General features: G+C 37.0%; 61 protein-coding genes (2 of these 61 cut by a window edge). 29 read left to right on the top strand and 32 right to left on the bottom strand.

Going from position 1 to position 57,543, the window contains the following annotated elements:
• The 7 genes from ACXAGS_RS00950 to ACXAGS_RS00980 form a co-directional block, all read right to left on the bottom strand.
• Positions 1–836, bottom strand: partial view of a hypothetical protein gene (locus ACXAGS_RS00950; RefSeq protein WP_474903771.1) — the beginning only. The gene continues 1,006 nt to the left of window position 1, outside the view; 836 of the gene's 1,842 nt are visible here — the first part of the coding sequence; the start codon lies at positions 834–836; the stop codon falls past the left edge of the window.
• A 153-nt stretch (positions 837–989) separates the two neighbouring features.
• Positions 990–1,460 carry a DUF4262 domain-containing protein gene (locus ACXAGS_RS00955; protein WP_474903772.1) on the bottom strand — a complete coding sequence of 157 codons (471 nt, stop codon included), beginning with the start codon at positions 1,458–1,460 and terminating at the stop codon, positions 990–992.
• A gap of 172 nt (positions 1,461–1,632) precedes the next feature.
• Positions 1,633–2,211, bottom strand: coding sequence for a hypothetical protein (locus ACXAGS_RS00960; RefSeq protein WP_474903773.1), 579 nt, complete (start codon positions 2,209–2,211; stop codon positions 1,633–1,635).
• Between the two features lie 133 nt (positions 2,212–2,344).
• Positions 2,345–2,683 carry a hypothetical protein gene (locus tag ACXAGS_RS00965; RefSeq protein WP_474903775.1) on the bottom strand — a complete coding sequence of 113 codons (339 nt, stop codon included), beginning with the start codon at positions 2,681–2,683 and terminating at the stop codon, positions 2,345–2,347.
• Complete coding sequence (locus ACXAGS_RS00970) at positions 2,676–3,068, bottom strand: SMI1/KNR4 family protein (RefSeq protein WP_474903777.1); 393 nt, start codon at positions 3,066–3,068, stop codon at positions 2,676–2,678. The genes ACXAGS_RS00965 and ACXAGS_RS00970 overlap by 8 nt, the downstream gene beginning before the upstream one ends.
• Positions 3,069–3,268: 200 nt before the next feature.
• Positions 3,269–3,901, bottom strand: coding sequence for a hypothetical protein (locus ACXAGS_RS00975; RefSeq protein WP_474903779.1), 633 nt, complete (start codon positions 3,899–3,901; stop codon positions 3,269–3,271).
• A gap of 443 nt (positions 3,902–4,344) precedes the next feature.
• The gene (locus tag ACXAGS_RS00980; RefSeq protein ID WP_474903781.1) at positions 4,345–4,653 is read right to left on the bottom strand and encodes a hypothetical protein; all 309 of its coding nucleotides are present in this window, start codon (positions 4,651–4,653) and stop codon (positions 4,345–4,347) included.
• A gap of 534 nt (positions 4,654–5,187) precedes the next feature.
• On the opposite strand from ACXAGS_RS00980, the gene ACXAGS_RS00985 reads away from it, so the two are divergent.
• Entirely contained in the window at positions 5,188–5,688 is a 501-nt protein-coding gene (locus ACXAGS_RS00985) for a hypothetical protein (RefSeq protein ID WP_474903782.1), read from the top strand.
• A 344-nt stretch (positions 5,689–6,032) separates the two neighbouring features.
• Here ACXAGS_RS00985 and ACXAGS_RS00990 read toward each other — a convergent pair whose 3' ends face one another.
• Positions 6,033–6,680 (bottom strand): HAD family hydrolase, encoded by a 648-nt coding sequence (locus ACXAGS_RS00990; RefSeq protein WP_474903784.1) that lies wholly within the window; start codon positions 6,678–6,680, stop codon positions 6,033–6,035.
• Between the two features lie 185 nt (positions 6,681–6,865).
• Between ACXAGS_RS00990 and ACXAGS_RS00995 the strand changes: the two genes are divergently transcribed.
• Positions 6,866–8,053: an FAD-dependent oxidoreductase gene (locus ACXAGS_RS00995; RefSeq protein WP_474903786.1), complete on the top strand. Its 1,188-nt coding sequence runs from the start codon at positions 6,866–6,868 to the stop codon at positions 8,051–8,053.
• 7 nt (positions 8,054–8,060) lie between these two features.
• Here ACXAGS_RS00995 and ACXAGS_RS01000 read toward each other — a convergent pair whose 3' ends face one another.
• Together ACXAGS_RS01000 and ACXAGS_RS01005 are read right to left on the bottom strand one after the other, a co-directional pair.
• Positions 8,061–8,423, bottom strand: coding sequence for a DUF2237 family protein (locus ACXAGS_RS01000; RefSeq protein ID WP_474903788.1), 363 nt, complete (start codon positions 8,421–8,423; stop codon positions 8,061–8,063).
• Positions 8,413–8,541, bottom strand: coding sequence for a hypothetical protein (locus ACXAGS_RS01005; RefSeq protein WP_474903789.1), 129 nt, complete (start codon positions 8,539–8,541; stop codon positions 8,413–8,415). Before ACXAGS_RS01005 ends, ACXAGS_RS01000 begins: the two co-directional genes overlap by 11 nt.
• Before the next feature lie 285 nt (positions 8,542–8,826).
• Here ACXAGS_RS01005 and ACXAGS_RS01010 point away from each other — a divergent pair, with 285 nt between their 5' ends.
• From ACXAGS_RS01010 to ACXAGS_RS01020, 3 genes are all read left to right on the top strand, one after another.
• Positions 8,827–9,969, top strand: coding sequence for an SPFH domain-containing protein (locus tag ACXAGS_RS01010; protein ID WP_474903791.1), 1,143 nt, complete (start codon positions 8,827–8,829; stop codon positions 9,967–9,969).
• 80 nt (positions 9,970–10,049) lie between these two features.
• Complete coding sequence (locus ACXAGS_RS01015; protein ID WP_474903793.1) at positions 10,050–11,141, top strand: TFIIB-type zinc ribbon-containing protein; 1,092 nt, start codon at positions 10,050–10,052, stop codon at positions 11,139–11,141.
• Positions 11,072–12,355: an acyltransferase family protein gene (locus ACXAGS_RS01020; RefSeq protein ID WP_474903794.1), complete on the top strand. Its 1,284-nt coding sequence runs from the start codon at positions 11,072–11,074 to the stop codon at positions 12,353–12,355. Before ACXAGS_RS01015 ends, ACXAGS_RS01020 begins: the two co-directional genes overlap by 70 nt.
• 59 nt (positions 12,356–12,414) lie before the next feature.
• On the opposite strand, the gene ACXAGS_RS01025 is transcribed toward ACXAGS_RS01020, so the two are convergent.
• On the bottom strand, positions 12,415–13,509 hold the full coding sequence (locus tag ACXAGS_RS01025; protein WP_474903796.1) for a lactonase family protein: 1,095 nt from the start codon (positions 13,507–13,509) through the stop codon (positions 12,415–12,417).
• A gap of 82 nt (positions 13,510–13,591) precedes the next feature.
• Between ACXAGS_RS01025 and ACXAGS_RS01030 the strand changes: the two genes are divergently transcribed.
• The 3 genes from ACXAGS_RS01030 to ACXAGS_RS01040 all read left to right on the top strand — a co-directional run bounded on the left by ACXAGS_RS01030 (position 13,592) and on the right by ACXAGS_RS01040 (position 16,281).
• Entirely contained in the window at positions 13,592–14,599 is a 1,008-nt protein-coding gene (locus tag ACXAGS_RS01030) for a helix-turn-helix domain-containing protein (protein ID WP_474903798.1), read from the top strand.
• An 81-nt stretch (positions 14,600–14,680) separates the two neighbouring features.
• Positions 14,681–15,847, top strand: coding sequence for a PQQ-dependent sugar dehydrogenase (locus tag ACXAGS_RS01035; protein WP_474903800.1), 1,167 nt, complete (start codon positions 14,681–14,683; stop codon positions 15,845–15,847).
• Between the two features lie 2 nt (positions 15,848–15,849).
• Positions 15,850–16,281: a nuclear transport factor 2 family protein gene (locus ACXAGS_RS01040; RefSeq protein ID WP_474903802.1), complete on the top strand. Its 432-nt coding sequence runs from the start codon at positions 15,850–15,852 to the stop codon at positions 16,279–16,281.
• A 5-nt stretch (positions 16,282–16,286) separates the two neighbouring features.
• Here the strand turns inward: ACXAGS_RS01040 and ACXAGS_RS01045 are convergent, their stop codons facing one another.
• Genes ACXAGS_RS01045 through hemH form a run of 3 tightly spaced genes read right to left on the bottom strand, consistent with a single transcriptional unit; the run spans position 16,287 to position 19,549 of the window.
• Entirely contained in the window at positions 16,287–17,663 is a 1,377-nt protein-coding gene (locus ACXAGS_RS01045) for an MATE family efflux transporter (protein WP_474903804.1), read from the bottom strand.
• 26 nt (positions 17,664–17,689) lie between these two features.
• The gene (locus ACXAGS_RS01050; protein WP_474903805.1) at positions 17,690–18,481 is read right to left on the bottom strand and encodes a DUF3050 domain-containing protein; all 792 of its coding nucleotides are present in this window, start codon (positions 18,479–18,481) and stop codon (positions 17,690–17,692) included.
• Between the two features lie 21 nt (positions 18,482–18,502).
• A complete protein-coding gene (gene hemH / locus ACXAGS_RS01055; RefSeq protein WP_474903807.1) occupies positions 18,503–19,549 on the bottom strand; it encodes a ferrochelatase in 1,047 nt (348 codons plus the stop codon).
• A gap of 138 nt (positions 19,550–19,687) precedes the next feature.
• Here hemH and ACXAGS_RS01060 point away from each other — a divergent pair, with 138 nt between their 5' ends.
• Both ACXAGS_RS01060 and ACXAGS_RS01065 read left to right on the top strand, forming a co-directional pair.
• Entirely contained in the window at positions 19,688–20,764 is a 1,077-nt protein-coding gene (locus tag ACXAGS_RS01060; protein ID WP_474903809.1) for a mechanosensitive ion channel family protein, read from the top strand.
• Positions 20,754–21,593, top strand: a complete 840-nt coding sequence (locus ACXAGS_RS01065) for an N-acetylmuramoyl-L-alanine amidase-like domain-containing protein (RefSeq protein ID WP_474903810.1) — start codon at positions 20,754–20,756, stop codon at positions 21,591–21,593. The genes ACXAGS_RS01060 and ACXAGS_RS01065 overlap by 11 nt, the downstream gene beginning before the upstream one ends.
• A gap of 4 nt (positions 21,594–21,597) precedes the next feature.
• Here ACXAGS_RS01065 and ACXAGS_RS01070 read toward each other — a convergent pair whose 3' ends face one another.
• Both ACXAGS_RS01070 and ACXAGS_RS01075 read right to left on the bottom strand, forming a co-directional pair.
• Positions 21,598–22,362 carry a ThuA domain-containing protein gene (locus ACXAGS_RS01070; protein WP_474903812.1) on the bottom strand — a complete coding sequence of 255 codons (765 nt, stop codon included), beginning with the start codon at positions 22,360–22,362 and terminating at the stop codon, positions 21,598–21,600.
• Between the two features lie 4 nt (positions 22,363–22,366).
• A complete protein-coding gene (locus ACXAGS_RS01075) occupies positions 22,367–23,254 on the bottom strand; it encodes a helix-turn-helix domain-containing protein (protein ID WP_474903814.1) in 888 nt (295 codons plus the stop codon).
• Positions 23,255–23,466: 212 nt separating this feature from the next.
• On the opposite strand from ACXAGS_RS01075, the gene hemA reads away from it, so the two are divergent.
• Genes hemA through hemB form a run of 10 tightly spaced genes read left to right on the top strand, consistent with a single transcriptional unit; the run spans position 23,467 to position 33,615 of the window.
• Complete coding sequence (hemA, locus tag ACXAGS_RS01080) at positions 23,467–24,723, top strand: glutamyl-tRNA reductase (protein WP_474903816.1); 1,257 nt, start codon at positions 23,467–23,469, stop codon at positions 24,721–24,723.
• Positions 24,720–25,652 (top strand): hydroxymethylbilane synthase, encoded by a 933-nt coding sequence (gene hemC / locus ACXAGS_RS01085; RefSeq protein WP_474903818.1) that lies wholly within the window; start codon positions 24,720–24,722, stop codon positions 25,650–25,652. The genes hemA and hemC overlap by 4 nt, the downstream gene beginning before the upstream one ends.
• Positions 25,627–26,304, top strand: a complete 678-nt coding sequence (locus ACXAGS_RS01090) for a uroporphyrinogen-III synthase (RefSeq protein WP_474903820.1) — start codon at positions 25,627–25,629, stop codon at positions 26,302–26,304. Before hemC ends, ACXAGS_RS01090 begins: the two co-directional genes overlap by 26 nt.
• A complete protein-coding gene (gene hemE, locus ACXAGS_RS01095) occupies positions 26,297–27,322 on the top strand; it encodes a uroporphyrinogen decarboxylase (RefSeq protein ID WP_474903822.1) in 1,026 nt (341 codons plus the stop codon). Before ACXAGS_RS01090 ends, hemE begins: the two co-directional genes overlap by 8 nt.
• A gap of 9 nt (positions 27,323–27,331) precedes the next feature.
• Positions 27,332–28,681: a TrkH family potassium uptake protein gene (locus tag ACXAGS_RS01100; protein ID WP_474903824.1), complete on the top strand. Its 1,350-nt coding sequence runs from the start codon at positions 27,332–27,334 to the stop codon at positions 28,679–28,681.
• A gap of 2 nt (positions 28,682–28,683) precedes the next feature.
• On the top strand, positions 28,684–29,172 hold the full coding sequence (locus tag ACXAGS_RS01105) for a DUF6973 domain-containing protein (protein WP_474903825.1): 489 nt from the start codon (positions 28,684–28,686) through the stop codon (positions 29,170–29,172).
• A complete protein-coding gene (hemF, locus tag ACXAGS_RS01110) occupies positions 29,169–30,080 on the top strand; it encodes an oxygen-dependent coproporphyrinogen oxidase (protein WP_474903826.1) in 912 nt (303 codons plus the stop codon). The genes ACXAGS_RS01105 and hemF overlap by 4 nt, the downstream gene beginning before the upstream one ends.
• A gap of 16 nt (positions 30,081–30,096) precedes the next feature.
• Entirely contained in the window at positions 30,097–31,389 is a 1,293-nt protein-coding gene (locus tag ACXAGS_RS01115; RefSeq protein WP_474903828.1) for an AAA family ATPase, read from the top strand.
• The gene (locus ACXAGS_RS01120) at positions 31,389–32,615 is read left to right on the top strand and encodes a tetratricopeptide repeat protein (protein WP_474903830.1); all 1,227 of its coding nucleotides are present in this window, start codon (positions 31,389–31,391) and stop codon (positions 32,613–32,615) included. Before ACXAGS_RS01115 ends, ACXAGS_RS01120 begins: the two co-directional genes overlap by 1 nt.
• Before the next feature lie 10 nt (positions 32,616–32,625).
• Complete coding sequence (hemB, locus tag ACXAGS_RS01125) at positions 32,626–33,615, top strand: porphobilinogen synthase (RefSeq protein WP_474903831.1); 990 nt, start codon at positions 32,626–32,628, stop codon at positions 33,613–33,615.
• Between the two features lie 212 nt (positions 33,616–33,827).
• On the opposite strand, the gene ACXAGS_RS01130 is transcribed toward hemB, so the two are convergent.
• Complete coding sequence (locus ACXAGS_RS01130) at positions 33,828–34,316, bottom strand: DinB family protein (protein ID WP_474903833.1); 489 nt, start codon at positions 34,314–34,316, stop codon at positions 33,828–33,830.
• Between the two features lie 144 nt (positions 34,317–34,460).
• On the opposite strand from ACXAGS_RS01130, the gene ACXAGS_RS01135 reads away from it, so the two are divergent.
• The 6 genes from ACXAGS_RS01135 to ACXAGS_RS01160 all read left to right on the top strand — a co-directional run bounded on the left by ACXAGS_RS01135 (position 34,461) and on the right by ACXAGS_RS01160 (position 40,830).
• Positions 34,461–35,420, top strand: a complete 960-nt coding sequence (locus ACXAGS_RS01135; RefSeq protein ID WP_474903835.1) for a helix-turn-helix transcriptional regulator — start codon at positions 34,461–34,463, stop codon at positions 35,418–35,420.
• The gene (locus tag ACXAGS_RS01140; protein ID WP_474903837.1) at positions 35,417–36,670 is read left to right on the top strand and encodes a serine hydrolase domain-containing protein; all 1,254 of its coding nucleotides are present in this window, start codon (positions 35,417–35,419) and stop codon (positions 36,668–36,670) included. The genes ACXAGS_RS01135 and ACXAGS_RS01140 overlap by 4 nt, the downstream gene beginning before the upstream one ends.
• Before the next feature lie 6 nt (positions 36,671–36,676).
• Positions 36,677–37,780, top strand: coding sequence for a CNNM domain-containing protein (locus ACXAGS_RS01145; protein ID WP_474903839.1), 1,104 nt, complete (start codon positions 36,677–36,679; stop codon positions 37,778–37,780).
• Positions 37,781–38,254: a methylated-DNA--[protein]-cysteine S-methyltransferase gene (locus ACXAGS_RS01150; RefSeq protein ID WP_474903841.1), complete on the top strand. Its 474-nt coding sequence runs from the start codon at positions 37,781–37,783 to the stop codon at positions 38,252–38,254.
• A gap of 64 nt (positions 38,255–38,318) precedes the next feature.
• Positions 38,319–40,127 carry a DUF4153 domain-containing protein gene (locus ACXAGS_RS01155; RefSeq protein ID WP_474903843.1) on the top strand — a complete coding sequence of 603 codons (1,809 nt, stop codon included), beginning with the start codon at positions 38,319–38,321 and terminating at the stop codon, positions 40,125–40,127.
• Positions 40,117–40,830 (top strand): 3'-5' exonuclease, encoded by a 714-nt coding sequence (locus tag ACXAGS_RS01160; protein WP_474903845.1) that lies wholly within the window; start codon positions 40,117–40,119, stop codon positions 40,828–40,830. Before ACXAGS_RS01155 ends, ACXAGS_RS01160 begins: the two co-directional genes overlap by 11 nt.
• A 139-nt stretch (positions 40,831–40,969) precedes the next feature.
• On the opposite strand, the gene ACXAGS_RS01165 is transcribed toward ACXAGS_RS01160, so the two are convergent.
• Together ACXAGS_RS01165 and ACXAGS_RS01170 are read right to left on the bottom strand one after the other, a co-directional pair.
• A complete protein-coding gene (locus ACXAGS_RS01165) occupies positions 40,970–43,168 on the bottom strand; it encodes a S8 family serine peptidase (RefSeq protein WP_474903846.1) in 2,199 nt (732 codons plus the stop codon).
• A 151-nt stretch (positions 43,169–43,319) separates the two neighbouring features.
• Entirely contained in the window at positions 43,320–44,261 is a 942-nt protein-coding gene (locus tag ACXAGS_RS01170; protein WP_474903847.1) for an endonuclease/exonuclease/phosphatase family protein, read from the bottom strand.
• 105 nt (positions 44,262–44,366) lie between these two features.
• Here ACXAGS_RS01170 and hflX point away from each other — a divergent pair, with 105 nt between their 5' ends.
• Complete coding sequence (hflX, locus tag ACXAGS_RS01175) at positions 44,367–45,596, top strand: GTPase HflX (RefSeq protein WP_474903849.1); 1,230 nt, start codon at positions 44,367–44,369, stop codon at positions 45,594–45,596.
• 219 nt (positions 45,597–45,815) lie between these two features.
• Here the strand turns inward: hflX and ACXAGS_RS01180 are convergent, their stop codons facing one another.
• The 10 genes from ACXAGS_RS01180 to ACXAGS_RS01225 form a co-directional block, all read right to left on the bottom strand.
• A complete protein-coding gene (locus ACXAGS_RS01180) occupies positions 45,816–46,748 on the bottom strand; it encodes a DUF3078 domain-containing protein (RefSeq protein WP_474903851.1) in 933 nt (310 codons plus the stop codon).
• A gap of 67 nt (positions 46,749–46,815) precedes the next feature.
• The gene (locus ACXAGS_RS01185) at positions 46,816–47,322 is read right to left on the bottom strand and encodes a DUF2480 family protein (protein WP_474903853.1); all 507 of its coding nucleotides are present in this window, start codon (positions 47,320–47,322) and stop codon (positions 46,816–46,818) included.
• 11 nt (positions 47,323–47,333) lie between these two features.
• Positions 47,334–47,540 (bottom strand): PspC domain-containing protein, encoded by a 207-nt coding sequence (locus ACXAGS_RS01190; protein ID WP_474903855.1) that lies wholly within the window; start codon positions 47,538–47,540, stop codon positions 47,334–47,336.
• A gap of 10 nt (positions 47,541–47,550) precedes the next feature.
• Positions 47,551–47,880, bottom strand: coding sequence for a DUF59 domain-containing protein (locus tag ACXAGS_RS01195; RefSeq protein ID WP_474903856.1), 330 nt, complete (start codon positions 47,878–47,880; stop codon positions 47,551–47,553).
• Positions 47,877–48,299 (bottom strand): SufE family protein, encoded by a 423-nt coding sequence (locus tag ACXAGS_RS01200; protein ID WP_474903858.1) that lies wholly within the window; start codon positions 48,297–48,299, stop codon positions 47,877–47,879. The genes ACXAGS_RS01195 and ACXAGS_RS01200 overlap by 4 nt, the downstream gene beginning before the upstream one ends.
• Positions 48,300–48,372: 73 nt before the next feature.
• A complete protein-coding gene (locus ACXAGS_RS01205; RefSeq protein ID WP_474903859.1) occupies positions 48,373–49,602 on the bottom strand; it encodes an aminotransferase class V-fold PLP-dependent enzyme in 1,230 nt (409 codons plus the stop codon).
• A gap of 14 nt (positions 49,603–49,616) precedes the next feature.
• On the bottom strand, positions 49,617–50,933 hold the full coding sequence (gene sufD / locus ACXAGS_RS01210) for a Fe-S cluster assembly protein SufD (RefSeq protein WP_010516156.1): 1,317 nt from the start codon (positions 50,931–50,933) through the stop codon (positions 49,617–49,619).
• Between the two features lie 10 nt (positions 50,934–50,943).
• Entirely contained in the window at positions 50,944–51,696 is a 753-nt protein-coding gene (sufC, locus tag ACXAGS_RS01215; RefSeq protein WP_474903861.1) for a Fe-S cluster assembly ATPase SufC, read from the bottom strand.
• 15 nt (positions 51,697–51,711) lie between these two features.
• Positions 51,712–53,157, bottom strand: a complete 1,446-nt coding sequence (gene sufB, locus ACXAGS_RS01220; RefSeq protein ID WP_474903863.1) for a Fe-S cluster assembly protein SufB — start codon at positions 53,155–53,157, stop codon at positions 51,712–51,714.
• Positions 53,158–53,195: 38 nt separating this feature from the next.
• A complete protein-coding gene (locus ACXAGS_RS01225; RefSeq protein ID WP_474903864.1) occupies positions 53,196–53,525 on the bottom strand; it encodes a HesB/IscA family protein in 330 nt (109 codons plus the stop codon).
• 200 nt (positions 53,526–53,725) lie between these two features.
• On the opposite strand from ACXAGS_RS01225, the gene thiL reads away from it, so the two are divergent.
• Entirely contained in the window at positions 53,726–54,772 is a 1,047-nt protein-coding gene (gene thiL, locus ACXAGS_RS01230) for a thiamine-phosphate kinase (protein ID WP_474903865.1), read from the top strand.
• On the opposite strand, the gene ACXAGS_RS01235 is transcribed toward thiL, so the two are convergent.
• Positions 54,769–55,041, bottom strand: coding sequence for a hypothetical protein (locus ACXAGS_RS01235; RefSeq protein ID WP_474903867.1), 273 nt, complete (start codon positions 55,039–55,041; stop codon positions 54,769–54,771). The two genes, thiL and ACXAGS_RS01235, sit on opposite strands and share 4 nt — an antisense overlap.
• Before the next feature lie 275 nt (positions 55,042–55,316).
• Between ACXAGS_RS01235 and brnQ the strand changes: the two genes are divergently transcribed.
• Positions 55,317–56,606: a branched-chain amino acid transport system II carrier protein gene (gene brnQ, locus ACXAGS_RS01240; protein ID WP_474903869.1), complete on the top strand. Its 1,290-nt coding sequence runs from the start codon at positions 55,317–55,319 to the stop codon at positions 56,604–56,606.
• Here brnQ and ACXAGS_RS01245 read toward each other — a convergent pair.
• Positions 56,603–56,776, bottom strand: coding sequence for a hypothetical protein (locus ACXAGS_RS01245; protein WP_474903871.1), 174 nt, complete (start codon positions 56,774–56,776; stop codon positions 56,603–56,605). The two genes, brnQ and ACXAGS_RS01245, sit on opposite strands and share 4 nt — an antisense overlap.
• A gap of 23 nt (positions 56,777–56,799) precedes the next feature.
• A protein-coding gene (locus ACXAGS_RS01250) for an aminopeptidase P family protein (RefSeq protein ID WP_474903873.1) crosses the window boundary here: on the bottom strand, positions 56,800–57,543 show its 3' portion. 549 nt of this gene lie beyond the right edge of the window; 744 of the gene's 1,293 nt are visible here — the last part of the coding sequence; the start codon falls outside the window, past its right edge — the gene reads right to left on this strand; the stop codon is at positions 56,800–56,802.

The raw sequence follows: 57,543 nt of genomic DNA on the forward strand, positions 1-57,543 counted from the left end.
ACACCACCACTGAACGAACGTTGAAACCAAACATAATATTCTTCAAAATTACTATATAAAGGGTGTTCGCTAAATTCAATTTCAAAATCTGTTCCATTGATAAGATTTACTGATAGTACTTCTATCTGGTCCATTATAAGCGGAATTTCAGCTCCGTTCTTTTCTTCAAATTCATTTACTACCCTAATATGATAAATAGGGTCGTAGAGCACGGTTAGAGTATCATTAAAAACTCCGTTTTCTATAATCTCATCAGATAAACTAATTTCATTGCTTATATATTCGTAGCCATCTGAACTTCTATGGGTTACCACCAAATAAACATCATTTTCCTGGTAATCTGGTACTTCATTCCAATAAAGAAAAATTGTTCCATCAACAACTTCAACACGTTCTATTTCAAAAGGATTAGATAGTGATTTGTTGACCGTAAAAGGATAAAGATCTAATTTCGTAAAAGCTTCCGCGTCTAAGATGTTTGCTAAACTACCAGAGTTTGTAGCATAGGAATATGATACTTCCAAAAGATGTTCGCCATCTTCAATAGTATTTAAATCTAATATAAAAGAACCTGAATAATTTGAGGTACCCTCAATTAAGGCACCATCAAGATAAATAGAGATATTGTAGAGTGTGTTTCTTGAATTTGGGAATTGATAAAGAATCTCCCTGGATGAAATTAGAACTTCATCCTTTTGAAGATTAGTTAATATAACATTTAAATCTACCTCTTGTAGTTCAATGTCATTATAATAATCATCGGAAAATTGATACTCACAGCTAAAAAATAGAACAGCTATTGCAATCGACAAGTACCTTATAGATTTATTTTTCATTAATATGTCCGTAAATTTGTTTTAACCAAAATAGCAAGAGAAAAACTTTAAAAATCACTTTTTCGGTCATAATCTTACTTTTTTAGCTTACAGGTAACGTTTAGTATATGAAGCGTAGCCTTCCGTTAGGCGGCTATGATTTCATATACAGTGTTATGCATTTTTTTCTTTTATTTCTCCAAATATTTCCATGTCATAATCGTATCCTACCTCACCTGGAAAAAGTCCATTTAAATCGGGATAAATTACCTGAACAGAGTCAAAGCCAATTCCATCATAAAGTCTCAAGGATGCTAATACTTTTTCCTCAATTAATGAAGTTTCAACGGGAATTAAATAAACTAAAAATCTATCAATTAGATTATCCAGTTTCTCGTTGAAAGGAATTGATTTGTCTTTAAAAATCTCAGCGTAATTAGTGATTATCGTATTAGTCAAACCATTTGGTAATCCTGAAACAAAAACTTCTGGAATTCCGAAATTTTTGTATAAACCTGTTGAATATCCGAAAGGAGTGAAGTCTTTTTCCTCCATTACATAAGTCACGTGATAACCATATTTTTCTATGTCATCGTCAATTCGCTTCAAGAATAAGCGTTTCTTCTCCTCATCAATATTGTCCATTATTTAAAGTATATGAGCTTGATTTAATTATGCATAACGGTTAGGCTAAGATTTCGTTGCGGAATTTCACGCAGTGAACATTCCGCCGTAGTCTTAAAGATAGCTATTTGCCAGGAATTTCCATTTTGGAAATTCCGCCGCAATGAATTTTAGCCTGTGTTGTAACACGTTTTTATTTCAAAAATTCTAAGTCTAGATATATATTTTTCCTGTCGTCGGGGTCAATATAAAGAAAGGTTTTCTTTTTTAGAGCGAGATGAATTTTTAGGTTGTCCGTGTCCATTTTAATAGATTCTCGATAGGTAATTGTTTTTCCTTTGAAGGTTTTTTTTAGTGATATCTGATTAAAAGTCCTGTTTACTAATTTAAAATTCCTGTCTCCTCTCCCCACCAGTTCATTAAGTCCAGCGTATCGTGTATTGTCCGTTATAATTTTTTCCTGCCATGAGCTCGAATTTATCTTAACCTTTTCTAGGTCTATCTCGATTTTTTGCCCATTTTTTTTTAACTCTTCAATTCTTTTCTGGTTTTCTGTTGTCTTTTTTCTTTTATTCAAGTTTGTTTTAAAAATCCAAAATACAAATGGACTAATGAAAACAATTCCCAAAAGAATAAAGTAGGGATTTATATCCCCTGTTGGTTTCCATCTTCCACGATAACCAAGTCCCGCAATTATAGCAACAAATCCAATCCATACAATTCCAAATAAGGTGTAAGCCTTTAAAGAATTTAAAATGTCCTTAATTTTCATGGTTGGGTAAAATGTGTTACAACGGTCTCGTATAACCGTCAGTTACGGGTTTATAAACGTTAATTTTCGGTTTGGCACAGACTTTAGCAATTCCGAGTGGATTCGGACGTAGTCGAATCCGCCGTAATTGCGGTTATACATTGTTGTGCATAGTTTTTAATTTCTCTTTTAAATTTTCTATCATTCCACTCAAAAGTAAATTAAAATACTCTTTAGAGGCTTCTAAATTTTTAAGTTGAATTTTATAATTTTCCTTTTCACCAAAATTTCCAAATAAAGTTAAACTCTTATGTAATTCTAAAACAAATTCATCTGTTTCTGCTCCATAAACTCCAATCCAAAATGCTCCGTGTTCATCATCCATTTGTTCAATATCTTTCAGGGCTTTTAGTAAATCGGATTCAACAATATTCTCTTTATCGTAACCTCCTGCATATTGAATGTAAGAGCCTTCTATTTCTATTTTATTCATCCAGTTCAGTTATTGATTCCGCTATTTTTTCCGTTTGTCCCATTTCGTGATTCCAGAAGTGAATTTCATCAGTTAAAACTCCATTTCCGTTATGGGTTAAGATTATTAGGTTTCCAAATCCGTCAGAGCCGATTGCGATTCCATTTTCTGGAAATCCATTCCATTCACGAGCATTCTTTGTTTCAAGTCCGATATGATTACAAGTTCGACTTATTCTTTTACGGTCAGTTTTGTCAAAAAAAGGGAAAAGTTCAAATTCATATTTGTCCGTCACTAATTCTCCACCATTTGATTTAATCATACGGTTTTTAAATTCAGATGGGAATTTTACGTTCAAATCCGATTCAGTTTCTTTTATATATTTTTCTTCTAATGGAAATGGCATTTTGCGGTTTGGTTAAATTATGCACAACGGTTCGGCTAAGCGTAGTGCGGTTGTAAGGAAACTTTTCGTTTCCGTCTGTGCACGAAGCTAAAGCTTATTGTTTAGTTTTATTTTTTCTTGTCCAAAGCTAAATCCATAAGATTTAGCGACTAAGTAAATATACGCAGACCTTTGGTTTTACCCTAAAGTCCGCATTACGTTTAGGCATTGTTGGCTGTAGTGTTTTCATTCCCGTAAAGTTTATTGATTTTTGGTTGGACAATCCAGATTCCAATGAAATAAAACCACAACAGGAAAAATTCCCCAGCAAAATCTCCAAATCCGACTTTTCTTTGAAATTCAGCTGTTTTAATTGTTTTTGAAACAAAATACAATGAATAAAAAATACAAAACATTGAGAACAGATGTAGTGGTAAAATAATTGCAACAATCCAACCACTGTTCGCAAATCCAGTATTTCCCATTCCAGAAAATAGTCCGCCCATATATACCATTAGCAAAATGATATAGATTAGAGGGATAAAGAAGAAAACTTTAAATTTATTTACTTTCATTTCAATTTCGTTCGGAATGTTTTTTTGAAGTCCAATTGCAATTGACCAGAACCAACCGAAAAAAATGAGACTAAAAAAAATCATTACATATGGGAAAAAATCGAATTGAATGAATTGCTCATTTAGAACCTGAGTAAATCCTTCTTCTCCAACAACTTCTTCAGGTTGAGTTTGAAATCCCCAAATTTGAGACATGAAATAAAATTGATAGAGTAAAGGAATTCCTAACATCAAAACAAAAAGTTGCCAATGTTTGGCTCTTAAGAAAAGTCGAATCATTTATAAGTTTGGTTTAGTGACATTACAGCCAACGGTCTTGTATATGAAAAGTAGCGGATTTTACAAAGAGACTTTTCGGTTTGGTACTGACGATAAATTTAAAGAAATAACTTCTATCTAAGTACTTAAACCGCTATTTTTTATATACGTTGTTGTGCGGTCGTATTTTTTATTTTTCAGTTCATCAGCGTTGGTAAAGACAGACTCTTTTGCAGTTTTTGGTTGCAGCGTTGGCTTATGCGAATTGAAAATGTGTATGGCTTTATGAGTTGACATTATAAATCATTTTCTATATTTATAAGGGATTTTATTAGATTCTTTTCTACGTTTTGAATTGTTTTTTGATAATAAATTAAAGCCTTTGAGAAGTTAGTCGATTTTTTTCTTGCCTTTTCACCAACTATTAGAAAGTCAAGTTCTTTAAAGTCATCTTTATTTAGCATTTATCTACTTGGTGTTCCGCCACGTGTTTTGGAATACATATACTTTAGCATTAAGTCAGTTCTTAACACTCCTGTAATATAAATGAGGTCTTTAGGTCTATTTACGATAAATTCTGGCGAAACTACCATATAGTCTACTGATTGGGGAATTGTAGGAACTACAAAAATTTTTCTATTGAGCATACTCGGACCAAGCCTTGCTAATAAAATAGCTCTTGGTTTTACGATTTTCAAACTCCCTTTAATTTTATTTCCTTTGCAATAAAACACATTATCAATTCTAACTAGTGTGTTTTGAAGTTCGTCCATTCTGATAGGGACAAAATTTGAAAATTCATTGTCTTTAAAAGTTGGTGTAATCTTATCGCTTACTATAACTACTTTCAGTAATATTTTCTGTTTTATTTTTAAAAGTAGGTTTCCAAATTTAGCGTGTTGAATTCAATGGTCTTTCTTTGTTTATCTCAGATAAATTAATGGTGTAGCAGCTATCTGTCTTTTTTGTTGTAATAATGATGTCTGTAAGGTCGCCCTAGGTTTGTAGGCAACGTGTGAATAAAAATTAGTGAGTACTCAAAGTCCAAAACCTTGAACTCGCTACTTCGTTTATTATTACTTGAACTCTCAAATTCAACTGAGTTACTCGCTATTGTTTTTATTTTTAATTGTAGGTATTTATTTAGTAATTAAAGCGCAAAAAAGAAATTAGTATTCTCTAGTCGTGCACTAGTTAATTTATTTTCACTTAAAATTTTAAAGACTCTGCATCTAATTTAAATATGATAATGTAAATACCTATCTTTACTTTAAGATAATTTTTTATAAGCATTATTATCATTCTAAATGAAAAATATTTTAATACTTATTGTATTTATTTTATACTATACAGATATAAAGGCACAAGATATTTCGATAGGTGAATTTTATGAGGTTGCAACTAGCGGCAAAATTGCTTACGAGGATATAGTGAAAAAACACGCTCTAGAAAGGAAAGATAATCAAGAGGGTTCCCCTATGTCACGAAAAAACGAAATTAGATTTGTTAGCTATGGCCCGATTGATGAATCGAGTAAAAAAGATTTCAATTTATTTACTATGCTTGAATATAGGCAAAAAAGGTTAGCAATACTTTATACAGATAATAAAGATTATTGGTTAAACTATTATACACAGATAAAAAATAATGATGAATATTACAGGGCCTCACATCTAGAAGGTTCTGCAAAACCTGCCACAGATTGGGTTTATAAGCTTAAAAAAAATCCCTATTACAAAATTTCATTTATTAAAAATATTGGACAAAAAGAAGGTGATTACAGTTTTGTGATTTCCTATAGCTACTAGTACTGTTATTATATTAACAAGTTGTATTATTATATTTTAATATTCTAAAACCTAGTTGCTCATATTAAGCAATTGTAATAATACTACCTTTAAATTAACGACCAGCAGTATTTCCTGTAAAAACAGGGCAAAAGAGCAAGGGAATAGTTTGATTAAAAAAGAGCTACAAGTATTATTTTTTCGGTATGCCGCACAACAATTGGATATCCGTCATATAACGGATATTTACTAATATTTGCGGATATCCGTCATATGACGGATATTCCACCTTTAGCATAAAGATAAACTAATTCTTATACACTACTGTTTTAAATAGTGCAACCGCTCTAACCCATATAGTCAGTCTACTGTAATTCGCTAAAAGCAATCTCTTTAAAAGAAGTAATTACCTTATCGGCTAGGGTATAATCTTGGTTTTTAGAATGGGGACTATCAAACGCTACCGCATAAATACCTGCGCTGTGTGCAGCTTTTATGCCATTGGTAGAATCTTCAATTACCATACAATTTGCTTTGGGCTGGCCAGAAGCTTCTGCTGCTTTTATAAAAATCTCTGGGTGCGGTTTAGAGGCCTTTAAATCTGCCCCGCTTAATTTGGCCACAAAATACTGGTCCAAATTAAAACGTTTAAACACATTATTAATACTAGGCATGCTGGCAGAACTTGCCAAAACTAGCGTGAGTCCGTTGGCATGGTAGTCCTTTATCAGGTCTAGAACGCCAGGTATCAGTTCTAAATCCGTATCCAAAGCAAAAAGCGATTTAAAATTTTTACGCTTGCTCGCCACTAAATCTTTGGGGTCCGCATCTAGGTTAAACTCGGCCACCAATTCTTCACAGATAGCCAAAGTGGCCTTTCCGGTAAAACTTTGGTACAAGGCAGCAGATACATCTATGCCAAATTCTTTAAACATGGCATGGTAGGCTTTTGTATGCAGGGGTTCAGAATCTATAATTACCCCATCCATATCAAACAAAACTGCTTTTATCATCTTACATCTATTTGGCGTAAAAATAACAGTAATAAAAAGGAAACCTCCAAACCCTAGTATAATAAAATGCTAAGATTAATTTGTGATAAACTAAATCATTTCTGTTTAACTTTACCTCAACTTTAATGAAACAATAAAAAACAAAGTCTAAAACAGAACAAAGCCTCTTTAATAGATAGAAAATCATGGAAAAAACAACTAAAATTAGCATTATAGGTGCTGGAGTAAGCGGACTAATCGCTGCCAAAACCTTAGAAGGAAAGGGCTATAGCCCCACTATTATAGAGGCTACGGAAAGGGTTGGTGGTAGGGTTAAAACCGATTTTAGTATTGGGGCACCTTTAGACCACGGTTTTCAAGTACTGCTAACCGCTTACCCTATGGTGCAAAAACACTTAGATTTAAAAGCGGTTAACCTTAACTATTTTAAACCGGGAGCTCTTTTATTTTTTAATGGTAAAAAAGAACGAATTGGCGATCCGCTTCGGGATTTTAGCGCCTTATGGCCTACCTTGGTTTCTACAGCTGGTAGCCTTAAAGACAAATGGAAAATTTTTAAACTTTCGCTCCAATTAAAACGCACTTCTCTAGATGAAATTTTTGCGGCTAAAGAAACTACTACGCTAGCTTTTTTACGAGACTATGGGTTTACAGATAGGCTGATTAACAACTTTTTTAAACCCTTTTTTACGGGTATTTTTTTAGAAGAAGAATTGCGAACCTCATCCAGGATGTTTCAGTTTATTTTTAAACTATTTAGTGAAGGCTATGCTGCAGTTCCCGAAAAAGGAATTGGTGCGGTGGCCCAGCAATTACAAAGCAATCTAAAGCAGACCACGTTTCAATTTAATACTACTGTACAGTTAAGCGCTACTGGTAATATTTTAAATGAAAGGAACGAAACCCTACCTGCTGATGCGGTTCTCTGTAGCACACCTTTAAATACCGAAGTTGCTTGGAAAAGTTGCCATAATTTCTATTTTGAAACAACGGAATGGGCGTTTAAACCCGGTATTATAGGCTTGCTTACCACTCCCAAAACCTATGCCAACAACATTAATTATCTTTTTGATACCAAAACGCCCATACTTTCGGTTACCGTGGTTAAAGAGAGTACCCATACTATAACTGATTTAGAACAATTGGTTCGTGAGGAATTAAAGCAACATTGTAACATAGAAACGGGAGAGCTGTTAAAACACTACCACATTAAAAAAGCGTTGCCAGATTTAGAAACCATACGGAAAGATTATACACCAAAAAAGGACTCGCCTAACAATATTTTTATTGGCGATTATATCTTAAACGGCTCTTTAAATGCTGCCATGCAGTCTGGTGAAGCAGGCGCCCAATTAATAATGAATCAGCTATAAAAAGCTATTAAACGGTATGTTTATGCTCCAATAACGTTTCAAAAGATACCGATTTGAGCGCTTTTTCATGGGTAGCCTCCAAAATTACGGGCGGTGCAACGTTGGCGTCGTAAGCTTCTTTCCACCGAGAAACACAGAGGCACCATTTATCCCCAGAAACTAATCCTGGAAAATTATAGTACGGAATTGGTGTTATTAAGTCGTTACCACGGCTTAATGTAAACTGCAAAAACTCTTGCGTTAGTACAGCACAAACCAGATGAGTACCAGTATCCATATCGCCGGTTTTGCAATAGCCATCCCTATAAAATCCGGTGTTTGGCGCAAAACAACAAGGTTCTAAAGCAGTTCCTAAAACGTTATTGGGCATTGTTTTCTGTGCGATGCTGGGTTTCAGAAATGGTCTGCTGATTTCGTAAGGCTTCAATGATAGATACATCAAAACGAACGCCATCGGCATGCATATCGGCCAAAGGACGTTCAATCATATAAGGTGTTTTCTTTTTCATAGCAATTCTTTTTCTTCTTCCCTCTAAAAATAAACATTTTGTTTAATTTAATTATTTTTTTTTTAAACATTTAAGATTGATTTAATAATGAACTAAACTTGGCATCTGTAACATTTAGTTATAATTTGACACCTATCTAAAGTACGGCTAGGCAATTTTTATTAGCTTTAAGGCTAGGCACAGCCTACCATTTAAAAAGTACTAATAACCAAGAAACAACCGTTTTATAACGGTGGTTTCTACTATAAACCTAAACTCAAAAACATGGATATCTTCGGAAAAATCAAGGAAAAACTCAGTAATGAATTTATAGATATTGTTGAGTGGCTAGACTACACAGACGACACCATTGCCCACCGTTTTGAACGGTACCAAAACGAAATTAAAAATGGTGCTAAGCTTATTGTAAGAGAAGGGCAGACCGCTGTTTTTGTAAATGAAGGGCAGTTGGCAGATGTCTTTACGCCCGGAACCTATGATTTAACCACCCAAAACCTACCCATCCTCTCTACTTTAAAGGGTTGGAAATATGGTTTTAACTCTCCTTTTAAGGCCGAAGTATATTTTGTAAATACCCATTTGTTTACCGATGAAAAGTGGGGCACTAAAAACCCAATTACCTTAAGTGACGACCGTTTTGGTCTGGTAGAAATTCGTGCTTTTGGTACCTACGCTTTTCGCGTTTCTGATGCTGGTAAATTCATTATTGATATTGTAGGTACGGACAACAACTTTACCAATTTTGAAATTAACGAGCATCTAAAAAGTTTAATTGCCACCCGATTTACAGATACCGTTGGTGAAGCCAACTTACCAATTGAACTGTATGCTGCCAACACCTCAGAACTTTCTGAAACGTGTAAGGAAGTAATGGCTCCAGAATTCCAAAGTGTGGGTATTTCTTTAGAAAAATTCTACATAGAAAATGTTTCTATGCCAGAAGAACTCAAGAAAGAAATCTTTGAATACAGCCGTATAGACAAGTTAGATTTAGATAAGTTGACCAAGTTCAAGGCTGCCAAAGCTATTGAGGCTGCTGCTAAAAACGAAGGTGGAACCGCCGGTGCAGGCATGGGTATGGGCATGGGGTTTGTCTTGGCACAACAAATGGGTGGCTTAATGAATCCGCAAATGGGCGGGCAAGCTGCAGCACAGCAACCTGCCGCTACTGGTGCCGTACCACCACCAATGCCTGTACAAGTACACTATTTTTATGCGGCGAACGGCGCGCAACAAGGTCCGGTAACGTTTGACCAATTAAAAGCGCTATTTGCCAACCGCACCATTAATAGGGAAAGCTTGGTTTGGAAACAAGGCATGAGCAATTGGGCACAGTTACAAGAGGTAGAAGAATTAAAATCTTTCTTAGGAGGTAATACGCCACCACCGCTACCACCAACAGCTTAATTAGCGTATTCCAATAAAACTAATTTATGGGCAGCAGCAAAGTTGCTGCCCACATATAAACACCAAAGCATACCCAGCTCATGGAAGCGGTGAATACCCAACAAACGGAACTTAAAAAACCCTGCATTAACTGTGGTGCAGAAATGAAATATAGCCCGGGCACTAAAAGTGTACTGTGCGAATATTGTGGCCATACCGAAGAAATTCATTTAGACGAAAATGGTTTTGAAGAGCTAGAGCTGTACCCGTACCTTAAGGAAATGGGAGCGCAACGCCACTCCGAAGAAATTTCCATGCTTAATTGTAAAAATTGCGGGGCTACCCAGCATGTAGAAGAAAACTACAAATCGCTTCACTGTGTTTACTGCAGCATGCCTTTGGTTTTAGAAGACCAGTATAAAGAAGAATGGATTTTGCCCGGTGCGGTATTGCCATTTCAGATAGATAAACAAAAGTCCTTTCAAATCTTTAAAAAGTGGGTTAATTCGCTTTGGTTTGCTCCAGACAACTTAAAAAAAGCGGCTTTAGACCCGCAGTTCACCAAAGGATTGTATTTACCCTATTGGACGTTTGACGCCCAACTACAAGCCCAATATTCTGGGCAGCGTGGTGAGTATTATTATGAAACCAAACGGGTACGCAACAGCAACGGTAAAATGGTAAATCAACGGGTACGGAAAACGCGTTGGTATCCGGCCTCTGGTAGGGTCTCCGGTTTTGTAGACGATACTTTGGTTGAAGCTAGCAAGCAAAGAAAGGGCCGAGTTCCCAGTAAAATTGCTAGGTGGAATCTTAAATTACTACAGCCTTTTAACAGCAGCTTTTTGCGCGGTTTTGTAACCGAAAAATATACCATTCCCTTATCGCAAGGGCATTTAACTGCCAAAGGTGAAGCTAAGCGGATTGCAGAACGGTGGTGCCGGCAAGATATTGGTGGGGATACCCAACGGGTAAGTAGTATGGATGTGCAGTTATCAGAAGAAACGTTTAAGCATATATTGCTCCCTGTTTATGTGAGTTCTTACCGGTATAACGGCAAGGAATATAATTTCTTTGTTAATGGCGAAAACGGAACCATTTCAGGTTCTAGACCTTATAGCGCTTGGAAGATTTTCTTTGCGGTTTTAGTAGGACTCATCATTGTAGGGATATTAGTGGTGGTTGGGAAATAGCTTTTGCCATTTATGATAACTATATTTCTTTTAAAGTAACATCCCCAAAAACCAACCGATTGCATGCCCTAGATGCATTACGCGGTATAATGATGTTGTTGGGTATTGTTTTACACAGTGCCTTAACCTACAATCTTACCCCCCATGGTGATGCTTGGTCTATAAAAGACCCAAATACTACCAGCTTTGTAACAGATTTTTTGGTGTTACTGATTCATTCTTTTAGAATGCCCGTATTTTTTATGGTTGCTGGCTTTTTTGGCGCCCTTCTTTTTTACGAAAGGTCTATGAGCAAGATGCTTAGAAACAGGTTTTCTAGAATTGTTTTGCCTTTTCTTGTGTTTCTAGTGTTATTACGGCCCGTAATTGTATTTGCGTTTGGGTACACCAATAGCGTATTTTTAGCTAAATCCCATCCCATTGCACACGCTTTAGGACAGTTAACAACAATAAAGGATTTTATTCCTAAGACCACCTCTCATTTATGGTTTTTGTATTATCTAATACTTATAACAACGGCAACTGTTCTCATCGCTCTACTTTTGAACCTTTGGCCATTTTTTAAAACTAAACTACAAACTCTTTTTAAGGCGATAATTAAACATCCCGTAGCAAGAGTCATCAGCTTATCTGCCGTAGTTGCATTGGTGCTAAAATCTTTAGGCACTAGTATGATTGCCACTTCGGTTGCTCTGGTGCCCGATTACCGTACTTTTACCTACTATTTTATTTTTTACCTGTTGGGTTGGTTAATTTATACCTCTAAAGAGCAGTTAACTATTTTTATAAAACACAGCTGGCTCACCACCGCTTTGGCTTTAGGTCTTTCCGTTACTGAAGGATTATTAATTACGACTTACAATTTAAATCCAAGCGGAAATTCTAACCTGCTCATTATATTTAATGCTAGTATTGTTACCTTGTTTATTTTTGGTATAACAGGTTTGTTTGTGCGCTACGCTAGCACCTATGCTCCTAAACTGCGATACATCTCAGACGCATCGTATTGGGTGTATTTAATTCACCTACCCCTAACCGTATTATTGCCAGCGATATTGGTAAATCTTCCGCTACCTGCTTTATTAAAATTTAGTATTGTGGTTATACTAACAGGAATAATCTGTTTTTTAAGCTACCACTACTCGGTTCGAAATACGTTGATAGGTAAATTCCTAAATGGGAAGAAGTATCCATTAAGGACTGCCGAAGGATAATTTGCTTATTCTAGAAAAGGCCTTCTTTATAAATACAAATACACAAGTATTTAAATTACCTATTCAAACACCAAACAAACGGGACTATCCAAAGTAACTTCATGCAAAAAGCTTAAAGTCCCTTCTTTTTCGTCTCGTTTAAATACGGCGATATTATTACTTTTTTTGTTTGCAACTAAAACGAACTTACCGTCTGGAGATAAGGTAAAATTTCTTGGCCAATCGCCTTCTACAGACGTTCTGCCTACCAAATTAATCTTACCACTTGCTTTATCAATCTTAAATATTACCAAAGTATTTTCTCCACGGTTGCTACCGTACAAAAACTGCCCATCTGGACTCAAATGGATATCTGCACATGGGTGTGGACCAGCATAGTTTGGGTCAATAGTACTTTCTGTTTGCAAAGGCTGAAATTTACCTAAAGCATCTCTTTTAAACACCGTTAAAGTAGCATTAAGTTCATTGATAACGTACATAAAATTTCTACTCTCATCAAACACAAAATGTCTTGGTCCAGCCTCCTTATCTAAAGTTAATGCCCTTTGCTCTGCAGGCACCCAGCCATAGGGTTGTTTTGTATATCTTTTTACTTGGTCTAACCCCAAGTCGGCTGCAAATAATCCATCGGCATTAAAATGAGCCATATGCACATGACTAACACCCGTAGTGTCTGGCGGATTATGATTTATTAATTGTCGGTCTCCCAACTGCCCATCTTCTAGCAAATCAAAAATGGCCAAATTACCTCCCGAATAGTTAGACACAGCCAACTGACCAGTTGGCGAATAGGCCACGTGACACGGATGTGCCCCTCCTGTTGCTTTAGCATTTAGCTCTTTTAAACCACTTGCCGTAACTTGGAGTGCCACTACCCCCCCACTATTAGCGTCAAAATCCGAGGTTTCCTCCACGGCATACAACATTTTACCATCATCAGACAAAGTTAAAAAGGAAGGGCTATTCAACTTAGCCTCAAGCTTTAAACTGTCTAGAACCCCCGTTAATGGATTAAATTGAATAGAATAAATGCCTTCACTACTTCCAGCGGTGTACGTACCTATATAAATTTTTTGCATCTCTTGTGGTTTTTCTTTTTTACAGGCGGTAAATAACAAAAGTACTATGGCTAAAATGTGGTATTGCAATTTCATGTTTCGTGTGGTTTGCGGCCACCTAAAGTAACTATTTCTAACTAGAATTAGAACAAGGCTTAACGTTCTTTATATTTACGATGTGGATAAAGACAGTATCATCTTAATTCTATGTAGCCTTGGTATTGCCCAAAGCCTATTTTTATGCGGCTATTTATTGAGTTTAAAAAAAGGAAATGTTTTAGGCAACCAGTTGTTATCTCTAATCTTAATTGGATTGGTACTGCGTATTGGCAAATCCATTCTTCACGTTTATTTAGACCTTAGTCCTTGGCAGCGCAACTTTGGCCTAAGCGGCATTTTATTGGTGGGGCCTAGTTTGTATTGGTATGGTAGGGTGCTGCTCTATAAATTAAAAGCAATACCAAAAAACGCTTACTATCATTTTACACCATTTGGTTTTTTTGTGTTGTTTTGTTGGTCAATTCCTAATGATGGACAACTAATTGCCTATCTTATTTACTATGCCATTTTTGTACACCTTGCAATGTATATTGTACTTGCTTTAGTTGTTTTAAGGTTGGATAAGCATATAGTATCAGAAGTGCCAAAACGCTGGTTTAGAAACTTAGTAATTGGCGTTGGTCTAATTTGGCTCTTTTATATGGGTAATATTTTAGGCATTGTTCCATTTTACATCGGTGGCGCATTGTTCTTCTCTTTTTTAATGTATGTGTTTTCCTTTTTAATGCTGAAACAGCACACCTTTACCTTAGAAAAATATGCAAATACATCCTTAGACCTCAACCAAGCAAATATCATTACCACCAAATTAGAACGGCTTTTTACAGCAGAAGAAATTTACCTACAACAAAACATAAGCTTAGCTAATGTTGCAGCGCAATTGACTATTACGCCTAGGGTATTATCCCAAGCCATAAATGAGCAGCTACAGATGAATTTTTCTGAGTATGTAAATTCGTATCGCATTGCGAAAGCAAAAGAACTTTTGGTGCATCCGGATTATGCCGATGAAAAAATGGTTACCATTGCTTACGACTCTGGCTTTAACAACCCTACTTCATTTAACATCGCTTTTAAGGCATTGACCAAAACAACGCCAACGCAATACAAAAAAGCACACGCTTAAATCTTCTAAAAACGTCTTAAAAATCATGATTTTTAAAGACGAAGTACCCACAAATGGGGAGTTTTGAACAAAAATACTCCTATGCGTTATTTGGTCTTCCTGCTATCCATTTGCTTTCTAAATTGCTCTAATAAGGAAATTACACCCAAAAACAAATGGATACCCACTCCTGTAAAAGAAATAGTGGTAGATGGCTTAAACAAGCCTTGGAGTATTGCTTTTTTATCAGAAAACATAGCACTGGTGAGCGAGAAAAATGGCGCTTTGGTAAAAGTGAATTTAGCCACGCAAACTAAGATTAATATCAAAGGTTTTCCTTCCGATTTAAAAGATAGTATTGGAACGGTAGATTTTGGCGATAATGCAGGCATTTTTGATGTTTTAATAGACCCTAATTACAATCAAAACAAGCGAATTTTTGTTGCATATGCTGCTAAAAAATCAAGTGTGGGCAGCACTACTAAATTCATTTCTGCCAGATTGGAAAATGACTCACTAACAGCTATCCAAACCCTATTAGTTGCCGCCCCCTATACCAAAGACAACTTTCATTACGGTGGCGGCATGGCGATTGGCGAGGACCAAAAAATTTACCTTACCGTAGGGGAACGTTTATATTGGGAAAATGACGAGCCTACTACCCCAATTGCACAAGACTTAAACGACCCAAGGGGAAAAATACATCGGTTTAACTTAGATGGTAGCACACCAAAAGACAATCCATTTGTTGGTAAGGAAGTTATTGAAAGTATTTATGCTTTTGGCATACGTAACTCCCAAGGCATAGCCTTAAACCCCAACACTCAATCTTTGTGGTTTACGGAACATGGCACTATAGAAGGAGACGAACTTAATCTTTTGCAAATTGCGGGCAACTATGGTTGGCCCAGTAGAACTACAGGCAAACTACGTAGTAAAACCTACAAACCACCAGTTTTAGCAGATAGTAGCGTGGTAGCACCTATATATTATTGGCAACATACTGTGGCACCAACAGGCTTGTGCTTTTATACTGGAAACACCTTTCCACAATGGACCAACAGTCTTTTTGTTCCTGGACTTTCTAGGGGTAGTTTATGGCGATTTCAACTAGAAAACGACACCCCTATTGCGGCAGAAGAGCTATTCTTAGACAGTCGTGTGCGCTCTAGAAAAATTGCTCAAAGTCCCGCTGGCAAACTATACCTACTTACGGATGAAGAAAACGGAAAAATCATCGAAATAAAACCAAAACCTAAAACAAATTAATTATGAAAAATCTGTGCATTATTTTATTCTTATTCATTTCAATATTAACCTATAGTCAGAACAACGTAGCCGGTATTACCACAACACTAAATTTATACCTTGAGGGCTCTTCTTATAACTATCCCGATAAAATTAAGGAGGCTTTTTACAAAGACGCTCCTTTATTTTTATCTAAGCCAGACCAAGAAATATGGCTAGTTAGCCCAGAGCACTATGCTGGATTTTATAAAAACAAAGAAAAAGGAGCTTACAATGGTAGAGCCACTAAAATTATTTCCATAGAAGTACTGAATGATATTGCCCTGGCAAAGGCAGAAATTTATTTTGAAAAAACGAAAGAAACCTATGTGGATATGTTTTTGCTTAAAAAACTCTCTGGAACCTGGAAAATAATTAGCAAGGCAGCGACCAATACTACAAGAATAGATAACTAGTTGTACTAATGTAATGTTCTTTTTACTTCTTTGTACAAATAAACACCTGTAACAATGGTGGCAAGTACATCTGCAATAGAAAAGGACATCCACACCCCTAATTCGCCATAAAAGGATGGCAACATTAAAATTAGCGGTATAAAAAATATTCCTTGCCTGGTAAGTGTTAAAATTAATGCAGGAACGGCCTTGCCAATTGCCTGAAAATAAGCTGCCCCTATTAACTGCAAAGCAATTATTGGAGTAGCCAAAAACACCAAACGCATGGCAAGTGGTATGTGCTCCAAAACATAGGCGTTGATGGCCAAGGCCTGTTCATCTAAATCTGGCCTATCACTTAAAAATAACTGGGCAATTTCTTTTGGAAAAACCATTAAAAACACAAAAACCAATGTGGCCACCAAAGCGGCATATTTTATGGCCGTGACTATTGTTTTTTTTACCCGGTCATATTTTTCTGCACCATAATTAAACCCTGCAATAGGTAAAAAGCCTTGCGTAACCCCAAAAACAGGAAACAAGGCGAACATAAGCATGCGCCCAATTATGGCATAAACCGCAACAAGTGGCTCACCACCTAAATTAAACAGAATATTATTCATTAAAAGGTAGGTAATACTAGTAACGGCTTGCCTAGCCAAAGTGACAAACCCTAGCGAACCAATTTCCTTTAAAACCGAGCCATTAAGTTTAAGATGCTGAAAATTAATTTTGAGTTCTGAATTGGGTGAAAGAAAGAAATAAAAGACATAGCCAAAACAAAGTAAATAACCTGCTGTAGTAGCCCATGCCGCACCGTGCATACCCCAATCAAACACATAAATAAACAAGTAATCTAATACCAAATTACCTATAGATGGGATAATCATGGCCGTCATAGCAAATTTGGGCTTGCCCTCTGCCCTGATTACGGCATTGCCCATCATACACAATGCTAAAAACGGCACGCCGTATAGCACTATTACGTAGTAAATTTTAGCTAAATCGAATATTGCTCCTTTTCCACCAAAAGCAGGTATAAGAGCATCTACGTAAAATAACCCCAGTATTACCATACTAATGGTTACCAATAAGGTTAAACTTATTTGATTGCCAAAGGTGAGCAAGGCCTTTTCTTTTTGATTAGAACCTAACGCCCTAGAGATAATACTTGCCCCTCCAATACCTATGGCCATACCCAAAGCGGCAATAAAAAATGAAACGGGCAACACTACATTTATGGCGGCAATAGCTATAGGACCTATCCAATTACCCACAAATATGGTATCTACCAAAATATTTAAAGACATGACTAAAATACCAATAGATGCCGGCACCGCTTGTTTAACCAATAATTTCCCTATTGGTTCCGTGCCTAATGCTTCGGAAGATACGTTGGCCATGTTTTCCTATTTCATTTTAACTAAGGCTAAACTGCAGTAGATTTTTCTTTGTTCAACTTTATTGTATTGGCAATACTACTCCACAAGGCTACCCGCTTTTCCAAGGCTAGTTGTGAATATTCCAATACTTCTTTCCATTTAACTGCATCTTCACCACAAAGCTCAGCAATCATTTTTAAGGCTAGGGGCCCATGTTCATCCCCATCCAATTCTATATGTCTTTTTAAATAATAGGTCAATTTAGGATAGTTGCCTTCCCCGCTTTTTTCTGCACCTTCTACTATTTTCAAAAACATATCTGGTATTACATCTTCCCTACCAAAAGTAAAGGCTGCAGCAATGATGTGCGGCTTTTGGGTTTTAATTACATCAAAAGTATAGCTAACAAAATCCTTCTCTGCTTCGTTTAGATAAGAAGCCTGTATTTGCTCGGTTATATCCTCTAAGTCCTTTAAGTTAGAAATGAAATTTAGCACGTTGTCCGTATTGGCACCAACCTCTTTCATCGCATCTAAATACATAGAAAAGTGGCTTTTGTACTCCCCGTTTACATCAACGTCTGTTTCTTCTTCTAGCACTATCTCATTGATAAACCTTGCAGTGGCATTGTTTACCACAGGTTTCCATGGTAATGTGGTGCAGGTAAGCTTATTTTGTAATGCTTTTAATAGGGACATAAAATCCCAAACTGCATATACATGACTTTCCATGAAAAGTTGTACGTCTTCTACAGTATCTAAACACGAATATAATTGGTGATTGTTAAGCGTTTCTCTCAACGGAGCTATTGCTAACTCTATTTCTTTTGCTTTGGTCATTTTTTTAAGTATTAACGGGGTTTACCTTATATGGGTTTGAGGTAAAGCATCTGTTTCTTGCCATTCTTTAAGCCAGCCTACCATAACGGACACCCAATCCTCCCTATCATTTAAACAAGGTATATGTATGTAGTCCATACCACCAGCTTCCATAAATTCTTCTTTACCCTCCATGGCAATTTCTTCCAAGGTTTCTAAACAATCGCTCACAAACGCAGGCGTAATAACGGCCAATTTGGTCTTGCCCTCTTTTGCCAAACGTTCAAATTCAAAATCGGTATACGGCTTTAACCAAGGATCGTTGGGCAATCTAGATTGAAAAGAAGAACTTACCTTATCTCTAGGCAAACCTAGTTCTTTAATAACCAATTCCGTTGTATCATAACATTGATGTCTATAGCAAGTATGGTGTGCCACGGAGTTGGTTTTACAACAACTACCATCTATTTTACAATGAAATTTTGTGGGGTCAGACTTACGTATATGTCGCTCAGGTATACCATGGTACGAAAACAGGACATGGTCGTATTCAAAGCTATCTAAATGCTCCTTAATGCTTTTAGAAAGCACTTTTACGTAATCTGGATTGCTATAAAAGGCCGGCATGGTAGTCAATTTCATTTCTGGAAAAAAAGCTTCTTTATCTTCCATGGCTTTTACCACGACCGTCTCATAAGAAGACATGGCATAATGGGGGTATAAAGGAACTAAGTACACATGTTCTACACCTTGATCCTTTAACTCTTGTAGGCCCTCTTTTATGCTTCCGCTACCATAACGCATCCCCAGTGCAACTGGAATAGCTAACTGCTCAGCAACTTTTTCCTTAAAGCGCTCTGATAAGATAATTAAAGGAGACCCTTCTTCCCACCAAATTTTAGAATAAGCCTTTGCAGATTTTTTTGGTCTGGTTTGTAATATAATACCTCTTACTAGTAAATTTCTAAGTACAGGATTTACATCTATTACCCTTTCGTCCATCAAAAATTCATCCAAATACGGTTTTACGTCTTTTGGGGTTGGGCTATCTGGGGAGCCAAGATTTACCAGAAGTACGCCTTTTTTCATAGTTGCATTTTTTAAGGAACACAAAAATACAACTTGCAGCGCTTTTCGTTAATACTGGGTTAAATTGTTTTCTTATGGTTAATAAGTAAATATTATATAAATAGAATACAGTATATTCAATTTAGCTAAATAATATCCATGAACAACTTTTTAAACGCGTTACAAAAAGAATCCTTGGTGTTTTTTGCGCTTACCTTTTTAGGGTTAATTATTGCGTTTGCATTTAGTAGGTATATATTAAAAAAACTAGGGAAAAACCCTAAATATCTATTACCAAAAGGAACATTTAAAAGGCTCTCTTACCCTATATTTCTTATTCTACTTTCTTTTTTAATACGATCAGAGTCTTTACGCGAAGTGTTAATGCTAGAAGAGCATACGTATTGGTTTAGAAAAATAAGCACCTTACTTTTTATTTTTTCTTTTACCTGGCTAATTGTTGCTATTCTAAAAATTACAAAAAAAATAGTGCTCTTGCGGTACGATGTTGGCGTAAGCAACAACCTAAAGGCTAGAAAAGTTTATACCCAATTCAATATTTTAGAGCGCATTGTCATTTTTGTGGTCATTATTTTGGCCATGGGTGCCGCACTTATGACGTTCGAGGAGATTAGAAAAATTGGACTTAGTGTTTTTGCTTCTGCAGGTGTGGCAGGTATTATAATCGGTTTTTCTGCCCAGAAATTTATAGGAACCATAATTGCGGGCATACAAATAGCCATTGCACAACCTATTAAACTAGACGATGTGGTCATAGTTGAGGGGGAATGGGGCCGTATTGAAGAAATAACCCTAACCTATGTGGTGGTAAAAATTTGGGATAAACGCCGATTAATTGTACCAACACCATATTTTATTGATAAACCTTTTCAAAATTGGACAAAGACCTCTTCTGACATTTTGGGCACGGTATTTTTATATACGGATTACAATGTACCTTTTGATAAGCTTAGGGCAGAACTCACCCGCATATTGGAAAGTACGGATTTATGGGATAAAGAAGTAAATGTGCTACAGGTAACCGATTCCAAAGCGAATTATGTGGAAATACGCGCTTTAATGAGCGCCAAAGATTCGCCTACCGCTTGGGACCTTAGAGTACATGTACGGGAACAATTGATAGCCTATTTGCAAAAAAACTATCCTGAGAGCATTGCCAGAAATCGGGTATTATTGTGGGACAAAACTAAAAACGAATCTCCAGATGAAGCCTAGCCTGTTTTTAACATTTCTTATTTTCAGCAAATTACTTAGCGCACAATTAGTCTACGATAAAAAGGATAGCTTGCTTATTGTAAAGAAGCTAGATCAACTTAACAACATTAAGGAGAAAGCACCGGGCGAAGCACTATTTACTATTGGTCAATGGTATATAGACACGCCTTACGTAGAAAAGACATTAGAAGTGGATGCCACGGAACCCTTGGTAATCAATCAGTCTGGTTTGGATTGCACCACTTTTGTGGAAAATACGTTGGCCTTGAGCCTACTTACCAAAAATAAAGAGGCCACTTGGAATAACTTTGTTAAAAATTTAGAAACCATTCGGTATAGAAATGGTGTACGTAGTGGTTATCCATCAAGATTGCATTATTTTTCAGAATGGATAAAAGACAACCAAAGAAAAGGCTTGGTAAAAGACATTACTACTGATTTGGGTGGCGTTCCCCTTACAAAATCTATCAATTTTATGGGTACGCACCGCCAATTGTATCCTCATTTAAAAGAAAACGATGCCAACTACCAGCAGCTACTTGCTATAGAGCAAAAATTAGCAAAAGAAGACCTGTGCTATTTGCCCCAATCAGAAATTAGAGCAGCAGAGCAAAACATAAATACAGGAGACATAGTAGCGCTTGCAACCAATATAAAAGGTTTGGATGTAACCCACACGGGAATTTTGGTAAAAAAACCTGATGGAAGGGTTTATTTGTTACATGCCTCTAGCACCCAAAAGAAAGTGGTACTAAGCCAAGAACCCTTAGTAGACTATTTAAAAAAGATAAAAAGCAACATTGGTATTATCGTTGCACGGCCCCAGTAAAATATTATTCCAAATCTCTATTAAAACACCAAAGCATTGCCTTAAGCAGGTGTGTTCTAAAAAGTGGTTCATCATAGGATTCTATGGTGTGCCCGCCGCCGGTGTAAAAGGCCCTTCCGCCCAAGTTTTCATGATACCAAGCTATAGGATGGTTATCGCCATTGGTACCTCCTTCATAGCTAGTTTCGTCTAACTTAAGTAACACCTTAATGTTTGGGTCTATACTTTTAAAATTGTACCATTCGTCCGTACGTTCCCAGCTTAGGGGCAAGTGTGCCGTGGCCGGGTGTGTAGTATCTGTTACAGATATAGTGGCTTTTCTAACATTGGGGTCGTTAGGGTGGCCATTAAAGTAGGCTCCAACCAGCTTATTGTACCAAGGCCAATCAAATTCCGTATCCGTTGCCGCATGTATACCCAAGAAAGAACCGCCTCCAGCTATATAGTTTTTAAACGCAGCCTGCTCTTGGGTATTTAATACGTCTCCTGTTGTATTTAAAAAAACAACCAACTTATAGTTCTTTAAATTCTCCGTATTAAAATCGGCAGCCGTTTCGGTCTGCAGTACAATAAAACCATTTTCCCTACCCAGTTCTCGTAATGTTTTTACACCCTTCTCTATGCTTTTATGGCGCCAACCTTCGGTTTTGGTAAAAGCAAGCACCAACTCAGGAATTCTGGTAGATTCCCAAGCATCTTTGCTATCTTGTGCAAATGAGCCAATTGAAGAAAAACATAACAGTAAACAAATAAGAGCCTTCACATTCATGGTTTTACGTTTTAACAATGGAAGTTAAATATTTTTTTGGCGTAGTACCGTATTTCTTTTTAAATGCGGCTATAAAATGGCTAGCCGTACTATATCCCACTTTTAAGCCTACTTCGTTAACATTATGCTTTCCAGATTCCAACATTTGCCGTGCCAAATCCATTTTATGGTCCAGTAAAAAACCATACACGCTATCCCCATAAATTTGCTTAAAGCCTTCTTTTAACTTTTTTAAGCTCAAATCTATCTCATCTGATAGTTCTTGCAAGGTTGGCGGTTCTACCATGCGTTCCAAAATAATGTCCTTGGCCTTTTTAATTTTACGTACATTATCTTCATCTGCCAAGAACGGGCATTGCTCTAAATCCGCATCTTCCGTTCTATTAAAATAGAGCGCAATTAATTCATAAACCTTACCTTTTACGTACAGTCTTTTAATGGACGGGTGCAGGTTATAATTCATTAACTGACTCAATACCACAGCCATACCAGGCGTTAACATTTCTTGTGCATAATACTTTTTCTCACTAAAGCTTTCACTTAAAAACGGAATAGCATTAGCATCTTGTGAGAAAAGTGAATGAAACTTCTGTATGCTCATGATTACGGAAAACACCCAACTATCTGGCTGTAAACTTAAATGGATGGGTAAATCTTTCTGTGTGTTATACAGCAATAGTGAATTTTCCTCGGAAACATTCAAACGATAATTTCCTTGGTTAAACAAGAACTGACCACTACCCTTTAATGAAAAATGAAATTGTATATAGCTACTATCCAACTCATGATATACTTCTTTAATGGCTTCTGTATCATTCTGAATTTTAAGCACATAAAAACCAGGTTCTACAAATACCTGTTCATAGGAACCCATAGCGTTATTTTCTTCCATAATTACTCGATTTAAGAACTCATGCGTTGTTTATTTAGAACGACTCTAAACAAATGCGATTTAAGTGAAAATTGCCAGTAAAATCGGCTATTTCACCAAAAATAACGATAAACCAAATCAATAAGAAACAGCAACCGACAAAAATGGTACCGATAGCGTTATTTTTTTTGGAACAAGGCATAGTACTTTTGTAATTCAGGTTTAGAGCAAGAATGAAGAATTACCATCTATCCAGACATAGTTCTTTTTATGCCGTTGGTTTAAGTTATAAAAAAGCAGACGCCAGCATACGAGGAAAATTTAGTTTGGACGTACCAAAAATTGATGCAGTTACGCTAGATGCAAAGGCACAAGGCGTAGATGGTTTGCTTGTAATCTCTACCTGTAACCGTACGGAGATGTATGGTTTTGCACAGCACCCTTTTCAATTAATCAAGATTTTATGTGAGCATACCAAAGGTACTATAGAAGAGTTCCAAGAAGTTGCTTATGTACACAAGAACCATGATGCCATAAGCCATCTATTTAAGGTGGGCACAGGTTTGGACAGTCAAATCTTGGGCGATTTTGAAATAATAAGTCAGATCAAGCAGAGTTTTTATCGTGCCAAGAAATTAGAAATGAGCAATCCGTTTTTAGAACGCTTGTGCAATTCTGTTATACAAGCCAGCAAACGTATTAAAAACGAGACCGAAATTTCTTCTGGTGCCACATCTGTAGCTTTTGCTTCGGTAAAATATATTCTGGACCACATTCCAGACGTTGCCAATAAAAACATTCTATTATTTGGAACGGGCAAAATTGGCCGTAATACCTGTGAAAACCTAATAAAGCATACAGGTAATGAGCATATTACGTTAATTAACCGAACCAAAGAAAAGGCAGAAAAAATTGGTGGTAAATTTCAGCTAACCGTAAAGGATTTTGGCGATTTACAATCCGAAATACGGAAAACGGACGTGTTGGTCGTTGCTACCGGGGCACAATTACCTACCGTATCCAAAGCACTGATTCACAACAAAAAACCGTTGTGGATTTTAGACTTATCCATTCCTAAAAATGTCTCCGATGATGTGTTGGATTTACAAAATGTAACCATGGTGCATTTAGACCAATTATCTAAAATAACGGACGAGACATTAGAAAAAAGGAAAAAATATGTGCCTAAAGCCCAACAAATTATTGGTGAAATTCAGTCAGAATTCGTTGCTTGGTTAGAAACCAGAAAGTTTGCGCCCGTTATTAAAGCCCTAAAGAACAAACTTAAGACCATTAAAGAGGAAGAACTGGATTTTCAATCTAAAAAGCTTAACGACTTTAATGAAAAACAAGCTGATTTGGTTTCTGACCGTATTATTCAAAAAATAACCAAACAGTTTGCCAACCATCTTAAAAACGATGCCGTAGATACCGAAGAAAGCTTACAACTTATACAGCAGGTATTCCAATTAGAAATAGATACTAAATGAACAAACCCTTAAGAATTGGCACCCGCGACAGTGAACTGGCCATGTGGCAGGCAGAAACGGTACAAGCTCAGCTGGCGCGTTTAGGTGTTGATAGCGTTCTACATCCGGTAAAATCTACAGGCGATATAATTTTAGACAAACCACTGTACGAGCTTGGCATCACTGGTATTTTCACCAAAACCTTGGATGTTGCCCTTGTTAATGGAGAAATAGATATTGCCGTACACTCTATGAAAGATGTACCTACGGCTTTGCCCAAAGGAATGGTCCAAACCGCCGTTCTAGAACGAGAAGTTACCAATGATGTACTTATACACAAAGGAGACCATTTTCTATTAGATGAGAATGGTAAAGCCACCATTGCTACAGGTAGTCTTAGAAGAAAAGCCCAGTGGCTGCATCGTTATAAAAACCATACTGTTACAGATTTAAGGGGCAATGTAAATACACGCCTAATTAAATTAATAGAAAATAATTGGCAGGGCGCAATTTTTGCACAGGCAGGCTTAAAACGAATTAAACTTTTACCTAAAGATGCCTTGGAATTAGACTGGATGATTCCTGCCCCGGCACAAGGCGCCATGGTAATAGTTGCTATGCAAGAAAACCAAGAAGCTGTTAATGCCTCTAGCCAATTAAACCATCTGCCAAGTGAACAGGCAACCACAATTGAACGCGAATTTTTGCGCACCCTTGAAGGTGGTTGTACAGCGCCAATTGGAGCATTGGCCACAATAAAAGACCAAACCGTATATTTTAAAGGCTGCCTACATGCCCTAGATGGTTCTAAAGAATTGGTTATTGAAAAAGAAACCTCATTGGCACAGATAACCGGTTTTGGCAAAAAGTGTGCTCAAGCAATTTTAGAAAATGGTGGTAAGGAATTGATGCAAAAAATAAAAGATGAGCAAAACAATCCTGTCAACTAAAATCTTAGAACCGCATCAACAAGAATTAGTGTTGAATTCTGGCCTTGGATTGGTGTCTTATAATGCCATAGCAATTCATTTTATACCATTCCACGTAGATTTAAATACAAATTATTTTATCATTACCAGCAAAAATAGCGCAAAGGCACTTTTAAAGTATCTAGAACAAAATCCCAATAAAAAAGAAGCTTTTAATATTCCTGTATTTTGTGTAGGCACAAAGACAAGTAGTTATCTACTAGAAAACGGATTTAAAATAGCTCACCTAGCCCAATACGGAAAAGAGTTGGCTACCTACATAGCTACAAAATTTGAAAATAAACGGTTTACTTTTCTAGCCGGAAACTTAAGGCGAAATGAAATTCCAGAATTGCTTGCAAAACATAACATATTGTTCTCAGAGGTTATTTGTTACCACACAGTTACAAAGCCAAAATGTTTTGAACGTAATTTTGATGGCATCTTACTTTTTAGCCCTTCTGGTGTAAATAGCTATACCACCAAGAATAAATTTGATGGCGCGTTTGCCTTTTGTATTGGCGATACAACAGCAACTGAGGCCAAAAAATATACCGATAAGATTATTATTGCGAACAAGCCTACGGTAGAAAACGTACTAGTACAGGCAATTAAAACTTTAAACTATGCTTAAAAACGATTTATTCCTTAGAGCCCTAAAGGGTGAAACTGTAGATAGACCACCCGTTTGGATGATGCGCCAAGCTGGTCGTTATTTACCAGAATTTATGGAATTAAAGCATAAATACGATTTCTTTACACGTTGCCAAACACCAGAATTAGCATCGGAAATAACCGTACAACCCATACGCAGATATGGCATGGATGCAGCTATATTGTTCAGCGATATCTTGGTTATACCACAAGCCATGAACATAGAGGTGGAAATGAAACCAAACTTTGGTCCTTACCTGCCAAAGCCTATTAGGACAGCTAAAGATTTAGAACATGTTGTAGTACCAGATATATATGATAGTCTTGGTTATGTTATGGATGCCATTAAAATGACCAAAGAAAAATTGGATGACGAAGTACCCTTAATCGGTTTTGCCGGTTCTCCATGGACCATTTTATGCTACTGCGTTCAAGGGCAAGGAAGCAAAAGTTTTGATTTGGCCAAGGGTTTATGTTTTTCTGACCCCAAAACCGCACACGCCTTGCTTCAAAAAATAACGGACACCACTATTGCCTATCTAAAAGAAAAAGTAAAAGCGGGATGTAATGCCGTTCAAGTATTCGATTCTTGGGGCGGTATGTTATCTCCTGTAGATTATCAAGAATTTTCCTTTAAATACATTCAACAAATAGTAGACGCTTTAAAGGACATGGCACCAGTTATTGTCTTTGGCAAAGGTTGTTGGTTCGCTTTAAAAGAAATGGCCAACTCTGGAGCTGCTGCATTGGGCGTAGATTGGACCTGTTCTGCACAGAATGCGCGCTATTTAACCGGTGGCAACACTACCCTACAAGGTAATTTTGATCCGGCCAGATTGCTATCGCCACCCGCAGAAATTAAACGAATGGTTACCCAAATGATTCGCGAGTTTGGCAAAGACAAATACGTTGTTAACCTAGGTCATGGTATTTTGCCGCACATTCCGTTAGAAAATGCAGGTGCGTTTATAGAAGCCGTAAAGGAGTACAAAGAATAAACCAACAATGTGGAAAAGCTAAAGCGTTTAAGTAAGCGCTACCAAAAATTTAAATTAGGCATTAGCCCTCAGCAAAACCTGTTATATGGGTTTTTTAGCTATGTATTTATAGGCACTTTACTCTTAGCTTTACCCATTTTCCAAACGGTTCCTATTCCGTTTTTAGATAGTTTATTTATGGCTACAAGTGCCGTTTCTACAACAGGATTGGTTACCGTGCCGCTTGCCGAAAGTTACAATCTAGGCGGGCAACTCATAGTTTTGTCCTTGTTTCAATTAGGGGGTATTGGTTATTTAACCTTTACCACATTTGTTTTACTATCTACAACCCGAAAACTTACGCATTGGCACCAAAAAATCTTAAAGACAGAGTTCTCACTTCCAAAAACCATTACAATTGGGGTATTCTTAAAATCCGTAATCCTTTTTACGGTGCTTATGGAATTGTTGGGTACGGTGTTATTAACAATTGCGTTTACCAAAGAAGGGCAACCTTTTTGGACAGCACTTTACCATGGATTTTTTCATTCCGTTAGCGCCTTTTGCACGGCTGGTTTTAGCTTGTTCAGTGATGGATTTACAAGCTACACTGCAAATGGTTGCGTAAATGTTGTTATTAGCATACTGGCCATATCAGGCTCTCTTGGCTTTATTGTAGTAACAGATTTTTACCTGTTATTACGATATAAAGCTCACAAATTGAGCTTTACCACCAAAATAATACTTTTTGGTTTTTTATTTTTATTGCTATCTGGCACTGGCCTTTTATATACCCTAGAACCCACTATAAATCAACTAATAGGAAAAGAACGCTTTCTAGCTGCATTTTTCCAAACCATGTCTGCTATGACCACTGTTGGCTTTAACTCTGTAGATTTTGGGGTTTTCTCGCAAGCTGTTTTATTGGTAATAATATTCTTAATGTATGTTGGTGCATCACCTTCTGGAACTGCCGGTGGAATAAAGATAACAACACTAACTGCTTTAATAGCCATATTAAAAAGTAGAATTCAAGGCAACCAACAAGTTACGTTTCTAGGTAAAGCCATTCCACAAGAAAGATTAAGCATTGCTACTTCTTCCTTTATATTTTACTCTTCTATTTTGGTCTTAGGGTGTTTTATTATTACCCTTACAAATCATTATAAGTTCGAAAACCTCTTTTTTGAAGTTGCTTCTGCATTGGGTACCGTTGGTTTAAGTACTGGTATAACCGGTCAATTAGATATTTTAGGAAAACTTACCTTAATTGTTTTAATGTTTATAGGTCGTTTGGGTGTACTTACTTTTGGACTCGCCTTATGGCATAGAAACAACAAAAACTTTAAGCATTGTAAGGAAGAAGACATTGCGCTGTAATTATGAGGTTATTGCAAATACTTACTAAAATTTCATTTTCGGCATTTCTTACCTTGTTTCGCTTAGGTCTTAAATATCCATTATTTATACTGCCAACTGCAAAGGCAACTAGAAAATGCATAGCGCTATCTAACGAAAATTTTGGGCACAAACACCACGAAAATGGTCCTGCTAACGCGTTTAGGCATGCTTTATGGAACTTTTTAATAGCCAAATACTGCTCCAGAAGCAGCAAAAACAGTATTTCCGTACTCAATTATACTAAAAGCATTACCGATTGGCATGAGGGTGCTTTTCCTAACCGGGAATTAGCAAAAAAAATGGATTTACACAACAATGCCGTAGGCAGACATTTATTTAAAATACATGGGCCTATTGCTGTTACCGATTTTGTTAATATCTTACTACAGAAGACGGAAAAATCGGTTTACATTACCCAAATTAATACGTTCGCAAAACACAAAAACCAATTGGTACATATAAAAAAATGAAGCTAAAAGACCAATTTTATCAATACATACAACATTTGCAAGATAGCATTACCCATAAATTAGAAACTGTTGATGGTAAAGCTAAGTTTAAGGAGGACTTATGGGATCGCCCGGAGGGCGGGGGCGGTAGGACCCGTGTTATACAAGAAGGACATGTTTTTGAAAAAGGTGGCGTAAACATTTCTGCCGTACACGGTGTCTTACCAGATTCCATGCAAAAATACTTTGGCGTAAAGGATGCCGATTTTTTTGCTTGTGGATTAAGTTTGGTATTACACCCTAAAAACCCTTTTGTACCCACCGTACATGCCAATTGGCGTTATTTTGAAATGTATGATAAAAAAGGGAACATTGTAGACCAGTGGTTCGGCGGTGGACAGGACTTAACGCCCTATTATCTATTTCCTGAAGATGCCACACATTTTCATGAAACTTGTAAAAAAGCTTGCGATGCCCACCATACAAACTTTTATGCTACTTACAAGGAACGCTGTGATACCTATTTCTGGAATACCCACAGAAATGAAGCTCGCGGTATAGGCGGTCTATTTTTTGACTACTGTAAAGCCAATGATGAAATGAGCATGAACGATTGGTATAATTTTGTTACTGAAGTAGGAGATAGTTTTTTAGATGCCTATGTACCCATAGTAGAAAAACGTAAAGACACTGCTTATACCGATCAACATAGAAAATGGCAAGAAATTAGGCGTGGGCGCTATGTTGAATTTAATTTAGTACATGATAAAGGCACCCTGTTCGGGCTAAAAACAAATGGAAGAATAGAAAGTATTTTAATGAGTTTACCGCCACACGTGCAATGGGTATATGACCATAGCCCAGAACCGGGTAGCGAGGAAGAAAAATTAATTTCCGTGCTACAACAACCCAAACAGTGGATTTCTTAGTATTAAAAACAGATTTATGTTAGAAAGTTTATTAGAGGCCCTAAAGCACTCACCAGATAATGTGCCGCTTAAATTACAGGTGGCAAAACTCTATTTAGAGAAACTAGATTATCTTATGGCAGAAGAACACCTTACCGGTATCTTGGCCTTAGAACCCCAACATGAGGAAGCCAAATATTTATTGGCCAGTTGCTTTTTAAAACTAGGTAAATATGCTGCTGCAGAAATAATTGCAGAAGAACTTTCGCAACAATGCACCAATATTCATTATTTAGAATTGTTATGCGAGTGCCAGCTAGCACAAGATAACTACAGCGAGGCTCAAAATACGTATCGGTATATTACTGAATTACAACCCGGGTATCAAAATCATAAATTTGACCAAGCATTAAAAAACCCAGTCCTAACAAATGAAGATGATTTTACCGAAGACGTAGTAAGTTTTATGTCCAAACCCGATATCACTTTTAAAGATGTGGGCGGTATGGATCAGGTAAAAAACGAAATAGACCTTAAAATCATAAAGCCCCTACAACACCAGGAAGTCTACAAAGCGTATGGTAAAAAAATTGGTGGAGGCATTCTTTTATACGGCCCTCCAGGATGTGGCAAAACCTATTTGGCAAAAGCAACCGCTGGCCAAATAGATGCCAATTTCATCAATGTAGGTATTAATGACATTCTAGATATATGGTTGGGAAGTTCTGAAAAAAACTTGCATGAAATTTTTGAAAAAGCTCGGACCAACACCCCATGCGTCATATTCATAGATGAAATAGATGCCCTTGGTGCCAACCGAAATGACATGAACAAAACCGCTGGGCGAACCGTAATAAACCAATTTTTATCCGAATTGGATGGGGTAGATTCCAATAACGATGGTATTTTAATCATTGGTGCTACCAATGCGCCTTGGTATCTAGATCCTGCCTTTAGAAGACCCGGAAGGTTTGATCGTATTGTTTTTGTTTCCCCACCGGACACTACCTCAAGAGAAGCCATTTTTGATGTGCAGTTAAAGAATAAACCCACAGAAAATATAGACGTAAAAGAACTTGCTAAAAAAACAAAGGAATTTTCTGGTGCAGACATCAATGCTGCTATTGACCTTGCCATTGAAGATAAATTACAATCTGCCTTTGTAGACGGTATTCCAAAACCGCTAACCACAAAAGATATACTTAAAGGTATAAAAAAGACAAAGCCAAGTACCAAAGATTGGTTTAGTTCTGCAAGAAATTATGCCCTGTATGCTAACGATTCTGGTTTGTATGATGATATACTAACTTATTTGAACATTAAAAAATAATGGAAAACCAGAACGAAGAACGGGGTTTACAACTTTTTGAATTAGGACGCTACGAAGCCGCCGTACCCTATTTTAAAGATGCGTTAAGTGAAGCACCAGACAACTTTAACGCAAAGTATTATATGGCACTTTGCTATATCCATTTGGATAATATGGATAAGGCAGAAGCAATTTGTAATGCTTTGTTAGGAACACATCCAGATAGTGCAAATATTTTCTACCTTAAAGCTATTATATCCCTTAATAAAGACAACCTAAAACAAGCTTCCTCAGAAATAGAACAAGCCATTGGCATGGCGCCTTATATAGCTAATTATTTTGGTCTAAAAGCTTCTATTTTATTGGCTCAAAAAAAATATGAAGATGGGTTGGTAGCAACTGACCAAGGTTTACAAATAGATGCAAAAGATAGCCATTGCTTAAATAATAGGGCTAAAATTCTAACCAAACTAAACCGCAAAGAAGAAGCAAACAATACCATACAGGATATTCTTCAAGACAATCCGGAAGATGAGTATTCTCATGCAAATGTTGGATGGGTAGCTTTAGAACAAGGTAAAATACAAAAAGCTTTATTGCATTTTAAAGAGGCCCTAACCTTTAACCCCAACTTTGAGTATGCCAGACAAGGTATGGCTACGGCCTTAAAATCCAAAAATCCAGTATACGCGCTCTATTTAAAGTATTCTTTTTGGATGGCCAAGCAAAGTTCAAAATACCAATGGGTATTTATAATTGGCCTTTACTTGGCGTACCGTTTTTTAGTTGGGGTATTATCTGCAAATGGTTTAAGTTATTTAGCTATTCCGCTAATTGTTTTGTATTTGATATTTGCCTTGGGCGGTTGGATAATGGAGGCATTATCTGACACTATTTTACTATTTGATAAGCATGGCAAATATTTACTGGACCGTTCCCAAAAACAAAGCGGCTACGTTTTTGGATTAGCTTTATTGTCCGCAATACTTTTTGGTATATTATATTATGTGCTCAAAGAACCTATATTGGGGGTATTCGCTATAGCTTTTTTGTGCCTTTTGTTGCCATTACCACGTGCATTTCAGCAAAAAGCCCCAAATAATAAAATATTCGTATTTGCCTATTCTGCAATTATGGCCGCAGTAGGCTTAATTGGCAGTTTCCTTGTTTCTCCGTTAATGGCTGGATCTGGAGTGCTAATTCTATTGGTAATTTATACTTGGCTTGGTAATTTAATAGAAGATTAAAACTAAATATATGTATCCACTTATACGAAATAGAAGATTAAGACAAAACGATTCCATTCGCAGATTGGTTAGGGAAACGTATCTTAATCCCAACGATTTTTTAGTACCATTATTTGTGGTAGAAGGTAAAAATATCAAGGAAGAAATTGCTTCAATGCCTAACTACTACCGTTATAGTTTGGACAATTTGGCAAAAGAAGTAAAAGAACTTTGGAATATGGGTTTGTGTTCCGTTTTACTTTTTGCAAAAGTACCAGACCACTTAAAAGATAATGAAGGTACGGAAGCATTGAATCCTGACGGGTTAATGCAGCGTGCGGTTAAAGCCGTAAAAGATGCATGCCCACAAATGTACGTAATGACAGATGTGGCCATGGACCCCTATTCCTCTTACGGCCATGACGGAATTGTTGCGGAAGGCAAAATCTTAAATGATGAAACCACGGACATTCTGGCACAGATGAGCGTGAGCCATGCCCAAGCTGGTGCGGACATGGTAGCGCCAAGCGATATGATGGACGGTCGTATTTTGGCCATACGTGAGGCCTTAGAAGACGAAGGTTACACGGATACCGGCATCATGAGCTATTCTGCTAAATATGCTAGCGCTTTTTACGGGCCATTTAGAGATGCATTAGATTCTGCTCCCGTTGACATTAAAGACGTGCCAAAAGACAAGCAAACCTATCAAATGGATCCGGCTAACCGAAAAGAAGCTATCAAAGAAACAGAAATGGATATTGATGAGGGCGCCGATATTGTTATGGTAAAACCAGGACTTTGTTATCTAGATATTGTTAGAGATATAAAAAACGCGGTAGAAGTACCTGTTGCAGTATACCAAGTTTCTGGAGAGTATGCCATGCTAAAAGCGGCTGCAGAAAAAGGATGGTTAAACCATGATGCCGTAATGTTAGAGCAATTAACAGCTATAAAAAGAGCAGGTGCCGATATTATTGCAAGTTATTTTGCAAAAGACGCGGTAAAATTATTGGGCTAAAACAATTCTTTACAACAAAATCCTAGCCGCTTCAGGGTTTGTGTAATTTCAAACCCATTGGTATAATTTCCCGCAATACGTAATACATTGTCTTGATCCTCAAGGTCGAAATTCCATTTGCCTTTATTTTGGATCAACCTATTAAGATGGGGCGCAACATACCGTATGTTGCGCCTTTTTCTTACCGTTGTTTTAAAAAGTAAAATAGCCATTTATCTATCATAAAAAAATGGTGGTTCTACCCCCAAGGCTCTTAAGTACACATAGCCTTGCCCCCTATGGTGTATCTCGTTATCTACAAAGTAGAACAAAGCAGATTGCACCGTTCCAGGAAATTGTCCAAAAGAAAGGTGTTCGTTTTGAAAATCAACCTTATCCATTTGGTTCCAATATTGGTTAATAGCTACTGTTGCCTCATCCCATAATCTTAGAAGCTCGCGCTTACTATTTTTAAAATCAATAGCTTCATTCAAAACAGCCTTTTTACCAGTAGCTATTTCACCTAAGCCTGGTGCGGCAATAGCCAATAATTCGCCAACCATATCTGCAAAAGTGCGCATCGTACCAATTTTAAACGTAAACAATTCCTTCTCCGGAAATGCCTCTATTACTTTTCTGGTTAAACTTCTATGACCCTGCCAGTGAACAAAAAATTGCGCCCCGTTAATTACTTCTTGTGTAGTTGCTAAAGTAGTTTCCATGATAACTGAATTTTGGTTTCTATGCTTCAAAACTAAAACCCGATGGTGACAGCCCTATGTCAGCAGTAATTTACAGAATCAAAAAATCCATAACTTTCTTTTTAAAAAGCCTTTATCTTTGATAGGAAAGCAACCCAAACACCCATGGAATCCGTTAATCGATTTGATCGTATCGTAGCTATTTTGGTACAATTACAAAGTAAACGTGTGGTTAAGGCCCAAGAGCTGGCAGATCGTTTTCAAATTAGCCTACGCACAGTGTACAGGGATATTCGTTCTTTAGAAACTGCAGGCGTACCTATAGTAAGTGAAGCGGGTGTTGGTTATTCCATTATGGAGGGTTATCGATTACCACCCGTTATGTTTACCCAAGAAGAAGCCGCGAGTTTTGTGGCCGCACAGAAGTTGATGCAAAACTTTACCGATAAAACCTTGGGCAAACATTATGAAACCGCAATGTTTAAGATAAAATCAGTACTACGGGGTAAAGAAAAAGATTGGGTAGAATCCCTAGAAAAACATATTCGCTTTTTTCCAACCCAAGAAATATTTAATCCAAACGTTGCCAATGCAATGGAACTTATTTTAAGTAGTATAGCCGAGCAACATCAGGTTTTTTTAAAATATACTTCCATACAAATAGACCATGCAGTAGATCGTATTATAGAACCAGTTGGTATTTTTAATGAGAATAATTTTTGGTATGTACTTGCCTACTGTCAATTGCGTAAAGATTACAGACAATTTAGAACAGATCGTATACAAGGCATAAAACGAACCGAAACACCATTTGAAAAAAAACATAGCTCTTTAGAAGAACTAAGATTAAAGGATGCCCGAACCAAGTTGAAGGTTAAAATTGTAGTGGATAAAACCATTGCCAAATTTTTAGGAAACAAAAAAAATTACGGTTTAATTGAAGAAAAACCTGTAGCTAAAGGTATAGAGATGACTTTTCTAGTAGACGATTTAGATAACGGTTTTGCCAGATGGTACCTTATGTATGGTGATTTTGCCCAGATTATAGAACCCCCAGAACTTAAAGATCGTATATACTATTTATTGAACAAGCAATTAACCCAACTAAAAAACAGCACAGATTGAAACCATTTCAATTAACATACCTACTGGTATTTTATTACTTTATGGCCATTGGCCAATCCTATGAGGAAAAAATTGATTGCATAATAAAAGATGCTATTGTACAAGAAGCATTTCCTGGAGTCACGGTTTTAGTTCAAAAAAATGGAAAAGACTTGTTCCATAAAACTTATGGTTATAATACTTATGATAGTCTTGTTCCCGTTACAAAGAATACCTTGTACGATTTGGCTTCCGTAACCAAAATAGCAGCTGGTTTGCCCGTTGTTATGAAATTGGTACAAGATGGAAAATTAACCCTGGATAATCCATTCGCCAATTACTGGCATCCGTGGAAAAGGCACAAAGACAAGAAAGCAATTACACTAAGGGAAATTTTAGCACACCAAGCAGGTTTGGAACCCTATATTGTTTTCCTTTCTAAGGTTCGTAAAAAGAACGGCAATCTTAAAAAACGCTTTGTAAGAAAAAAACCTTCTAAACGATTTAATAGGCATGCTTACACCAATAGATATATCAAAAATAGATTTAACAAAAAAATGTATCGAACCATCAACCGTTCGCCTGTTAGCAAAGAAAAAACCTATCGGTATTCTGGTTTGTTCTTTCTAATACTTCCAGAATTGACGCAACAACTTACAGGGGTTGACTTTGAGACCTACCTTACGCAAGAAATTTATGAACCTTTAGAAATTACCAATCTTGTTTTTAATCCTTCCCTAAAACAAAATCACCTACCTATTATCCCTACGGAAAGCGATTCTATTTTTAGAAATGATGTAACCCTAGGTTGGGTACACGACGAAAATGCGGCACTCCTTGGTGGTGTTTCTGCAAATGCCGGGCTATTTGGAACGGCAGAAGATTTAACCAAGCTTATGGAATTTTATAAAAACTTTGGCAAATACAAAGGTCGCCAAATTATAGACCAAGAAATTGTTCGCACCTTTACTCAAATTCAATATCCAGAAAACAATAACAGACGCGGATTAGGTTTTGATAAACCGTTAATTGGCAACGATACTTTAAGAATTATGGATGCCTATCCGTCTCCTAAAGTAAGTAAGGAAAGTTTTGGGCATGCAGGTTTTACGGGAACATTTGTCTGGGCAGACCCAAAAGAACAATTGGTATATATTTTTCTATCTAACCGAGTTTATCCTTCTAGAACACATAGAAAATTATATGAACTAAAAATTAGAGAAAAAGTACAAGATGTTTTTTATAACTTACCCAAAATTCAAAAGCAATAACATCCAATGGGATTATTAATATTTTACGCGTTAATTTCCATATTCTTTTCCTTCTTATGTTCCATTCTAGAAGCGGTACTTTTAAGTATTACCCCAACTTTTTTAAATGTAAAAAAACAAGAAGGGAAGGTATACGCCACAACTTTAGAACAGCATAAAAAAGACATAGACAAACCCTTAATTGCTATTTTAACCTTGAACACCATTGCACATACCGTAGGTGCTATTTTGGTAGGTGGGCAAGCAGAGGTCTTATATGGCGATGAAGGAGGTTATGGTGTATTTATCGTTTCTGCAGTAATGACCATACTTATATTGGTTGCTTCAGAAATTATACCTAAAACCATTGGTGCAACCTATTGGAAACAATTGGCCAATTTTACGGCTAAAACCCTGACCATAATGGTCTTTATCATGAAATGGACGGGCTTACTTTGGATTTTACAGCTCTTTACTAAACTAATTGGTAAAAAAGGAGCTCATGGTAGTGTACTTAGTAGGGAAGACTTTTCTGCCATGACGGATATTGCTGAGGAAGAAGGTGTTTTTCATGCTTCTGAATCTAAGGTTATACGTAATCTTTTATCTTTTGATGAAATTCATGCCAAAGATGTAATGACCCCACGTACTGTTATGAAGATAGCCTCTGAAGATACTTCCGTTTCCGAATTTTATCACAAGAACAAGCCATTGCAATTTTCTAGAATTCCCGTTTTTAAAGAACGTATGGATAACATAACGGGCTTCATCTTAAAAGACGAACTTTTAGAAAACATCGTAAACGAAAAAGGGGATACCAAATTGGGAAGCATTAAAAGGGAAATCTTGGTTACCAATAGAAATAAGCCCATACCAGAACTGTTGGAAAAATTTGTTGAAAAAAACGAACATATTTCTTTAGTAGTAGATGAATATGGCTCTGTAAGTGGTTTGGTTACCATGGAAGACGTTATAGAAACCCTATTGGGACTCGAAATCATGGACGAGAGCGATAATGTAGAAAACCTACAGCTTTTAGCACGTAAAAATTGGGAAAGCAGAGCCCAACGTTTGGGCATTATAGATGTGCCTATAAAAGACCCTGAAGCCCCCGAAGATTCCAAAAAATAAATGGAAGAGGCCTTTGTACATACGCCGCTGGGAACAGCCGTTATAAAAGGAGACTCAGATGGCCTAAAATCAATTACGGTACTAGACCAAGATATTGCTGCTACCACAATAATACCAGAAGTTTTAGAAGAAGCCGTTACACAATTAAACGAGTATTTTAACGGTAAGAGAAATCAATTTACCTTAAAATTAAATCCAGAAGGCACGCCTTTTCAACAAAAAGTTTGGTTAGCGCTACAGGAAATACCTTATGGCAAGACGGTATCTTACCTAGAATTATCTAGACGTTTGGGAGACACCAAGGCCATACGCGCCGTGGCAGCGGCCAATGGAAAAAACCCGCTATGGATTGTTGTTCCCTGCCATAGGGTAATTGGCAGCAATGGAGATTTAGTAGGATACGCTGGCGGACTGCCTCGCAAAAAATGGTTATTACAGCACGAGAGTCCTATTACCCAGACTAGTTTATTTTAATTTCCCTATTTTCAGGGTATTCCAATTTTGGCCTAAAAACTACCTTTAGCTCCAAATTTATAATATGAAACTACCCTCTATACAAGAAGTTTTAGACCGTGGCCTTAATGCGTTTAAACGCTTTCCAATAACACTTGTTTGGGCTGTCCTTGGGACCTTTTATGTAATGTATCTTATTGGCAGTGATAGGGTAAGTAACACGTTTGATGAGAACTTAGATATTGTTTTAACCCTTATTTTGGGGGTAAGTTGGTTTATTGGGGCTCAGTTTTTTATTGAACAGCAAGCAAAAAACAAAATATGGCAACTACTAAAAATCCTAATTTTAATAGGATTAGGCGGCTTCTATTTTTACCTATCCAAAACCCTATTCTTAGAAGACAATCCCACCTACCTTTCACATTTTTTTATATTTCTAATTGCTGGTCATCTATTTGTATTGTTTGCGCCATTTTTAAAAGAATGGCATGCACATGCCTATTGGAACTACCTTAAATCCGTAGGTATAGCGTTAACCAGAAGCCTCCTTTATAGTTTGGTATTGTATTTAGGTCTGGTACTTGCGCTATTGGCAATAGATGCATTGTTTGATGTATATATTAGAGGGGAACGTTACGGCCAGTTGTTTGTATTTAGCTTAGGCATTGTAAATACTTGGATTTATCTCTCGGATTTTCCATCACAGGTAAGGAAAAATAGTATTGTTCAATTTGAACGTGCGCTAGAGGTTTTGGTAAAGTTTATTTTGATACCGCTAATAATGCTTTATCTGGTAATTCTTTACGCCTATTTTGGCAAAATACTTTTGGAATGGGAGTTACCAAAAGGCTGGGTAAGCTATTTAGTTACCGTTTTAGCGCTGTTGGGTTTTATGGTACACATAATTATAAACCCTATTATAAAGACTTCTAAAGCTTGGACCATTAAGCGTTTTTACCCTTGGTTTTACTATTTATTACTACCCTTGTTGGTACTCTTGTTTGTAGCCATCTATAGGCGTGTAAGTGATTATGGGATAACAGAAAACAGGTATTATGTTTTGCTAGCTGCCTTCTGGATATTGGGTATTAGTCTTTATGTACTTTTTACAAAGAAGGCAAAACTTATAGTTTTGCCCATTTCCCTATTTCTAATTCTTACAATTACCGCTGTAGGGCCTTGGGGTGCATTTAGCGTTTCTAAAAAGGCACAAGCAAAAGAATTTAAAGAAGTGTATAACCAAGTGTTATTACAAGATACGGTTGCCAATTATGAGCAATCCCAAAGGCTAGAATCTATATTAAAGTACTTAGATAAAAGAGAAAGCTTGGATAAACTAAGTAAGGTAACTCAAATAGATTTAAATGCAGCCGTTTTAGATTCTACCAACAACTGGAAAAACCACCGATGGTTAGATACACGCTTAGTACTAGATTCCATGAACATAAAAATGGATTCTACCACAAAAAGCATCAAAAGAAATTACAATCAATACTATATGCATAATTATGGTACGGACAAAACGGTTTTCCCAATTGACCAATATGATTATTTTGTACCCGTTAGACTAAACCCGTATGATAATTATTGGGTAGCCATAAATAATTGTAAAATTAGCTATGCCAACAAAAACTTGAGCTTTATTTTAAGTAACCAAGAACAAGATACTTTAGCAAGTATTCCGCTTAAAAGTAGACTAAAAGAATTTACCAAGTATGGGCACAACTTAGACAGTATTCCTTTAGAAAAGAAAACAATATCAATAGAGAATGATGTTTTGAAGGTTGAATTAGCCCTGACCGATTTATCTTTTAGCCTACTAGAGAAAGACAGCATACAATTACACAATATTGGTGGTCATCTATTTTTAAAATTTAAACAAGATGTTAAATAGAATTCCTTTGGACAGTATTCTATTCTTGGATATTGAAACCGTTCCAGAAACAGAAACCTATAACCAGCTTAACGAGGAAAAACAAGAGCTTTGGGCGCATAAAACGGCGTACCAAAGAAAAGAAGAACACACACCGGAAGCCTTTTATGAACGAGCAGGGATATGGGCAGAATTTGGGCTTATTGTTTGCATCTCCGTAGGCTATTTTGTGAACAAAGGAAGTGAACCCCTCTTTAGGGTTACCAGTTTTCATGGAGACGAACAAACCTTATTAAAAAACTTTAAAAACCTTTTAAACGACCATTTTAACCAAGCTAGACACGTATTATGTGCTCATAATGGTAAAGAGTTTGATTTTCCATATATAGCAAGGCGAATGTTAATCAATGGGATTACGTTACCTTATAAGCTAGATTTATTTGGTAAAAAACCTTGGGAAGTACCACACCTAGATACCATGGAACTTTGGAAGTTTGGCGATTATAAGCATTATACCTCCTTAAAGTTGATGGCCAATGTATTAGGAATACCCTCGCCAAAAGAAGATATGGACGGTAGCATGGTACGCAGTGTATATTATGAAGAAAAAGATATAGACCGAATAATAAAATATTGCGAATTGGATGTGGTTACCACCGCCCAAGTGTTCTTAAGATTAAAATGCGAACCACTACTAGAAGCGCATCAAATAAAAACTATATAAAAAAAAGACCCTAAATTACTAGGGCCTTTTTAGAGGGATACTTACAACAATAGTGTCCACAGTATCTAATTTTGTGTAACCTAGGCCACACATTGGGAGTGTAATGGTTAATAGCTATTGCTAGCTTGCATATGAATAATTAACTCTTATAAAATTTTGTGCTTTTGGTTCCTTCGTAGTCTTGCACCAAGATGATATAGATTCCACTTTCCAAATTGGTTACATCTATCGTATTGTTCGCATTTCCATTTTTAATGGTTCCACCTGCGGTGTTAATGATGGAATATTGTGCGTCTTTAGACATTTTAGTGCTTACCTCTAAGTAATTTACCGCTGGGTTTGGATACACGACCAAATCAATATTATCAGAAGTTTTTCTCACTTCTGGCTGTTGGGTCTGGGTAGCATCGCCTTGAAAAACAAAGGTTATGGTTTCTGAATATCCAGATGCAATATTTGCCGTACAAACAGATTGTACTCTTACCTCATACTTGGTTCCGGCAACTAGATTTTCCAATGCTATTTCAGCATCCCATGTAGAAAGGGTTTCCCACTGTATATCGTCTGCTGCCTTATATTGTATTTCATATAAATTATCTTCAGAAAGGCCATCCCATTTTACAGAAACCCCTGTAGCGTTCACTTGGCTTAAATCTAAACCTTTTGGTGCTTCTAATTTGCAGTTAGAAACAGCAACACCACTTACAATTAAGCTAACGTCTTGTGCACCATGCATCAATGTACCTTTATGAGAAATAGTTATGGTGTAAGAACCAGAAGCATTGTTTATTTCTATCTTTTCAAAAGGGTCTACCTTATTGTCTCCTTTGGTGGCCGGCTCACTTGCTTTAGCAGGATTTAATTTCCAGGGAAAGTACGTTTCTCCATTCTTAGTAACCCTAATATCAATATCATTGACCAAAGCGGCTTTCATTTCGTTCAATGTACCTCTGTTAACCTCTCCACTTTCTGGATCTGTCCATGAGACAGATACCATGAAAGGATCAACACCATTGCTATCATACACAAAAGTTTTGGTTTCGCCACTGGTTAAGGTTAATTCTTTTACTACAGAACTATAATCTATACTTTGCAATACTTTGGCTGCCTTTGCAGTATTGATCAAGCCCCATCCAATTTTATAATCCGGACCTGGATTTTCTATATCGTCTGCTGTGTGTAAAGCCAAACCTTTTAAGGTGGCAGCCTTCATAAAATTACCATATAAACTTTCGTGGTACTGCTGTAATAAAATTAGAGAACCCGTAACCCCCGGTGCAGCCATAGAAGTACCCATTGCTGTTTTATAAGCACTATTAGAAGCAGATCCGGTAGTATATACCATAGTACCGTTACCTGCCAAATCTGGCTTAATTCTACCATCATCTGTTGGTCCATAACTACTATAGCCACTAACATTGGCCTTCTTTATTGCACCTTCATTATCTATTCTGGCATCTACACCAGCTACGACCAAATTATTTTTAGCTGTTGTGAACCCTAATAATAAATCAAAACCATCTTGTGTTTTACCATAGTTAGGTGTTGCGTTATCAAAAGAGTTTTGTGCGTTACCTGCTGCCGCAACCATTAAATAATATGGTGCGTTGTACATAATTTTATCCCAATCTTGAGAAACTTTAATATAAGCCCCAAAATACCAATCTGGTACTTGAGAAGATGTAATACCGTAAGAATGATTAGAAACCAAAAGACCTTCTGCAGCAGCTTCTGCCACCTCTACTTTATCTCTAGACCAATTATGGGTCAAAGCTTCTGCCCCATAAGCAACCCCTTTAGCTTTTGAATCTACACCGGCCGCAACAATATTACCGGTTACCATGGTTGTATGGTTATCTATTTCTGAGGTATTATCGGCATTAGAAACTCTACCCCCAAACTCTTTATGGCTGGTTAAGGCCACACCGGCATCCCATACGCCAACTTTCATTCCAGTACCGTCTATATTAGCGTTTAAAAACCCATCTGCGTACAAAGCATCTGCCCTACAAATGTTAGCGGTCATATCTGCATGTGTAGTATAATATAAAGGAGTACCATCTTGTCCAAATCCATTTAAAGCCACTACGGTTCCATCTTTTTCCTTTCTGGTAGCCTCTAAACCTCCCACTAGTTTTTGAGTTGCAATACGTTGTGCGGTAATTTGATATTCTTTTTTAAAGCTATTTGCCAAATCTTGTAATTTGGCTGTATTGGTTTTCGCTTTAATTGCTTCTAATTGTACTTGCTCTTGAGCTAAACTAGAAATGCTGAATACCAAACTGGTAGCGACCAATAACAAGGCCTTTTTTGCGGGAAGTTTTACATTGTAGTCCATAACGTAGGTTAAGTAGGATTTGGACTACAAATATAGATGAGAACTAATTAACTGTCGTTAAGTTGTAGATTTAAATCGATGAATTGCATACTCATTAGCATGTGTTTGTTGTGAAACTTACAAAAAGTGTTGTAAGAATTTTCTTAGTATTCTAATTTTGCTTTAAAATCAGGTAAACAGGAAAATGATCGCTATAACCACCAAGGTACTTTTTACCACCAAATGTTCTAAAGGGTGTTCCTTTATACCTTCCTTTCCATTCTTGTAGAAAATGCGGAGCAAAAATCTTGGCCTTGGCGAAGCTATGGGTACCCGGCTCATGATTTAGGAAAGAATGAGAAACTATGATTTGATCAAACAAACTCCATTTACCCCTATAATTGGCACTCCCTAGCGTTGGGGAAAGTAATTTTTGCATGGGATTTATGAACCAACCTGTTTGCATTAGCGTTTTTATGCTTTCAGAATTAGGGTCGTCATTAAAATCTCCCATAATCAATACATGGAGTTCTTCTTCTACTTGTCTAATTTGTTCTAATTTTTCAATAATGGTGTGCGCAGCGGCAATCCGTTTGTATGCGGTAAGCTTAGCACCATCTCTACGAGAGGGCCAATGGTTCACAAAAACATATACAACCTCTCCATTAAGTCTTCCTTTTACATATAAGATGTCTCTAGTAAAATCACGAACACCTTGTTCATTATTTACTAAAAGGGCTAATGTTTCACTTTCCATTACTTCAAAATTCTCCTTACGGTAAAACAAAGCGGTATCTATACCGCGCTCGTCTGGAGAGTCATAATGTACATAACCGTAATCCAAGTGCCTCAAAGCATCTTCTCCTAGCAAACGTTCTATAACCCTTTTGTTTTCAATCTCAGCAACCCCTACAAGTACGGGTGGTGCAAGCCCTTCGTCCTCACCAATTTTAGCTATGGCATTCGCTAATTTTCTGGTTTTTGCCAGGTATCGCTTATTCTTCCATTTTTTAAATCCCTTTTTGGTAAAATCGTCATCGAGAATATGTGGGTCGTCTACGGTATCGAATAGATTTTCTAGGTTATAAAAAGCAATTACATGTTGGTTTTCCATAATTTTTAGAATAGCGCTACAAAAATTTACATAAGTGTTAAGTAGAAGGAGCAAATTACAAAAACAGAACCGAAACATTATGTAGCTTTGCATTTTGCTTTATATATGATTGAAAAGAAGTCTATTGATTATGAAAAGGCCGTATTGGTTGGTGTAATCAATCAATTACAGAATGCTGAAAAAGTAGAAGAATATCTAGATGAGCTAGAATTCTTAACCTATACTGCCGGTGGCGAAGTAACCAAACGCTTTGTACAAAAGATGGATGTGCCCAACCCTAAAACCTATATAGGCACAGGTAAGATGGAAGAAGTGCATGCTTATGTTAAGGAAAACGATATTAGCTCGGTTATTTTTGACGACGAACTTACGCCTGCCCAACAAAATAACATAGAAAAATTATTGAAGTGTAAGGTAATGGACAGAACCAGCCTTATTCTAGACATTTTTGCCCAGCGTGCAAAGACCAGTTATGCGCGTACCCAAGTAGAATTGGCACAGTACGAATATCTTTTACCCAGACTTACCGGTTTATGGACGCACTTAGAACGCCAGCGTGGTGGTATTGGTATGCGTGGTCCGGGGGAAACAGAAATAGAGACCGATAGACGAATTGTTAGGGACCGTATTGCTTTGCTTAAAAAGAAACTTACCAAAATTGATCGCCAAATGGAAACCCAAAGAGGCAACCGCGGCGCTTTGGTAAGGGTAGCCTTGGTAGGGTACACCAATGTGGGTAAATCTACTTTAATGAACGTAATTAGTAAAAGCGATGTATTTGCAGAAAATAAGTTGTTTGCCACTTTAGATACAACTGTAAGAAAGGTAGTTATTGGCAACCTTCCTTTTCTGCTTAGCGATACGGTTGGATTTATACGCAAGTTGCCTACACAATTGGTAGAAAGTTTTAAAAGTACCTTAGACGAGGTTAGAGAAGCAGATTTATTGTTACATGTGGTAGACATCTCCCACCCAAATTTTGAAGAACACATTGCTTCTGTAAATCAAATATTAGATGAAATTGACAGTACGGAAAAGCAAACCATTATGGTCTTTAATAAGATAGACCAGTATGTGCCAGAAGTAATAGAAGAAGATGATTTAGAAACCGAAAAAACATCTGCTCACTTTACATTGGAAGAGTGGCAAAAAACATGGTTCAATAAAATTGGGGATAATGCCTTGTTCATCTCTGCATTGAATAAAGAAAATTTAGATGAGTTTAGACAAAGAGTGTATCGTGAAGTTAGAGAAATACACGTAACCCGTTTTCCGTATAACAATTTCTTGTATCCAGAAAACCTTGATGAATACTCGCAAACTGAAGAAGAATAGTTTTTCTGTCAGAAAAATGAATTTTTATCGAATACCACAAAAAAAATACGGTTTACATCAAAAAGTTTGGGCATAGGTAAGACTAGCGTACTTTAGCACTGTTCTTAATAACTAGCCCCAAGGTTATTACTAACACCAATAACAAGTATGAACTAACCTATCCAATCAAAAAAAAGCCCGAACAAATTGTTCGGGCTTTTTTATATATATGTTTTAAACTTAGAAAGAGTAGCTAAGACCTAATGTCCAGTACGTTTGTAAGTCGTTATCTATAGAATCAAAAGTAGCCGTGGCATCTGGTGTAGCAGCTAAATTTCTCACATAGTTCAACGTTTCTTGTTTGTTGTTTCTTAAGCCAAAGTCAAAACCAACACCAATCATCTTCCATAGCGTGTAAGAGAAAGAATTAGTCCATGTCCAGTTACTTAAATCGCCACTCTCGTAACTTTGAAAAGCAGATAGGTTACTTTTAAAACCAACCGCTCCTATTTTACGGGTATAGTCCGCAACAATTTTAGCACCCAAAGAGGAGTTAAAAATAGTATCATCATCCGCAAAAACAAAGTTGTAGTTTAAAGGATGGATAACCACTACTAAATTCTGAATAGGTGTCCACGTAGCACCCACACCTAAATCTAGGTAACCTGGGTCGTTAAAATTGTTTAGAATAGTTGTTCTGTATTCCATTAAACCGGATACCGCAAACTTGTCACTTAATTTTCTACCGTATAGGGAAGATAAGTTAAATACATCCGTAGCTTCTCTAAAGCTATCATCATCTGTTGGGTCATTTTTATCATCAAACTTAACCCAAGAAAGATTAGTAGTTAACGCATTTCTCCAAAAGAATTTCTCTTCTTGCAAATTGGCAAACGCATTGAACGAAAAACCAATATTACCGCTAGAGTTATCTGGAAAACCTTGTGCATACCAGTTATTAAACTGAGAAATACTACCACCAATAGTACCAAAGGCACCTAATTTCCAACCTGGAAGTGCGTCAATTTTAGCTTGGATGGCATTTGCCCTACCTTGAATGGCAGCAATAGAATCGTTTTTTTCGGCCAATGTAGCCTTTAACTCCTCTTCTGTCTGTGCTTGGCCCAACCAAACTCCAGCAACCGCAAGAACGGCGAAAAGTGTTTTCTTCATAATGATTTGTGTTTATAGATTTAGAAACGCAAAAGTAAGAATAGTCACACTTGCCTTACAAGGAAAATTACTTTTTCTTGTACAAAGGCACCGCAGAACAGGCTTCTCCGTACATAACACTCCTAGCAACAGGCTGTATTTTTAACATAGCCTGTAAGTAAGCGTTTTGTGGCACTGGTTTATGGCTACAACCTTTAATGATTACCGGTTTATCTTGGAAAGGACTAACGTCTAAATTGGATAGAATTGATTGATACAGGCTGGTTTCTAAATCTTCTAAGGTACCAACCACTACTTGCTTGGCATAGGGTTGTAGTTTGCTTACTAAAAGCATATATGCCCAACCCGGAATTATAGCATCTGCACTGCAATTTAGTGCCACATAGGCATCCTTATATTGCTCCCAATCATGGGTGTCTGCTAGACTTCTAAATTCTTTTTCTTTAAGAATGAGTTCTTCCCAAAGCCAATCTTTAATATCCAAAACTGCTCTTTTTCCTTCAGGATAGTAATCTTCTAAATCAAAGACTTGTAACTTGCTTTGCGCAACCCTATTTACAATTTCTTCTGCCATTAACAAACAAATTATTGCCGGTAGTTTTCAATATCGAAACTATTATCTTCTGGCATAAATATCGCAAGAACAGGATATACTAAAACACCCAAACCTAAGAGGGTCAGTATTATCCAAAGTATTCTTACCTGTTGTTTAGGCCAGTCTAAATACTCGGCGATTCCACCACATACACCAAGAAACACCCTGTCTCTAGATTTGGTTAGTTTTTTTGCCATGTCCGTTAGTTTACAATAACCCTAGTTCCAATTTAGCTTCTTCGCTCATCAAGTCTTGCGTCCAAGGTGGATCAAATGTAATTTCTACCTCAGCATCTTTAATTTCGTCAATAGACTTTACCTTTTCTTCTACTTCTGCAGGTAAACTTTCTGCTACCGGACAGTTAGGAGATGTTAGTGTCATTAGAATTTTAACCTCATGATCTTCGTTTACTAAAACATCATAAATAAGTCCTAATTCGTAAATATCTACTGGAATTTCTGGATCAAAAATGGTTTTTAAAACCAAAACGATTTTCTCTCCTAATTCCGCTGTATCTATTGTAGTTTCTTCGCTCATTTTATTTGTGTTTGATAAGCCACGGCATACAATTTCATCTGCTTGATCATACTCACTAATCCGTTAGCTCTTGTGGGTGATAAATGTTCTTTAAGTCCAATTTCATCTATAAATTGGGTATCTGCCTCCATGATGTCTTTAGGCTTTTGGTTGCTAAAGACTCTAATTAGAAGGGCAATGATTCCTTTGGTGATGATAGCATCACTATCTGCGGTAAAAATCAATTTATCATCTTCTAACTCAGCGTGCACCCATACCTTACTTTGGCAACCTTTGATGATGTTGTCATCGGTTTTGTATTGCTCATCTATTAAAGGTAGGGATTTACCCAACTCTATCATGTATTCATAACGCTGCATCCAGTCATCAAACATGCTAAACTCGTCTATGATTTCTTCTTGTATCTCTTTTATAGCCATGTAGCAATACTTTTGTCAAAAGTACAACTAGCAGTTGTGTTTATCAATATTTTGAGAAAATCTTAAGGAGAAGTTACCCTACCAACATATTCTTAGCACGCTTAACCGCAGTTACCAGTGCATCTACCTCCTCTTTAGTATTGTAAAAACAAAAGCTTGCTCTTACCGTGCCAGGAATTTTGTAAAAATCCATAATCGGTTGCGCACAATGGTGCCCGGTACGCACTGCTATACCTAGTTTATCTAGAATAGTCCCAATATCATATGGGTGCACGCCTTCTATATTAAAAGATATTACTGAAGTTTTGTTCTTTGCCGTACCATATATTTTTAAACCATCTATCTTGGACAATTCCGTGGTAGCATAGTCCAGTAATTGATGCTCATAGGCTGCTATTGCCTCAAAACCAATAGCATTCATATAATCTAAGGCGGCGCCAAAGGCAATACCACCACAGATGTTTGGTGTACCTGCCTCAAATTTATGTGGCAAGTCGGCGTATGTTGTTTTTTCAAAGGTAACCTCAGCAATCATTTCGCCACCACCTTGGTACGGAGGTAATTTATTTAACCATTCCTCTTTACCATACAACATACCTACACCAGTAGGTCCGCATATTTTATGTGCGGAAACCACATAAAAATCCACATCTAAAGCCTGAACGTCTGCTTTAATATGCGGGGCAGCTTGTGCTCCGTCTATTAATACTGCAGCTCCCACTTCATGAGCAGCACTAATAATTTCTTCAATGGGATTTATGGTGCCCAAGGCATTGGAAATATGGTTACAAAAAACCAGTTTTGTTTTGTTAGAGAGTAAATTGTGATAGGTTTCCATCAACAACTCCCCCTGTGTATTCATCGGAATAACCTTTAGGATGGCTCCCGTACGCTCACAAAGCATTTGCCAAGGCACAATATTACTGTGATGCTCCATGGCAGAAACCAAAACCTCATCTCCTTTTTGCAATAGGGAAGAAAACCCATTAGCTACTAAATTGATACTATGAGTAGTCCCTGAAGTGAATATGATTTCGTGGGCTTTGGCGGCATTAAAGTGCTGCTGAATTTTTTGCCTAGCTTGCTCGTATTTATCCGTGGCTTCTTGCGATAAAGCATGGACGCCACGGTGAATATTTGCATTGTAATTTTGGTAATAGTCTACTATTGCATTTATGACCTGTTGCGGTGTTTGTGAGGTAGCGGCATTGTCTAGGTAAACTAAGGGCTTACCATTGACTTCCCTATTTAAAATTGGAAAATCTTTACGTATTTGCGATACATCAAATTCCACTTCTGTCATAAAAAACTATTATCCTATAAATCGAAACCAAGATTTACTCCTAGCTTGCTTGCAATAAGCTTATTGATTCTAACTTTTAGCTCTGGTATACGCACACTTTCCAATACATTATTAGCAAAAGCATACATCATTAAAGCTCTAGCTTCCTTCTTAGGAATACCTCTAGATTGCAAGTAGAATAAGGCATCCTCGTCTAGTTGACCTATAGTACAACCGTGAGAACACTTTACATCATCCGCAAAAATCTCTAACTGTGGCTTGGTATTCACCGTTGCTTTATCAGAAATAAGAATATTATTGTTTTGCTGAAACGCGTTGGTCTTCTGTGCAATTTTATCTACAATAATTTTCCCGTTAAAAACCCCTGTAGAACTATCTCCATAGATACCTTTATAGTCTTGGTGACTTTCGCAATTAGGTTGCGCATGGTGTACCAAAGTATAATGGTCTACGTGTTGCTTTTCACCTAAAATTGTTACCCCTTTTAAGGTAGAGTCTATGTGCTCCCCGTTCTGGTAATAATTCAAGTTATTACGGGTTAGTTTACCTCCAAAAGAGAAGGTATGCACACGTACTTGACTATTGGTTTTTTGGTCTATATAGGTATTGTCTACCAAAGATGCGGTAGGTGCATCGTTCTGTACTTTATAATAATCTACACGGGCATCTTTAGCCGCAAAAATTTCGGTCACCGCATTGGTAAACACCTCATTTGTGGTTAAGCTTTGGTGACGCTCTATTATTTGCACTTCTGCATTTTCTTCAACTACAATCAAATTTCTTGGTTGTAACATTAAAGCAGCTTCGTTACCGGTAGCTAAATGCAAAATTTGAATAGGCTTTCTCGGCGCTTTACTTTTTGGTATGTAAATGTAAGCTCCTTCCCTACTAAACGCTGTATTCAAAGTGGTTAATGATTCGTCTTTAGAAGCTACTTTGTTAAAGTATTTTTCTATAACCTCTTTATACATGGGTTTACTAAAAGCAGCACTCATCAAACAAACATCTACACCATCATGTGTGGTTTCTGATAAGTAAGACGAATACACACCATCTACAAATACAATTTTGTACGTGTCTATTTCATGTAAAAAGAACTTCTTTACATCTTTGTACTCCAATGCATTAGTCTCTTTTGGAAAAATGCTGAAGTCTACCTTTTCTATACTCTTTAGCGAGGTATATTTCCACGCTTCTTCCTTTTTGCTGGGAAAACCTTTTGCTTCAAAATTCTTAATAGCCTCAGAACGCACCTCGTGTACAGGATGGTCTAGGTCTACCTGATTTTCAAAGGCTAAAAAAGAAGAAATCAATTTATCTTTCAACTCCATCTACTGCTGCTTATACGGTTTCTTCTTGTTTGATCCAGTCGTATCCTTTTTCTTCTAGCTCCATGGCTAGTTCTTTACCGCCAGACTTTACAATTTTACCATTGTACAATACATGTACAAAATCTGGAACTATATAATCTAACAAACGCTGGTAGTGGGTAATTACCACAATAGCATTGTCTTTGCTCTTTAATTTGTTAACACCGTTGGCTACAATACGCAAGGCATCTATATCCAAACCAGAATCGGTCTCATCCAAAATAGCCAACTTAGGCTCTAACATGGCCATTTGGAAAATCTCGTTACGCTTCTTTTCTCCACCAGAGAAACCTTCGTTTAACGATCGTGATAAGAATTTACGATCTATCTCTAGCAACTCAGATTTTTCACGAATCAACTTTAGCATTTCATTGGCCGGCATGTCTTCTAAGCCACGTGCCTTTCTAGACTCGTTAATTGCCGTTTTCATAAAGTTGGTTACTGATACACCTGGGATTTCAACAGGATATTGAAAGGAAAGAAAAATACCCTTATGTGCTCTTTCTTCCGGAGACGCATCTTCTAAGTCTTCACCTTCTAAAACGATGCTTCCATTTTCTACTTCAAAATTTTCATTACCAGCAATTACGGAAGCCAAAGTACTTTTACCAGAACCGTTTGGGCCCATAATAGCATGTACCTCTCCTGGTTTAACATCTAGGTTAATACCTTTTAAAATGGCTTTATCTTCTACACTTGCGTGTAAATCTTTAATTGTTAACATTCTTGCTTTTTATTTTTATCCTACTGATCCTTCTAAACTAATTTCTAATAACTTCTGTGCCTCTACGGCAAACTCCATTGGTAATTTATTCAACACCTCTTTACTAAAACCATTCACAATAAGTGCAATTGCTTTTTCTGTGTCTATACCACGCTGGTTGCAATAGAATATTTGGTCTTCTCCAATTTTACTGGTGGTAGCCTCATGTTCTATTTGTGCAGACTTATTCTTGGTTTCTATGTAAGGGAAGGTATGTGCCCCACACTCATTGCCCATCAACAAAGAATCGCACTGCGAAAAGTTACGTGCATTTTCTGCCCTACTATTTACCTGCACCAAACCACGGTAACTGTTTTGGGATTTACCAGCAGAAATACCTTTAGAAATAATGGTACTCTTGGTGTTTTTACCCAAGTGAACCATTTTAGTACCGGTATCTGCTTGCTGATAGTTATTGGTTACGGCAATGGAATAGAATTCCCCGATGGAATTATCGCCTTTTAAAATACAAGATGGATATTTCCAAGTTACCGCAGAACCTGTTTCTACCTGTGTCCAAGATATTTTTGCATTTTTCTCGCAAAGTCCTCTTTTGGTCACAAAGTTGAACACACCACCTTTACCCTCTTTATCTCCAGGGAACCAGTTTTGCACAGTACTATATTTAATTTCAGCATCGTCCAAAGCTATTAGCTCTACTACCGCTGCGTGCAATTGGTTTTCATCTCTAGAAGGTGCAGTACATCCTTCTAAATAACTTACATAACTACCCTCGTCAGCAACTACTAATGTTCTCTCGAACTGACCTGTACCTGCTTGGTTAATTCTAAAATAGGTAGATAATTCCATTGGGCAACGCACACCTTTTGGGATGTAGCAGAAACTACCATCGGAAAATACTGCTGAGTTTAAAGCGGCATAAAAGTTATCTTTTTGCGGCACTACAGAACCAATGTGTTTTCTTACCAATTCTGGGTGCTCTTGTATCGCTTCGGAAATGGAACAAAATATAATTCCTTTTTCAGCCAATGTCTTTTTAAACGTAGTGGCCACGGAAACAGAATCCATAACAACATCTACCGCTACACCCGCTAATTTTTTTTGTTCGTCTAATGATATGCCCAAACGCTTAAAGGTATCTAGCAATTCTGGGTCAACCTCATCTAGACTTTCATATTTAGGCTTTTTATTGGGAGCAGAATAATACGATATATCTTGAAAATCTGGTTTTTCGTAATGCACGTTTGCCCATTCTGGCTCGTCCATTTCCTTCCAAATTTTAAACGCCTCTAAACGCCATTGCGTCATCCATTCTGGCTCATTTTTCTTTTTAGAAAGCGCAATCACCACCTCCTCATTTAACCCTTTAGGAAAGGTCTCAGATTCTATGTCTGTATAGAAACCATACTCGTACTCTTTGGTTTCTAGTTCTTTTTTTAATTCCTCTTCAGTATACGCCATAACAATCTTACTGTTCTCTTTTTGGTATTTATCTGGATTTAAAGTGAAAAGCTTTCACCACAACCACAGGTTCTCTGGGCGTTAGGATTGTTAAAAACAAAGCCTTTACCATTTAAGCCACCAGAATATTCTAATGTGGTACCCACTAAGTATAAAAAACTCTTTTTATCTACCACAATTTTTATGTTATTATCTTCAAACACCTTATCGGCATCTCCAACGGTATGGTCAAACTTAAGTTCATAGGACAATCCACTACAACCGCCACTCTTTACCCCAACACGCACGTAGTCCGAACCAGCTTCAAAGCCTTCCTCTGACATCAATGCGGCAACTTTAGCCTTTGCAGTATCTGATACTTTGATCATATTACAATTAGATTAATTATAAATAGCTTACAAATATAGTGGTTAAGACGCATTTTAACAGGATTCATAACATTATTATAACGAATATTTCCATAAGGGTTTTCTATGGGCCCCAAGACAAGCTAGACGTAGTTGAAAGCATTTAATTTTTGGCATTTTTTTAAAAACTTGTTTTGAATAATTCCTCCTACTTTTGCACCATGCTAGAAGACAAAAACACACCCAGGACCAAATTAGAAGAACTAGGAGAGTTTGGTTTAATAGACCACTTAACCAAAAACTTTGAAATTAAACACGAATCTACCTTAAAAGGAATTGGTGATGATGCCGCTATATTGGATTATAACCAAGAAAAAATGGTGGTAACTACAGATTTGTTGGTAGAAGGTGTACATTTTGACCTTAGCTACATGCCTCTAAAACATTTAGGCTATAAAGCGGTAATGGTTAACCTATCCGATGTGTATGCCATGAATGCCAAGGCCAAACAAATAACAGTTTCAATAGCCGTTTCCAATCGTTTTCCGCTAGAAGCACTTGAAGAATTCTACGATGGTGTTGCCACGGCTTGTAAGATTTATAATGTTGATTTGATTGGTGGGGATACCACTTCTTCTACCAAAGGAATGTTAATTAGCATTACAGCTTTAGGTGGGGCCGTAACCGAAAAGATAACCAAACGATCTGGTGCCAAAGAAAATGATTTATTGGTTGTTTCTGGCGATTTGGGTGGGGCCTATCTTGGTTTACAAGTACTGGAACGAGAAAAAGAGGTTTTTAAAGTTAACCCGAATAATCAACCAGACCTAGAACCTTATAGCTATATAGTTGAAAGACAACTAAAACCAGAAGCGAGAAAAGATATAGTAGAATTGTTGGAAAAGCTAGATGTTACCCCAACAGCAATGATAGATATTAGTGATGGCCTATCTTCTGAAATACTTCATTTATGTAAAGCAAGTGAAGTAGGTTGTAATTTATTTGAAGATAAAATTCCCTTAGACCCAACTGTAATTAGTGCCGCAGAAGAATTTAAAATGGACGGTACCATGATTGCCCTAAGTGGAGGAGAAGACTATGAACTTTTATTTACGATAGACCAAAAAGATTTTCCAAAGATTAAAGCGAACCCCAACCTAACGGTTATTGGTCATATGACCGATAAGGCTAGCGGCCAACATTTAATTGCCAGAGATGGCTCCCAAATTCCGCTAAAAGCCCAAGGGTGGAACTCGTTTGAAAATTAGGCAACTCGTTTACGTTCTATTCTTTTTCTAGAAGCTCTACGGTTTCTTTTTTGGTACATTTCCTCTAAGGTCTTGTTAATTTCCTTAAGCTTATCTGTTAACGCAGTTAGCTTACCACGCTCATCCGTAGTAACTTGCGTTTGGCAATGAATACATTTGTATTCTTTAATGTGGTGGGTCACTTTTTTAGAAACAACAAAGTGATGTCCGAATAAGCTACAGAACAAACCAGTGATTTTGCTACCTGAAGGGGTAATAGTTTGACTCATAAACTAGGTTTTAAGGGCACGTAAGCTTGGGGCTTGATATGCGTTTTACTTTATTAGGATTCGTTTGGCTAGAAACATAATTATCAACAATTGTTAATAACTTGCTGTCTATAAAATAGCAACGCCACCTCTTATTGGTTTAGTATACAGCGTTCCCGCATTTTTTCTAAAAAATCGATAAACGGCGTTTTTTCGACCAAATACACCAAAAAATCGTTGAGCGTTGCGCCTTCAATTTACAAATAAGTTGTAGCTATGCAAACAAATAGCCTAGAATGTTACGTAAAAAAGATACTTTCTTAGTCGGTTTTGCCTTGTTTTCACTTTTTTTTGGTGCAGGCAACTTAATTTTACCTCCGTTTTTAGGTTTTAATGCAAGTAAGGATTGGTGGTTGGTTACCCTTGGTTTTGTTTTAACCGGTGTAGTTATTCCTATATTGGGTATTTGGGCCCATGCAAGATTGCAAGGCACTTTATTTGACGTGGCCAAAAAAGTATCTCCTATTTTCAGTATAATTTATTGCTACCTCATTTACGCCATAGCCGTTTTGCTTCCAGCACCAAGAACGGCAGCGGTAACCCATGAAATTGGTATTTTACCATTATGGGATGTTTCTTCCTGGGTAACAAGCTCTGTTTATTTTTTACTTGTGTTTTTATTTGCCATTAATCGTTCTAAAGTATTAGGTGTTATTGGCAAATTCCTAACACCGGCCATATTATTAATTTTGTTTGGCTTAATAGTTATGGCACTTTTCAATTTTCCGTTTGATTTTAATGCCAAACAAGTATATGCACACCCGTTAAGCCATGGATTTCTTGAAGGATACCAAACCTTTGATGCTATTGCGGCTGTAGTTGTAGGTGGTGTTATTATAATTTCAATCAATTTTGATTATAAACATCTAGCTTATCAACAAAAAAAGAAATTAATAGCAAGGGGCGGCCTAGTTGCGGGTTTAGGTTTAGCGCTTATCTATGCCGGGCTTATTTTTACTGGTGCATTACTACAGCCAGAATTTGAACCGTTAATTGACCGTACAAGTTTATTAAAAGGAATAAGTTTATTAACCTTAGGCACAAGTGGTTCGCTATTTCTAAGTATACTGGTAAGCCTTGCTTGCTTTACAACGGCAGTAGGTATAGTAACCGGTACGGCAGATTTTATAAGAGGCCGTTTTAACCATTCTAATTTTGCCTACATAGTAACAGCCGGAATATGTAGCTTGCTTGGATTTCTTATAGGTCAATTTAAGGTTGACTTTATAATTGCAGTTGCCATACCCTCTTTAATGTTTATATACCCGTTGACCATTATCTTAATTCTTCTAAACTCGGTACCCGAAAAATACGGTAGTAAATTAGTGTTTAGATGGGTGGTAGGCACAACTTTATTATTTAGCATACCAGATTTTTTAAATTCTTTAGGTTTTGCGGTATTGAGCCAACATACCTTTAATTGGCTACCGCTGGCACAATATCAGATGGGATGGATTTTACCTGCCGTACTTACTTTTTTGATAACAAACTTGTACTACCGCAAAAATTCTGAGGTGTTGAATTAATCTTGGCGCTTTCTTTTACGGTAATAGTAAAGGAGATACGCAATAATTACTAAAACAACAAAAGGCAAATAGTTGCCAATCACAACACCTATTTCATACCATTTATCTGGAGCTTCTTGTATTTTCTTATCTATGTTCGTGGTTTGGGCATAAATCCATAAACTTTTCATAGTACTGAAGCTAATATTAACAACTAAGCATTCATCCATTCCTCAATCTCCTCTGCCAGAATGGGAATGTTTCGCATTAAATTAAAAGGTGCTCCGCTTTCCTGTATAACCACATCATCTTCCAAACGAATGCCAAAACCCTCTTCTGGAATATAAATGCCAGGTTCTACCGTAAACACCATATTAGCCTCCATAGGTGTTTTTAAAGCACCATAGTCATGGGTGTTTAAACCAATGTGGTGGCTAGTTCCGTGCATAAAGTACTTTTTATAAGCCGGCCAATCTGGGTTTTCGTTTTGCACATCTGCCTTATCTAACAAACCTAACCCTAATAATTCAGCGGTCATTAGTTTACCAACCTCTTTATGGTATTCTGCCCATAATGTTCCTGGAACCAACATGGAAGTAGCCATGTCCTTAACACGAAGAACGGCGTCATAAACCGCTCTCTGGCGTTGCGTAAACCTGCCATTTACTGGTATGGTACGCGTCATATCACTAGAATAGTTTGCATACTCTGCCGCCAAATCCATTAAAATTAAGTCCCCGTCTTTACACTCCTTATTGTTTTCAAGATAATGTAAAACATTGGCATTGTTACCAGATGCTATAATTGGACTATAGGCAAACCCTTTAGAACGATTTCTAATAAATTCATGTAAAAATTCTGCCTCAATTTCGTACTCAAAAACGCCTGGCTTAACAAAACCAAGTACTCTTTTAAAGCCTTTTTCGGTGATATCACAAGCCGTCTGCATTAGCGCAAT

This window comes from Croceivirga sp. ABH4_376 (assembly GCF_056160685.1).

Bases quoted from the DNA above. Each gene is read 5' to 3' on its own strand.
- ACXAGS_RS00955 (WP_474903772.1), bottom strand. From the start codon at position 1,460: ATGGACAATATTGATGAGGAGAAGAAACGCTTATTCTTGAAGCGAATT.
- ACXAGS_RS00960 (WP_474903773.1), bottom strand. From the start codon at position 2,211: ATGAAAATTAAGGACATTTTAAATTCTTTAAAGGCTTACACCTTATTT.
- ACXAGS_RS00965 (WP_474903775.1), bottom strand. From the start codon at position 2,683: ATGAATAAAATAGAAATAGAAGGCTCTTACATTCAATATGCAGGAGGT.
- ACXAGS_RS00970 (WP_474903777.1), bottom strand. From the start codon at position 3,068: ATGCCATTTCCATTAGAAGAAAAATATATAAAAGAAACTGAATCGGAT.
- ACXAGS_RS00975 (WP_474903779.1), bottom strand. From the start codon at position 3,901: ATGATTCGACTTTTCTTAAGAGCCAAACATTGGCAACTTTTTGTTTTG.
- ACXAGS_RS00980 (WP_474903781.1), bottom strand. From the start codon at position 4,653: ATGGACGAACTTCAAAACACACTAGTTAGAATTGATAATGTGTTTTAT.
- ACXAGS_RS00985 (WP_474903782.1), top strand. From the start codon at position 5,188: ATGAAAAATATTTTAATACTTATTGTATTTATTTTATACTATACAGAT.
- ACXAGS_RS00990 (WP_474903784.1), bottom strand. From the start codon at position 6,680: ATGATAAAAGCAGTTTTGTTTGATATGGATGGGGTAATTATAGATTCT.
- ACXAGS_RS00995 (WP_474903786.1), top strand. From the start codon at position 6,866: ATGGAAAAAACAACTAAAATTAGCATTATAGGTGCTGGAGTAAGCGGA.
- ACXAGS_RS01000 (WP_474903788.1), bottom strand. From the start codon at position 8,423: ATGCCCAATAACGTTTTAGGAACTGCTTTAGAACCTTGTTGTTTTGCG.
- ACXAGS_RS01005 (WP_474903789.1), bottom strand. From the start codon at position 8,541: ATGATTGAACGTCCTTTGGCCGATATGCATGCCGATGGCGTTCGTTTT.
- ACXAGS_RS01010 (WP_474903791.1), top strand. From the start codon at position 8,827: ATGGATATCTTCGGAAAAATCAAGGAAAAACTCAGTAATGAATTTATA.
- ACXAGS_RS01015 (WP_474903793.1), top strand. From the start codon at position 10,050: ATGGAAGCGGTGAATACCCAACAAACGGAACTTAAAAAACCCTGCATT.
- ACXAGS_RS01025 (WP_474903796.1), bottom strand. From the start codon at position 13,509: ATGAAATTGCAATACCACATTTTAGCCATAGTACTTTTGTTATTTACC.
- ACXAGS_RS01035 (WP_474903800.1), top strand. From the start codon at position 14,681: ATGCGTTATTTGGTCTTCCTGCTATCCATTTGCTTTCTAAATTGCTCT.
- ACXAGS_RS01040 (WP_474903802.1), top strand. From the start codon at position 15,850: ATGAAAAATCTGTGCATTATTTTATTCTTATTCATTTCAATATTAACC.
- ACXAGS_RS01045 (WP_474903804.1), bottom strand. From the start codon at position 17,663: ATGGCCAACGTATCTTCCGAAGCATTAGGCACGGAACCAATAGGGAAA.
- ACXAGS_RS01050 (WP_474903805.1), bottom strand. From the start codon at position 18,481: ATGACCAAAGCAAAAGAAATAGAGTTAGCAATAGCTCCGTTGAGAGAA.
- hemH (WP_474903807.1), bottom strand. From the start codon at position 19,549: ATGAAAAAAGGCGTACTTCTGGTAAATCTTGGCTCCCCAGATAGCCCA.
- ACXAGS_RS01060 (WP_474903809.1), top strand. From the start codon at position 19,688: ATGAACAACTTTTTAAACGCGTTACAAAAAGAATCCTTGGTGTTTTTT.
- ACXAGS_RS01065 (WP_474903810.1), top strand. From the start codon at position 20,754: ATGAAGCCTAGCCTGTTTTTAACATTTCTTATTTTCAGCAAATTACTT.
- ACXAGS_RS01070 (WP_474903812.1), bottom strand. From the start codon at position 22,362: ATGAATGTGAAGGCTCTTATTTGTTTACTGTTATGTTTTTCTTCAATT.
- ACXAGS_RS01075 (WP_474903814.1), bottom strand. From the start codon at position 23,254: ATGGAAGAAAATAACGCTATGGGTTCCTATGAACAGGTATTTGTAGAA.
- hemA (WP_474903816.1), top strand. From the start codon at position 23,467: ATGAAGAATTACCATCTATCCAGACATAGTTCTTTTTATGCCGTTGGT.
- hemC (WP_474903818.1), top strand. From the start codon at position 24,720: ATGAACAAACCCTTAAGAATTGGCACCCGCGACAGTGAACTGGCCATG.
- ACXAGS_RS01090 (WP_474903820.1), top strand. From the start codon at position 25,627: ATGAGCAAAACAATCCTGTCAACTAAAATCTTAGAACCGCATCAACAA.
- hemE (WP_474903822.1), top strand. From the start codon at position 26,297: ATGCTTAAAAACGATTTATTCCTTAGAGCCCTAAAGGGTGAAACTGTA.
- ACXAGS_RS01105 (WP_474903825.1), top strand. From the start codon at position 28,684: ATGAGGTTATTGCAAATACTTACTAAAATTTCATTTTCGGCATTTCTT.
- hemF (WP_474903826.1), top strand. From the start codon at position 29,169: ATGAAGCTAAAAGACCAATTTTATCAATACATACAACATTTGCAAGAT.
- ACXAGS_RS01115 (WP_474903828.1), top strand. From the start codon at position 30,097: ATGTTAGAAAGTTTATTAGAGGCCCTAAAGCACTCACCAGATAATGTG.
- ACXAGS_RS01120 (WP_474903830.1), top strand. From the start codon at position 31,389: ATGGAAAACCAGAACGAAGAACGGGGTTTACAACTTTTTGAATTAGGA.
- hemB (WP_474903831.1), top strand. From the start codon at position 32,626: ATGTATCCACTTATACGAAATAGAAGATTAAGACAAAACGATTCCATT.
- ACXAGS_RS01130 (WP_474903833.1), bottom strand. From the start codon at position 34,316: ATGGAAACTACTTTAGCAACTACACAAGAAGTAATTAACGGGGCGCAA.
- ACXAGS_RS01135 (WP_474903835.1), top strand. From the start codon at position 34,461: ATGGAATCCGTTAATCGATTTGATCGTATCGTAGCTATTTTGGTACAA.
- ACXAGS_RS01145 (WP_474903839.1), top strand. From the start codon at position 36,677: ATGGGATTATTAATATTTTACGCGTTAATTTCCATATTCTTTTCCTTC.
- ACXAGS_RS01150 (WP_474903841.1), top strand. From the start codon at position 37,781: ATGGAAGAGGCCTTTGTACATACGCCGCTGGGAACAGCCGTTATAAAA.
- ACXAGS_RS01155 (WP_474903843.1), top strand. From the start codon at position 38,319: ATGAAACTACCCTCTATACAAGAAGTTTTAGACCGTGGCCTTAATGCG.
- ACXAGS_RS01160 (WP_474903845.1), top strand. From the start codon at position 40,117: ATGTTAAATAGAATTCCTTTGGACAGTATTCTATTCTTGGATATTGAA.
- ACXAGS_RS01165 (WP_474903846.1), bottom strand. From the start codon at position 43,168: ATGGACTACAATGTAAAACTTCCCGCAAAAAAGGCCTTGTTATTGGTC.
- ACXAGS_RS01170 (WP_474903847.1), bottom strand. From the start codon at position 44,261: ATGGAAAACCAACATGTAATTGCTTTTTATAACCTAGAAAATCTATTC.
- hflX (WP_474903849.1), top strand. From the start codon at position 44,367: ATGATTGAAAAGAAGTCTATTGATTATGAAAAGGCCGTATTGGTTGGT.
- ACXAGS_RS01180 (WP_474903851.1), bottom strand. From the start codon at position 46,748: ATGAAGAAAACACTTTTCGCCGTTCTTGCGGTTGCTGGAGTTTGGTTG.
- ACXAGS_RS01185 (WP_474903853.1), bottom strand. From the start codon at position 47,322: ATGGCAGAAGAAATTGTAAATAGGGTTGCGCAAAGCAAGTTACAAGTC.
- ACXAGS_RS01190 (WP_474903855.1), bottom strand. From the start codon at position 47,540: ATGGCAAAAAAACTAACCAAATCTAGAGACAGGGTGTTTCTTGGTGTA.
- ACXAGS_RS01195 (WP_474903856.1), bottom strand. From the start codon at position 47,880: ATGAGCGAAGAAACTACAATAGATACAGCGGAATTAGGAGAGAAAATC.
- ACXAGS_RS01200 (WP_474903858.1), bottom strand. From the start codon at position 48,299: ATGGCTATAAAAGAGATACAAGAAGAAATCATAGACGAGTTTAGCATG.
- ACXAGS_RS01205 (WP_474903859.1), bottom strand. From the start codon at position 49,602: ATGACAGAAGTGGAATTTGATGTATCGCAAATACGTAAAGATTTTCCA.
- sufD (WP_010516156.1), bottom strand. From the start codon at position 50,933: ATGGAGTTGAAAGATAAATTGATTTCTTCTTTTTTAGCCTTTGAAAAT.
- sufC (WP_474903861.1), bottom strand. From the start codon at position 51,696: ATGTTAACAATTAAAGATTTACACGCAAGTGTAGAAGATAAAGCCATT.
- sufB (WP_474903863.1), bottom strand. From the start codon at position 53,157: ATGGCGTATACTGAAGAGGAATTAAAAAAAGAACTAGAAACCAAAGAG.
- ACXAGS_RS01225 (WP_474903864.1), bottom strand. From the start codon at position 53,525: ATGATCAAAGTATCAGATACTGCAAAGGCTAAAGTTGCCGCATTGATG.
- thiL (WP_474903865.1), top strand. From the start codon at position 53,726: ATGCTAGAAGACAAAAACACACCCAGGACCAAATTAGAAGAACTAGGA.
- ACXAGS_RS01235 (WP_474903867.1), bottom strand. From the start codon at position 55,041: ATGAGTCAAACTATTACCCCTTCAGGTAGCAAAATCACTGGTTTGTTC.
- brnQ (WP_474903869.1), top strand. From the start codon at position 55,317: ATGTTACGTAAAAAAGATACTTTCTTAGTCGGTTTTGCCTTGTTTTCA.
- ACXAGS_RS01245 (WP_474903871.1), bottom strand. From the start codon at position 56,776: ATGAAAAGTTTATGGATTTATGCCCAAACCACGAACATAGATAAGAAA.